Source organism: Bradyrhizobium arachidis (genome assembly GCF_015291705.1).
Taxonomy (GTDB): domain Bacteria; phylum Pseudomonadota; class Alphaproteobacteria; order Rhizobiales; family Xanthobacteraceae; genus Bradyrhizobium; species Bradyrhizobium arachidis.
This window is the reverse complement of sequence record NZ_CP030050.1, coordinates 7092240-7146299: the sequence shown is the minus strand read 5'-3', so window position 1 is coordinate 7146299 and position 54060 is coordinate 7092240. Positions and strand designations below refer to the sequence as shown.

Here is a 54060-nt window from a genome sequence, read left to right as displayed (position 1 = left end):
CGAGACGATGCGCGAGATGACCTCGCGCCGCGTGATTTCGGGATCGACGATCGCCTCGCGGCCGCGCCGTCCGTAGTCGATCATCACGACGAAATACTGCATGAAACGATCCTGCCGCGCCCCTCGTCCGAAGCGCGGCAGAGTATTTCCGAAAAACGGAATTAAGTCAAGCGCGATTTCCAAAAATCGGAAATCGCTCGATCGCCCCTATTTGCCTTTCTTGCGGGGGCGGGCCGATTTGGCGCGCAGCCGCTCGAGCTGCCCCTTGGGCATGGAGAGGCAGATTTCCCCGACCCAGTCGAGCTTTACGCCGACGATCGGCTTGGCATTGAAGCTGGTGAGATTGACGACGGAAGGGGATTTGCCCCGCTCGATGGTCTTCAAATAGCGCTCCCCGGTCTTGAGCCGGACCACGGCCTCTTCGCCGTAGAAGCTCGACAGCGGATGACGCTGGTCCTTGTAGACCACGATCACGTCGCCGCTCTCGTATTTGGGCAGCATCGAATCGCCCACGATCTCGAATGCGATCGTCTCTTCCATGATGGGGAAGGGTAGCGTGATGTCGCCGAGCCCGTCGGGCGGAACCTGTTCGTAGTCCGGCTCGATCACCGCGCCGGCCCCGACGCGTCCCATGATCGGCGCGAGGTTGAGCTCGAGATATTCCATGATCGGAATGATTTCGGAGGCTTTCACGAGGCGCTCGCCGCCGAGGATCTCCGACACCGCGCCGGGCCGCACGCCCATCGCCGCCGCCAGGCCGCCCTTGCTCTTGCCCGTCTTCTCCAGGCCCCGCTCGATCATCGCAACGTCCAACATGGTGATTCCCTCGATTGCCCATCGGCTGCCCTCTTGTAGTCCGGAATTCGGAATAAATGCAATTATGAATATCAGAATTATTGCTTGACTCTCTCTTCGGAATACCGGAATGTGTGTCTCGCCTCCGGTCGTGCGACCGGAGAAGGCGCATCACAGGACAGCAGCATGGAACTGGGTCATTGGCCGTCGGAGCACTCCGACGCGCTTCGCGACTATTTTCTCAAAGGACTATCCTATGCGGAGATCGGGAGAGAGATTAACGCAAGGTTTGGAACGGCTTACACGCGCAATGCCGTGGCGGGCCGGGTCAAGCGGCTCGGACTTGTCGGGTCGGCGCGGGTGACGAGTCCGCCGATCGTGCCGTGCTTGCCGGGCGAGACCTGTTTGCTTTCGGCACATCGCCCGGCATTGCCGAACCTGATTCTGCCGCCGAAATCCGCGATGAAGCCCGCCGCACGGGTGAAGCTGCGCTGCGTCGGCGTCCAGCCGCGCCTGATCTCGTTCGCTGAACTTGCAGCCGGCGATTGCCGCTATCCCTATGGCGGCGAGAGGGACGGGGAGGAGATCACCTTCTGCGGACATCCGCGCCAGCCAGGCTCCAGCTATTGCACGCCGCATGCGCGCCTGACGCGCCGGACCGGAGTTGCGCCCGCCCGTACGGCCGGTCCCGTCGTGCTGAGGCTGGTCTTCGCCGCCTGAGTTGGCGGCCATCTGCCTGTCCAATCGTCAATCCTGCAAGGAGTATCCGAGTGGCACGTGCCCGACGCAACAAATCCTACAAATTGACCGGGATCTATGACCGGCGCTCGCGCGAGATGCCGTTCAATGCCGACGTGGCCGAGGTCGAGGTCGACAATCCATTGGCGCTCGATCCCGGCGAGAAGATCATGGCGATCCGCTCGGTCCGCAGCGATCCGCTCGGCCGGCTGCATTCGCACCATCAGATCGACGAGGCGCAATACCGCGGCGGACGCGCCTTTCAGAACGATTGGGAGAGGGCGGAGCGGGGGCCGCAGGCGGTGGATACGACGCGCGAATATGTCGATGGTACAAGCACGCGCGAGCCTCTGACCGAGAGCCAGCGCCAGGCGGTGCTGCGGCTGAACCGCGTCGAGCGCGAGCTCGGCACCGACGGCGCGGCGCTGGTGCACGACGTGCTGGTGCTGGGGCTCACCATGGACCAGATCGGAGAGCGTCGCGCGGTCCGTACGCAGCGCTGGAACGACTATTTTGCACGGCGCTTTCGCGAATGCCTGGACCGGCTGGCGCTGATCTACGGGTTTGCGACGGAAGCGGGGACGAAGCGTGCAGTCCGCCGCAAATGATGACGGCACGCCTGCGGTCTTCGGCCGTAGGCGTGCCGGTCCGCCGCTTACGGGTGCGGCACGATCTGGTAAGGGGTCGTGTAGGGCTCGACCCGGAGCGAGGCGTTGGCCAGAAGCCCGATCTTGGCGGTCGGCGCCTGCTGCAATTCGCCGCTTGGGCCGCGATGCACGTTGTATTGCCAGACGGTGAGGTCGCCCTTTTGCGCCAGCGCGTGCGCAACCGCGCTCGCATCATTGCCGCCGAGCGCCTGCAGCTCCTCCGCCGACAATCCGATGACGATTTCGTCCTTGATGGTGACGATCTTGAACAGATTCATCCTGGTCTCCTGCGCCCATGCGCCTTGTATCGAGAGGGTGAAAAGCGCGACCGCGGCGCCCTTGATGAGATCGCAGCGAGAAAGCATGCCGTCGTCCTTTGGTGCTGAGGCGCGCCCGAATCGATTTTGAGTCCATCGGCCATGGCGCCCGTGATCCGCGTGGCCGTTCCGCAACCGCTTTGTCGCGCGATCTTGAATGGCGGTTCACGGGCAGAAACATATCCGCAGCGATGAACCTCGATGCAGGAAGGCGAGTCCAAGGCCGAGAGCTTGAGGGACCGTCAGATGAAAATCACCGGCATCGTTTGCTTCCTGGCGTGGCTGGGTATGGCCCTCCCGGCTGCGGCCGCCGATCCCTTCTACGTTGGCAGCTGGACCTTCACGACCGCGACGGTCGCACCATGGGCCGATCCACACCGCAAGCCTGACGACATCGAGCGGACGCGGCTGATGGGCAAGGCGGTTGTCTTCAAGGCGAAAGAGATATCGGGGCCACGGCCCTTTGCCTGCGCGAAGCCACAGTACAAGGTGGCGGACTACACTCCCGACATGATCTTCCAGGGAGCGTTCGACGAGATGCAGCGCGCCGACAAGAAAGCCGTTCCCAAGGCGCTTGCCGCCTCGCTCGGCTTCACTGGCGCGACGATCAGGACGCTGGAGACCGGCTGCGAGATCGACGTTCATTTCGTCGACGATACAACCGCCGAGGTCGGACTCAACAATTACGTGTATACTCTGAAGAAACTTTAATCTGACCTCGTCCATCCCCGTTCACATCGGAAACACCGTGAAACGCTGTGCCGATTGACAGCGATTGAGGCTCCGTGCGTGATTAATGTTGCTTCTTGACGCAGGTGGGTGACGAGGATCGATATTCCTGTTATCCGGAATTGCCATGGTCCGATGCGGACGAAGCATCGCTAGGTCGATGGTTGGACTTGCCGGATGGGTTGTTTCTTGGCATAATTGCAACCTGATTGGTTGAGCCCGTCCGTTCGGATATGTCGTTCAGCGTGCTACCCGACGGGGCCACCCGGCCGCCAACTGACCGTCACCGCGACGTTCGGTCATGGCGTTCGGCTCTGAGTGGGGCCTCGATATCGGATCACGAATGCCGATGCTTGTCATAGGTGCGAGATGAAAAACCTCAATTTCGCGGCTGAACTGCACCTCAAGCTCGGCGCCCCAGCAAGCGGCACCGTCGAAAGCCTGCGCCTGCTCCGCGCGTTTCTGAAGCTCGCGCCTCGACAGCGCTTCGAGGTCATTAAGCTCGTCGAAGACCTCGCCACCGAAGAAACCCTCCCCGAACACCCCCTGTCCTGAGCCTGGCGGCGCGCCGGTCTTACGCCTTGTCCTTCGTTTCCTGCCAGCAGCCGGACCGCCGGACGACGTTTGTCCGGGTCTGGCCGCTGGCAGCCGATTGGGCAAGTGTGGTAATTAGTTAAGAAAAAGGGAGGAGTGCGACCATGATCGAACCGAAGCTCGAAGTTCCGGCCGAACTGCGCGACTTGGCCGAGAAGACGATTGACCAGGCCGAAAAGGCCTTCGGCATGTTTTTCGACGCTGCCACCAAATCAATGACGTCGGTTCCCGGAGCGGGCACCGAGGTCTCGAAGCAGGCGCTCGCTTTCACCGAGCAGAACATGAAGTCGGCCTTCGAGCATGCACGCAAGCTCGTCCATGCCACCGACCTTCAGGAAGCCATGCGAATCCAGTCCGACTTCCTGCGCAGCCAGTTCACCAGCGCCGGAGATCACATGCGCCAGATGACCGGCAGCTTCATGCAGCCGGGCAAGGGCAAGTCCTGATTCTCTGCTCGTCCAGGGCGTGCCCACAAATTGATCTTGCCTGACGCCGCGATCCGCATTTCGATGCTGGTGCAGGTCCATGACGGGCCACCGAATGGATCCATTCGCCGTCCGTCATCCTTTCTGCTGATCCCTGTCGGTCCTCCGGCAGGGATTTGCATGTTGCGGCACACGCGCCAAGCATCGCACTCACCCGCAGCACGATCGCGGAAATTGCGAGAGATCGATGCGAGCGATGATCGCCCGCAGCAGCCTGCGGACCGAACGATAGATCGGCCGCGCGAATCCCGGCGTTTTTGCCCCGGGCAGTTCAAGACTTTCCGTATGAACGCTTTCGATCAGGTGCGACACGGGCCTCTCCGGGATGGTGAGGCTCTTGCTATCGCGGCCTGCCCGGTGCGGCCTTGATCTGCCGCAAGGCGCACCCGGCTAGTAGTCGCCCGGATTCATGATCATCGGGCTTCTCGTGTCGGCCGGTGCGAGCGCGCTGCTGGCGCTGTCGCGCAGGAAGCGGTCGAGCGTTGCCTGGATCTTCTCCTTGACCGCGTCGGGGCCGCGATCGCTCATCTCGGTGTGCTGTGCGCCGGTATGGACGATGTCGATGCCGCGCGCCTTCGCCTCTTCCGGCGTCGGCAGCACGCCGGGATCGGTCTGGAAGTGCGGATCCTTGGAGCGGAACGACAAAATCTTCAAATGGTCGCTGAGCACGAAAGGCACCCGCAAATTGTCGAGCGTGATCACCTTCGACACCAGCTCCGGATGCTGATGGGCGACATACATGGAGACGTCGCCGCCATTGGAATGCCCGACGAGGGTGATGTGGTCGTAATCGACGTTCTCCTGCCGCCGCTTCAACTCGCCCAGCGTGAAGAGGATGTTGGCCTCGCAGCGAATATAGACCTCGCGCCGGCCGACATATTGCTGGCCGACATGGGTCATCAATGGCGGATCGCTCGGCAGGTCTTGCTGGAGGCTGGCAACGAGATAGCCACGCGCGGCGAGCACGTTGGCAAGGAAGGAATACTCGGTGGCCTTGACGGTGTTGCCGTTGCTGATGACGGCAAGCGGGAGCTTCCAGAGGCCGAGATTGGCCTTGTTCTCGTAATCGCGCCGCACCGCGATCTCGACCGAGATCGGCCGCTGGCGGGAGGCGTCGAACAAGGACAACGTCTCATGGCGGATCGCGAACCGGCTGACCACGAAATACTGGCCGACGCCGAGAACGCAAAGGAACGCCAGGATTGCAAACACCCTTTTCATGGTCCGTCTCAATCACTTTCGGCTGAACATGGTCATTGGGAACTCCCGGATCGAGCGATCGTGAGCAGGTTACGGGATTAAATTTAGGCAAGTCTGTGAGAAGCGCCGCAAAAGGGCCGCATCAAGGCATGCGACGGCGGCGGTTCGCGCGGCTAGAGGCAGCCGCCCGTGCCGTGTTCTGGGCAGAGCCTGAACGCGCTCGACAACGTGAACAGGAAACGCGGGCTGCGGCGCTCGTTGTCCGGCGCCCGGTAGCTCAAGGGGACGGCCACGCCGAAATCGGCCAGGAAATCGTCCGGCAGGAAGAACCGCACGCCGGCCCCGGCCGATGTCAGCGAGAGGCCGTCGCCCAGACGGTAGCCGTCGTTCCAGACCGCGCCAGCGTCGCCAAAGGCGTAGAGTTGATAGCCGCTCCAGTAGCGGAAATTCAGCTTCTGGTCGAAGCGCACTTCGAGCGAGCCGGCAAGACCGTTGTCGCCGCTGATCTCGGCCGCGCCGTAGCCTCGGCCGAAGGCCGCGCCGCCGAGATAGAATTGCTGCGAGGTGAACAGCGGCCGCGATGCGGTCTGGCTTGCCGCCGAGAGCTTGAGCGACCAGGCGTCGTTCAGCGTCTGATACCGCGTGAACCAGAAATTCAGCACGGAGAAGTTCGAGGACGCGCCGTCGCGCGACAAGAGATCGTCGTCGAAATGCGAGGCGCCGAAGATGTCGAGGCCCTGGCGGTAGGTCATTGTCGTGAAATTGGTGCCGCCGAAGCGATCCTGCAGCCGGTAGTCGGCGGTCAGGCTCGCGGTCCTGATGTGGTCGTTGTACCAGGGGCCGTAAACATCGTGCTCGGAGACGTTGCTGAAGGTCGTCGCCGCTGTCAGCGTCAGCGTGGAGGATTGCGACTGCAACGGCACGATGCCGGCACGTAGCTCGAAAGCCTCGGTCGTGGTGATGTCGCTGTCGAGGCGGCGGGCGTCGCCCGGCCGCACCGCGCTGTACAGGACCGACGCGCCGAGACGCACGCCGTCGACGCCAACAGGCGCGTCATAGGAGAGGCGCGCAAAGCCGAGTTCGCGTGGATCGTTGGCAATGGTCGACAGGTTGACCGCCAGCGTGTCGCCGGGCGTGAGATAGGAGTTGAACGCGCCGGTCGCGTAGGTCTGCCAGGGGCCGACCGAGGACGAGCCGAGATTGTCCAGACCGAACGACGTGAAAACGTGCCAGGTCTTGACATAGACCGTGAGACGGAAGCGGCCGGTCGCGCCGCCAATCTCCTCGAGCGCGGTATCGGTGATCCGGACACCCGGCCTGCCGTTGATCAGGAAGAGCTGGCGTTCGAGCGTTGCGAGGCGCGACGGCTGTTCGGCCAGAACCGGAGCGAGCATCGGCCTCACGCCGAACTGCTCGGCGCCGTCGCCTTTCAGCTCGGCGTCCACGATGGCGCCTTCGATCACCTGGACGCGGACACGACCGTCGGCGATGTCCTGCGACGGCACGATCGCGCGGCTTAAGTGGAAGCCGGCGGCGCGATAGAGATCGCTGATCGCGCCTGCGATCGCGGCGAGGTCGGCCTGCGAGACCTTCTTGCCGAGATAAGATTGATAGACCGTAGCGATGCGATCGTCGGAAATGGCATGGGCGCCGCTGACAGTGACGCCGCGCAGGACGAATTGCGGCCTGGTGTCGCCGCCGGTGTTGGGCTGGCCAACCGTCGGCAGTCTGACCGCAGGACGTCTCAGCGATTCCTGTTCGGATTGGTTTTCAAAGTATTTCTCCGGCTGTCGCGGATCGAAGCCGGGCTGGTTCGCCTGCTGCGCGAAAGCCTGCGGAACGCCCGTAAGAATTGGTGCCGCGAACGCCAGCGCGGCGAGGACATGCCGCTTTGCAACCTGGGTGACGAACCGCTCTCCGTAGTTCAACGGAGAAATTCCCATGAGCCGGTAAAGGTTCGCTAGCCGCATGATTTTTCTTAGTTTTTTATGGTCAATGAAACGTTAATGGCACCTGCCGACCAGTTGCTTCCCGCTAATTCTATGTTGAGTGATTTCGGATACGTCGGGGTCCGCCTGTAACGGGGACTGAGGATCATCATGCGCGGCAGAGTTGGAATGCGGTGCGCCTTCGTGGCTGCGCTGATCCTGGGAATGGCTTCTGCTGCGCACGCTGCGGACGATGGTGTCTGGTCGGTCAGCAAGTCCTCAGGCGAGGTCTGGCTTGCCACCGATGGTGCGCAGCCCGTGTCGCTGAATCAGGACGGCACGCTCAAGCCGGGCGATACCATTCGCACCGGCCGCAACGGACGCGTGCTGCTCGTCCGCGGTGAAGAAACCATTTTGATCTCTCCGAACTCGGTGGTCGGCTTGCCCGCCGAGAAGAAGGAGGGGCTTTCGACCACGATCATCCAGCAGGCGGGCTCGATCCTGCTCGAGGTCGAGAAGCGTAACGTCAAGCATTTCGAGGTCGAGACGCCCTATCTCGCCGCCGTCGTCAAGGGAACGCAGTTTAGCGTCACCGTGGGGGCAGGCAGCACCAAGGTCGGCGTGCTCCGCGGCCAGGTCGAAGTCTCCGACTTCAAGACGGGACAGATCGCCCAGGTCATGCCGGGACAATCGGCGACCGCCTTCGAGCACGGCAAGCCCGGCCTCAGCCTGGGTGGTGCCGGGACCTTCAATCCGATCGAGCAGGGCAAGCCGCGCGCCTCGACGATCGAGCGCGTCCCCGTGCCGAAGTCGGGCCTGTCGGCGCCGCGCAATGCGGCCAACGGCCATGCGATCCATGCGCTTGGTCCGATCGACAAGGCAGCGAAGGCAGTCGGCACGCCGAAGCAATCGCATCAGGCGAGCGGAGCCCACGCGCCAAAAGCCGGCGTCGTCCGCATCTCGAACTCGCTCGGCGAGGTCAAGCTGAACTTCCACAAGGTCACGAACGGGCTTGCTCGCGGCGCGACTGCTCCCGGACAGGTGCGCAACGCGAACGCCAGCACCAATACCGAGACGGTCTGGAGCGATAGCAAGACGAGCACGACGACAACGGCCGCGAACAGTTCGACCGTGACGGCCGCTACCACGAGCAGCAGTGCTGCTGCGGTCAGTGCCACCTCTTCGTCGACAAGTGCGACGACGACTGTTGCGACCAGCGCTGGGTCGACCAGCGATGCGTCAGGCAAGAATGGCAACAATGGCAACAATGGCAATGGAAACACCGGCAACAACGGTAACGGGAATAACGGGAACAACGGAAACGGTAACGGCAATAGCGGTGCCACCGGGAACGGCAAGGGCAACAACGGTAACGGCAACGGAAATGGCGGCGGTAACGGCAGTAACGGCCACGGCAACGGCCGACACTGACGCGAATTCCAAGGGGTGAAGGGGCGCACCCGCTGAAGCAGGTGTGCGGGAGGATCGGGTGAAACGTTATCGGCCGCATATTCTGGTCGTGATCGCGCTGGCGGTCGTGCTGTCCACGGGATGGCATGGCGCGCTTCGCAATGCGCTCACCGATCTGCGTTTCGCCTGGCAATCACGTCCGGCGACCGGCAACGTCGTCGTGGTGGCTATCGACGCGCCCTCGATCGACCAGATCGGGTTTTGGCCGTGGCCGCGGCGGCTCCACGCCGAGCTGTTGCACAGGCTCGAAGCGGCGGGCGCGCAGGACGTCGCCTTCGACGTCGATTTCAGCACGCCGTCGGATCCGGCCTCGGACGCGGCCTTCCTCACGGCGCTTCGCGAAGTCGGCGGTTCGACGATCCTGCCGTCCTTCAAGCAGCCGGCGCCAAACGGCGGCACGGCGCACATCAATCGTCCCTTGAAGCCATTCAGCAACCAGTCGTGGCCGGCCGTCGTCAATGTCGCGATTGAATCCGACGGGCTCGTCCGCCGTTATCCGGTTGGCGAGAAGCTCGGCGACTCCCAGATGCCGTCGATGGCCGTCGTGCTGGCCGGGCAGGACGCCAATCGGCGGCCGCCCTTCCTGATCGATTACAGCATTCGCGCGTCCTCCATTCCAACCGTCTCCTATTCCGACGTGCTGCGCGGCGACGCCGCGACCCTGGACAAGTTGAGAGACAAGAAGATCATCGTCGGCGCCACGGCGCTTGAGCTGGGCGACCGGTTCAGCGTTCCCAACGGCAAGATCATCTCGGGGCCCGGCCTCCAGGCGCTCGCGGCGGAATCGATCCTCCAGAACCGCATGCTGCGCTGGACATCTGATGCCGGCATGTTCGCTGGCCTGGGTCTGATCTGCCTGCTGATGATGTATTCGTGGCGCCGCTTCGCACCCGGTGTCCGCGTCGCGGTCCTCGTTGCAGCGGGGGTGGGCGTCGAGCTGGCCGCTGCCCTCGTGCTGGCAAAATGGCCGCTCATCATCGACACGTCGCTGTTTCATATCGCGATCATCGCCTATCTGACGGCGATCGCGCTCGACGAGATCGATTTCCGCGGTCTTCTAGGGCGCATCGCCGAAAGCCGCTTTCATCGTATCGCAATGTCGCTCGGCGACGGTCTGGTCTGCACCGACGAGGATCACCGGATTACGGTGTGGAATCCCGGCGCGAGCGCGATCTTCGGTTACATGCCGGCTGAAATGATCGGGCAGCCGTTCGAGGCGCTCTGTGCGGTGCCCGCGGATGCCGGCGCAAAGACCTTCGCCATGCGTGATGCGGCGCGCCAGGCGCTGCTGGTGCCCGGCGGTGCCGTCGTCGTCGAGTTCGTGGGCCGGCGCAAGAACGGCGAGACGTTCCCCGTCGAAGCGAGCTTCTCGGGCTGGCAGGGAACGGACGGTTTCCAGTACGGAGCGATCCTGCGCGACATTTCGGTTCGCAAGCGCGAAGCCGAACGTGTCCGATATCTTGCCGAACACGACGCGCTGACGGGGCTTGCCAACCGCAATATGCTGCATGCCGGGCTGGTCGACATGATTGCGGATGCGGAGCGGCGCTCCTGCGAGGTTGCGCTGCTAGTGATCGGGCTCGACGGCTTCCAGCGCATCAACGACATGCTGGGTCATTCCGCCGGCGACCTCGTGCTGCAGGCGGTCGCTGATCGCCTGAAGGAGCAGGCCGGAGATCGCTCAGTCGTTGCCCGGCTCAGCGGCGATGAATTTGCCATTGGGCGCGAAAGCGCAGATGGCGGCGAGCCGATTGCGGAGTTCGCCGAGCGCATCACGCGCGCGTTCGAGGCTCCGCTCACGACGGGCACGCGCCAGCATCGCGTGCGGATCAGCCTCGGCGTCGCCGTCTATCCGGAAGGCGGGCACAACGCCGACGATCTCCTGAGCAACGGCCATCTCGCACTTACCAAGGCGAAGCTGACGCGGCGCGGCAGCCACGTGATCTTCGAGAACGCGATCCGGCAAGAACTGGAGAACCGGCTGACGCTGGAGAGCGAACTGGCGCTTGCCGCAGACCGAGGCGAGTTTGAGTTGTTCTACCAGCCCCAGGTTCGGCTGGTTGACGGCGGCCTGGTCGGCGCTGAAGCGCTCATCCGCTGGCGGCATCCCCTGCGCGGCCACGTGTCGCCCGGCGAGTTCATGCCGGTGGTCAACACCTCGGCGCTCTCCGAGCGAATCGCGACCTGGGTGATGGAGACTGCCGCTCGTCAGGCGCGCGCCTGGGAGTTGTCAGGCAGCAGCGTGCGCGTCGCGATCAACCTGTCGCCGTCGCAGCTCCACTCCGGCGATCTCGCGCATTCGGTTGCGACCCTGCTCGACACGACGGGGCTCACGCCCTCGCTGCTCGAGCTCGAGGTCACCGAAGACATCCTGCTCCATGACGAGGCTCGCGTGCTCGACATGTTCAAGCGGATCCAGCAGCTCGGCGTGCGCATCCTGTTCGACGATTTCGGTACGGGCTACGCTAGTCTGAGCTATCTGAAGAAGTTTCCGCTGGATGGCCTCAAGATCGACCGCTCGTTCGTGCTCGACCTGCTCGCCGATTCCGACGATGCCGCGATCGTCGGATCGACGATTGGCCTCAGCAAGCAGCTCGGTCTGACAGTCGTGGCCGAAGGCATCGAGAATCGCGCCACGGCCGACTTCCTGGTCAGCATGGGATGCGAGGAAGGGCAGGGCTATTTCTTCGGCCGTCCGATGCCTGCCGCGGCGTTCGAGACACAATTTCTCACGGCTGAACTCGAAGCCGTCAGCGCCGCCTGAAGCACCCTCGATAGCGGCCGCTAGCGCCGGCGCGCGACCGCCACGCCAAACAGGAAAGCGACGAACAGACTCGCCAAGGGCGCTTCGCGCGTGATCGCTGCGACAGTCGCGAGCGGTCGTCCGGGCTTTCGCGCCTCATCGATTGCATGGGTGAGACGGTCGACGGCGGCGTGCAAGCCTCCCGCGACCTCGCCGATGGTCTGAGAGACGTCGGTTGCTGCGTCCATGGCGCGTTCGGCCATGCCGGGCTGGGGACTGGGCTGCGGTATTTCCGTGCTCAAGCGCGCGATCTCCGAACCTGACCGAAAGATTGAGACCGGCACCTTTGGCTATCCGCGCGAGCGCTCGTTTTGGAACAGCGGGCCCGAAGACCTTTGGCTATCCGCGACAGGCGCCGTTTTGAACGGCGGGTGCCGGCCTTGCAGTGGAAATGCGCCGTACGCCAATTAGTTCCGGCGGGACGCATTTCGTTGCGAAATCCCCGGGAAACGACGGGAGCGAATCTCTGTTAGGCTGGTGCAGCCTTGCTGAACTCGGGAGATTGCCGTGACCGACCGGACCATGGACCGAGCCCGGCGCATCGCCTTGCTCGGCGCGCCCATCGACATGGGGGCCTCGCAGCGCGGTACCTTGATGGGCCCTGCGGCGCTGCGCACGGCCGGCCTTGCGACGCTGCTCGAAAGTCTCGATTTCGACGTCGTCGATTACGGCGATCTCTCCGTCGCCGAGGTCACGGACCTCGCCGACAGGCCGCCCGTGAAGGCAAATCACTACCGCGAGATCCAGCGCTGGACGCGCGTGCTGAGCCGCAGAGGCTACGAGATCGCGCAAACCGGTGCGTTGCCGATCTTCCTCGGCGGCGATCACACCTTGTCGATGGGCTCGGTCAATGCGATGGCACGTCACTGGCAGGAGCGTGGGCGCGAGCTGTTCGTGGTCTGGCTCGATGCCCATGCCGACTACAACACGCCGGAGACGACGATCACGGCCAACATGCACGGCATGTCGGCGGCATTCCTGTGCGGCGAGCCGGGCCTTGACGGCCTCCTGGGCGACGATCCGCGCGCCTCGATCGGCCCTGACAGGCTCGATCTGTTCGGCGCACGCTCGATCGACAAGCTCGAAAAGGAATTGATGCGCGCGCGACGGATCAGGGTCGTCGACATGCGCCAGATCGACGAGTTCGGCGTCGCCGTCTTGATCCGCCGCGTCATCGAGCGGGTCAAGGCGAGCAATGGCGTGCTGCATGTCAGCTTCGACGTCGACTTCCTCGACCCTTGCGTGGCGCCGGGCGTCGGCACCACCGTGCCGGGCGGTGCGACCTATCGCGAGGCGCATCTGATCATGGAGCTGTTGCACGATTCCGGCGTGGTCGGATCGGTCGACATCGTCGAGCTCAATCCATTCCTCGACGAGCGTGGCCGGACCGCGCGCACTGCGGTCGAACTGATCGGCAGCCTGTTCGGCCAGCAGATTTCCGATCGGCCGACGCCGAGCAACGCGATCGCCCCGGGGGAGTGAATCAAGCTGCTTGCGTTTGTGCGCTGCAAGGAAAGGAACTGCTCCTGCGGCCGCTGGATTTAGACCAGCCCCGATCAAAATCGCCGGCTTTTGAAACAGCTGCGAATTGCAAATACCGCAGTCGGATTGTTTGATGCGGGCTCAGCGCCAGCCGAGGGCCCGCAATGAGCAGTACGATGCATCCCGACGACAATCCCGTGACGACCACGCGCCGCCGCCTCCTGACCGCCGGTTCGGCAGCCATTGGAGGTGCCGTTCTCGGCGCGGGCGCTTCTGCGGCCGCGGAGACGGACAATCTTCCGCCCAACGTTCCTGAGTGGATGAAGGCGCCGGGCGACCCCATGGGAAGCCAGCCTTACGGCGCGCCCTCGCCGTTCGAGAAGGGCGTGGTCAAAAACATCTCGAAGACTCTCAAGCAGTACATCTCGGCGTCCAGTCGTACGCCCTTGCAGGAGCTCGATGGCATCATCACGCCGAACGGGCTGTTCTACGAGCGGCATCACGGCGGCGTCCCCACCATCGATCCTGCGCAGCACCGGTTGATGCTGCACGGGCTCGTCGAACGGCCCCTGATCTTCACGATGGACGATCTCAGGCGATTTCCATCGGAGTCGCGCATCCACTTCCTCGAATGCTCCGGCAATCCCGGCTACAGCAGGCCCTACGGCAAGACGGCTTCGGACCTCGTGGGTCTGGTGAGCTGCGCCGAGTGGACCGGCGTCAGCCTGAAGCTGGTGCTTCAAGAGGCCGGGCTGAAGCCGGAGGCCAAGTGGGTGATCGCCGAAGGCGCCGACGCGGCAGCGCTGACGCGCAGCATCCCGATCGAGAAATGCCTCGAGGATGCCATGCTGGTCTACAGCCAGAATGGCGAGCGGCTGCGGCCGCAGCAGGGCTATCCGCTGCGGCTGCTCCTGCCGGGCTTCGAAGGCAACATGAGCGTGAAGTGGCTGCGGCGCCTGCATGTGACGGCGGAGCCGGTCTATTCGCGGGAGGAGACGTCGAAATACACCGATCTCTTGCCGGACGGCACTGCGCGCGAGTTCTCCTTCTACATGGAGGCGAAGTCGATCATCACGCGTCCCTCGGGCGGCCAGCGTCTGAGCGCGCCGGGCTTCCACGAAATCACCGGCATCGCCTGGAGCGGACATGGCAAGATCGCGCGCGTCGAAGTGTCGGTGGACGACGGCAAAAGCTGGCAGGAAGCGCGCTTGCAGGAGCCGGTGCTGACGCGTGCCCTGGCGCGCTTCCGTCTGCCGTGGCAATGGGACGGCAAGCCCGCCGTGATCCAGAGCCGCGCGATCGACGAGACCGGCTATGTGCAGCCGACGCTGGCCGAGCTGCTTGCAGTGCGCGGCGAGAATTATTTCTACCACAACAATGCGATCTGGCCCTGGCGCATCGCTCAAGACGGCGAGGTGACGAATGCGCTGGCGTAACACTTGCGGCGTGGTCTCTGCGATCCTCGCCGGCATCTGGGTAAACGTAGCGCAGGCACAAAGCCCCTTCGGTATCGGTCGGCCGGCAACGGCCGCCGAGATCGCAGGCTGGAATATCGACATCGGCCGCGACGGCAGCAATTTGCCGAAGGGAAGCGGCTCGGTCGCTCATGGGCGTGAGTTGTACGCTCAGCAATGTGCCTCGTGTCACGGCGACAAAGGCGAAGGCGGCCTGGGCGACCGGCTCGTCGGCGGACAGGGCACGATCGGAACGGCAAAGCCGGTCCGAACCGTTGGCAGCTACTGGCCTTATGCGCCGACATTGTTCGACTACATCCGCCGCGCGATGCCGCAGAATGCGCCGCAATCGCTGGGCGACGATGACGTCTATGCGGTGTCGGCCTACGTCCTGAGCCTGAACGGGCTTGTTGGGGCGGATGCGATCCTCGACGCCAAATCGCTGGCGGCCATCAGAATGCCGAACCGAGACAAATTCGTCGGCGATGCGCGTCCGGATGTGAAGAAGTGACCTATGGGAACGATCAAGTTCCGGGCTTCAGCTCGGAACTTGCCAAAGCTTAAGGGGAACTTGCGAGGACCAATTTGAATTAACCTGCGAGAGGAAACAGAGTGGGTCTTTCTATGGCAATGGATCGTTTCGCAAACTCCATGTCCTCGGCGCTTCGCCATCCCGGCGTGATTGCGCTGATCGTGGCCGGCTTGACGATCGCTGCAATGTTGATCGTCGACCACGGTCCTTGGAACCGAGCCAAGACTCAGCCGGCCCATGTCGCGATGTACGCAACCACGGGCGAGGCTGCGCGTGCCGCAGGCGCCGCAGTGCTTCCGACTGAATCGAGGTCGTCGCTCGAACCGGCGCGGCCGGGGCCGAAAACATCCCCGACTGTCAATCCCGTGACGCCGTAGCTCGCGGATCGCGACGCCGTCGAGCCAAAGCCTGCGTCGAACTCGCTCCAGGTCCGGGCGCAAGCCCCACTCCAGCCGCAACTGTTAAACTCGCTCCGGATCGCCGTGAATCCCGAAGGGTGCGGCCGGCCCTGGCGTTCTTGGTGGGAAAGGGCCGTAGAAACGGATTGAGGATAGCCATGATCTTGCCAGGGATCGTCGCGAAATCGCACCAGGCTCTGACATCTTTGGCCACAATCCGAGCCGAGCTTCCGGCCATGCAATTCTTGGCCGTGATTTCGATTCTGGCGCTGCTCACGTTGAGCGGCGCTGCCATTTCCGATCAGCTTCTGACGGCCGATCAGCACGCCGCGCAAGGGGTGGAGTAGCGCGGCGGGCGAGGGCGCTTTTGTCTTCTGGGGGGACGACAGCAATGCTTTCGATTGATCAGTTTCTGCGGTTCATCGCCGTGCCGGCCGTGTTCGCGGCCTTCATCATCGCCTCGCAGATCTCGGCGGCGTTGTCGCCGCACTAGTCAGCCGATCAGGGACGAGCCGAGCAGCGCGAGGACGGCCAGCGCCATCAGCGCCGTGCCGAGCCAGCCCAGCGCGATCAGCCATGACCGCGCCCGGAAGCGGCCCATGATCGCGCGGCTCGAGACGATCAGCATCATCATCACCATGATCGGCACCGCGACGACGCCGTTGAGCACCGCGCTCCACACCAGCATGTGGATCGAATCGATCCCGGTGAAGCCGAGGCCGAAGCCGATCGCGGTCGCGGCGGCGATGATAGTGTAGAACCCGACCGCCTCGTCCGGCTTTGCCTCCAGCGTGGCGCGCCAGCCGAAGATCTCCGCGACGCCGTAAGCCGCCGAGCCCGCCAGCACCGGGATCGCGAGCAGGCCGGTGCCGATGATGCCGGTTGCGAACAGGGCGAAGGTGAAGTTGCCGGCGAGCGGCCGCAGCGCTTCGGCCGCCTGCGTCGCCGAACTGATGTTGGTGACGCCGTTGGCGTGCAGGACCGACGCCGTGGTCAGGATGATGAAGAAGGCGATGACGTTGGAGAGCAGCATGCCGGAGATGGTGTCGGCCCTGATGCGCGCAAGCTCCGGCTTGCCGCCGTGCTTGAGCTCGCGCAGCGGCTGGTCGTGCTTGCCGCAATTCATCTCCTCGACCTCCTGGGAGGCCTGCCAGAAGAACAGATAGGGGCTGATGGTGGTGCCGAGCACGGCGACCACCATCATGAAATAGTCGGCGCTGACATTCGCCTTCGGCCACACCGCGGCGAGCAGCGCCGTGCTCCACGGGATCTTCACGGTGAAGGCGGTTGCGACATAGGCGAACAGCGCCAGCGTGAGGAATTTCAGCAGCGGCGAATAGCGGCGATAGGGCAGGAACACCTGGAGCAGGGTCGAGCCGGCCGCGAAGATCAGGGCGTGCTCGTGGTTGAGGCCGCCGATGACGAGCGAGAGCGCCTCCGCCATCGCGGCGATGTCGGCGGCGATGTTGAACGTGTTGGCGGCGACGAGCATGGCGACCAGCGCCAGCACCGCCCAGCGCGGCGCGATCTGCATGACGTTGGCGGCAAGCCCCTTGCCGGTGACGCGCCCGATCTGCGCGCTGACGAGCTGGATCGCGATCATGAACGGCGTGGTCAGGAAGACCGTCCAGAGCAGTCCATAGCCGAATTGCGCCCCGGCCTGCGAATAGGTGGCAATGCCCGACGGGTCGTCGTCCGCCGCCCCGGTGATGAGGCCCGGCCCCAGCCGTTGCAGCAGGCTCGGCGTGGATTTCGTCGGGGTCAGGGCACTGTCGGTCATGGACAAGGGGGCTCGGGGTCGGTGCGGCGTCTTTTTAGCAAATGCAGGGGAGGGAACAAAAGTTCCTCGTGGCCATCCGCGGATGGCCACCCCTCGCACATTTCTGATTATGCTAAATTCGCTTGACCCGTCGGGCAAAACACCTGTAGATTGGCATCATCCCGAAAGCTTCGAAGCGCTGCCGCCCGGCAGCGAGCCTGGCCGCATCCGCCGGCGGAATCCGGGCGCCGAACATGCGCAGGCCCGCCTCGCGATCTATTTGACGCTGACGAACATGCCCCAGGCCGCGGCGAGCGCCGCGCCGGAAAAGACGATCAGCGGGTTCTCGCAGAACGCGCTGCCATAGCTGCACATGTTCGCGCCGAACTGGCCGAGCTCGTGATGGCTCGCGGAGTAGAACAGTCCCGACAGCACCAGCAATGCAGCGGCGACGTAATACATCGCAATCTCTCCAGCGCCCTATGTCCGGGCGACATCATGTCTGCCCGACATGTCCCAGCATGGCGCGAAGAAATTTCATTCCGCCGAATCCGCTTTGCTGCATTTGAGTTAAAGTTTGACCGTTCGGTGAAAGCACCTGCAAGATGACGGGGTCAGGATGGCCGTCATGACGGATCGGGAAACAGAGATCTCGGCGGACGTCAAGGGCTGGTTCGCCGGCTGCGCGGCGGCAACGGCGGTCCTCTTTCTGTACGGACTGGTCGCGGCGCTCGCGAAGGGACTGACGTTTCCCTTGCTGTTCGCCGGGCTGTTCGTTGCCGCCGTCCACTTCGCTTTCATCGCCATGTTCACGGCCGTTCCGGCCGGACTGTTGATGTGGGGCGTGCGCAAGGCGCGGCTGGAGCTTGTCGCGCCTCTCTTTGTCGCCTGCGGTGCGGCGCTGGGCTGGTCCGGGAATTATCTCTTCAGCCCCTTCGACCGGGACCGCATGCTCTACGCCGCCGCGGGAGCGGCTGCGGGCCTTGCTGCGTGGTATTGCAGCAGAAGGTCCTTGGCCAAGACGACGGAGCGCGCAGCGTCAGAGGGCGGGACGACCTAAAGAATGATCCGGAGAGATGCGCAGCGGTCTTCCGAAAAGATCATGCGCGAACAACAGGCTAGAGCGCGATGACGAATCATCCTGATCTCGTTGCCGCTTAGTCCGGGGACTTCGGTAGCCGCGTGATCCGCTCTTCCTGATCCGCCATGGCGTCGTAGGCTTCCGCCATCCGCAGATATTGAGTGCGCGTCGCTTCGTCGGCCATCAGCTCGGACTTCGCGCGCAGCTCTTCGGCCTCGTGGCGGTGCCGGGCTGCTTCGCTCACAAAGTCCATGGGTGATTCCCTCCGGGGCGGGGTTGAGACACTTCACTTAACGCATGTGAAGGCGGAGGTTTCCATGGTTTGGCATATCTCGCCGATGTCGGATTCGCTGCACTCACGGGCACTTCTTGTCATGGAGGAAAATCGCAGGCTGCGCGAGGACAAGATGCGTCTCGACCGCGAATATGCCGAGCGGATCGAGGCGCTTCGCTTCGCGATCCTCGAAAGCGCGATGTCGCGCGCCGAGAGCAAGGCGCGCCGCGACAACAGGGGTTGAGGCCACCCAGGCAGGCGCAAGATTCTGACGAAACACGCCTGAAACAGTCCTGAAACCAGATCGTCCTGAACTCCTTCGCGTCCGGCCCCGACCAACGGAGCGAAAAGGAGACAATCATGATCCAGATCGGTTCGAAGGAAGAAGTCGCGTTTCTGCTGGCCCTGTTCGGCACCCATACCCAGCCCGTGAAAAAGCCGAAGCCGAAATCGCGGCAAGGATGAAGGATACCATGCCTGGCCTCGCCGAATGCCAGAGCCTCCTGCGCCTGTTGATCGCGAGGGGCGACCCCAAGGCCATCCCGCTCGCCAAGGGCGCCATCGATCAATATCTGAACACCGCGCCGGTCAGCGCCCGCGGGCGCGGCCTGCGCGTGCTCCAGCGCGATGCGCTCGATCAGTACGGTGTCGCGGTCGGCGTGCAGCGTTCGTTCGCCGAGACGGTGGATGCCTATATCGAGCGCAAGCTGGCCGAGGAATGAGGCGGCCGCGGGCAGCCAATCTTGCCACGCCCGTGCGCGGCTAGTTCATCTTGCGGCGCAGCTTCTGGATCACCTGCTGGAGGCTGGCTACATACTCTTCAATGAGGCGGCGAGCTTCCTCGGTCCGCGACAGCTTGGCGGGCGGCGGGTCCTGTATCTTTGGAGGCTGGCGATCCATGGTTACAAGCCGCGCTGTTTGTCAGGCGCTCGGCTTGATCTATCGCAAGGGAGCAGATCCTATTTTTCGAACCAGGACCGGATGGGAACCAATCGGCTTAACATGGGTTAAGCTTGCGGGCGTTCTGTCCGGAAGCGGTTGGCATGATGCCGAATGACCGGGAATGGATCGAGATCCTTGTCGAGACGCGGATGAGGCGCATCCGCGCCGGCAACCAGGCCACGCTCCAGATGCTGCAACGGTCCATCGAGATGATCGCGTCCGCGGAGGCGCTGCTGGCCGCACCCGTGCCCCGGGTCTGGCCCAGATCGCAAGATCGGACGGAAGAACTGTCTGAGCACCAAAGTGACGCCGATTAACCTGGGGCAGGGAAACGCCCCTGCGAGAGCTGTATTCTCCTCCGCATGACGGATGACGATGAAAAGCGCGAGGATTCCGTGGTGCATCTCTGCCGCCGCTGCCCGGAATGCGAGGCATGGCCGAGGCTCGCGGACAAATTCCTGGACCCGCGCAGCGGCACTACCGTCCGTGTCTACCTGTGCGCGTGCGGCAAGCGCACCTGGGGTGACTGAATTCCGCTGCAGCCTTTCCTCGAAAGGTGTATGGTCACGTCATCACCGGCCGAGGCTCTGCCCGTAGGCGTCGGTGGCTGAGAGACCGATCGCGCTCCCGCCTGCATGAGCGAAGGGAGCGCGGCCATGATCGGCAAATCACTCATCGACAGCGTGCACGAGCTGGCTGCCGAGATCAGCGAGCAGAATGCCCGCATCCGCGAGCTGACGGCGCAAGCGGCCAGCGTGCTGAAGCAGCCGCGGCCGGACACCTTCCTCGGCCGCAAGACCCATGAGCCTTTTCCGAAAGAACAGGATTTCAGGACGGGCGTGACGGATTGACGATGCGACCCGATGTGGCGCCGGACGCCGCCTGCTTGAGCAGGCCGATCTTGCGGCCGAGCTGCCAGACCTCGACATTTCCCTGCCGGGTGAACTGCCGCGCGAAGGCGAGCGCCTTCTCGTCCGACATCGCCTCGAACGCTTCGGCGGAGCGGAAGACGCCGTTCTCGCCGATCAGATAAGCGCGATATTGCTGCGTCATGTCGGAGCCCTCAGGCCCGGCGAGCGAAGCCAGGACTCGATCTGTATCGCCGTCTCGTCCTGCCGCGCCTTGCGCAGCAGCATCTCGCGGCTGCGGCCCGGCGGCAGCGCGCGCGCCTGATCGCGCAGGCGTGTCACCTCTTCGGCCAGTCGCTGGCCGAGTGTCTTGGTCTGCTTGAATCGACGCCGCTTCTGCATGGCGCTGCTCCCTTGTTCGAGTGCGGGCGGGAAGCGCAATTGGCGTTCTCATCACCGATCGTTACCTCGGGCCTTGCGGTGATGGGTTAACCTTACGTTCCTTCCAGGCGGAGAGTCCGCATCATATGATACGTCGCTGCGAAGATTCTTTTGGCCAAGTCTGAGGCGTTTGAGCGAATTACTCATTTTACTGCGGTGCGATTTCTCAGGCTCAATTTTGAACAATGATGACCGCACGTCGTTGGCCAGACATCACCGGCCAAGGCTTTCGTCCGTAGGCGTCGGTGGCTGAGAGACCGATCGTGCTCCCGCCTGCAATGCGAGGAGCACGCATCATGCGGATTTTCCGACCATTGCCTGTCGATCATGAGCAGGCCGAATTCATGCGGAAGTTGGCGCATGAATGCCGCGAACTGTTGAAGCAACCGCTGCCTGATACGTTTCTCGGACGCAAGACGATGGATGCGCCGCGGAAGGAAGACGGGCAGGGCGGGGACGATCGTGGGGAATGAGGTTTGTGCCTTGGCTTGCGGGGAGCACGACTTCGCGCATTGCGCAGAACACCAAAACGAGCGTTTGACTTTGTTCTCTATTTGTTCTATGTAGCTGCATCTCAACCTTTGAGCGAGCCGTGATTGATCATCAGTCGCGCCTCGAACCTGCGTGGGGCGGCCGATGAGTAATTCGTTTCTCGCCTTGGTCTTGTTGGAATCCCCCGCAACTCCGGACATGGTCGCGCTTGCCAAAGCCGTTCGCGCGCGACATCCCGAACTGCCGATGGAGGTGGAAGGAGGCGACGAGGGCGCTCGCCAGGATTCGCCGCTCATTCGCTGTGGCAACGAACTTGTTGCGGTGATGTCGATGCCCGCGCCCATTCCAGAGGACTCCGGGCTATGGGCGCGCGCTTCGACGACATGGCCGCAAGCCGAGACGGTTGCGGCGCGCCACAGAGGGCATCTGATTGTTTCGGTGCTTGGCCAAAACCAACGGCAGCTGCCCACAGCTCGTCTGACGACGGCAGTCATCGGCGCATTGATTGCGACCATGCCGCAATGCTGCGGCGTGGTTTGGAATGGCAAGGTCGCGCGGCCGGCCGATCTGTGGCTCGACATGTCCAGCCGATCGTTCGCACCGTTCCCCGACTATCCCGTCTCGCTGTGGGTCGACATCCTGCCGTTCCGGTCGGACGTGGGCATCGGCGCGGTGACGATGGGGCTGTCGGCATTTGCCGACCGTGAGATTCAGTTCGAGACCCGCAAGCTGCCGCTTGCAACATTGCTCGACAAGGTCGACGGCCTTGCCGCCTATCTCGTCGAGCATGGACCTGTGGTCAAAGACGGCGATACGTTTGGCCGCGACGAACGTGAGCGCTTCGCGGTCAGATACAAGAACTCCGATCAGTTCGGCGGTCTGCCCGTGTTTTTCTGTAGCGACGGTTCGATGCAATAGGGGCATGATAGAGCGAGATGACTTGCGGAAGGAGTTGCGCGTCGCATTCAGAAGGGTCGTTTGACACGTCGGGCAAAACACTGGCAGAGTGGTATCATCGAGACGAATTTGGATAAAGCCCGCGGGATGCCGCGGGCTTTGTTGTTGGGCCATTGATATTGGTTCGTTGCATGTCACGAGTTCGGGCACGACGTTCAATGGGGGCAGTTATGAATGACGAAAGGGCGGTTTCGATTGCGAAACGATCGCGAGCGCGGAAACGCCGCTACTACGAAATGGGACCTGACTACAGCGTGGGCGGCAGGCCGGGTTATTGGCTAGAAGACGAAAGTATCCTTCCTCCCTACGAGGTATTCCGTCTGCCGGCTTCTACGGCGCCTGCATCATTCGTGTTTGATAAGTCGAAAGGTAGTTTGCCGTACGACCTCGAGCCCTATTACGGTTGGTGGCTCATTTCGGATCGAACAAAGGCAGTGTTAGAGGGGCTTGACCCGGAGGCCTTTGTGTTTGTGCCGTGCCATGTGCGAGTGCCGCAGGGTAGCTACCACGGGCCGGACTATTGGCTCTGCGATGTTGTTCGCGTTCTCGACGCGCTGGATGAATCGCAATCGCGTCTAATCATTCGGATTGAGGACAATCCTCGCTCCCTCGATTTTGGAAAGAAGGTCTACCTGGCCCTGCCGGGCTCCAAACGGGTCTTTACGGAGGCTGCAATCGGCAAAGCGCATATCTTTCGGATGGCTCATGCTGAGGCAGACGTCATATGCGATCAAGACATGAAGGACGCGTGCAAGGCGGCGGGTCTCAAGAGAATTCGGTTTAAAGACGTGTCGAAACCTTGAGCACCCAGCCTCAGCCTCTTCGTGCGATGATGTCTGGTTCGCTTGCAGGCGCAATGCCGTGCTGAATGTGCGCGAGACGCTGGCGCGTTCGATTCCATCAAGAGTTCAAGTCGACCAGTTTTGTTCGGCATGCAGAGCTCGGGTTGCGCACTAGCGAACCTTCCGCGCGCTTCGTGCCGTCTACCCGACCAATCTTATGAGCGATGTGAGGGGGCGCGCGATTTGCAAACGTCTGCATGGACAGCGGGCATCGCCGCATTCAAATGCGCAGATCGAGGGATCGATGATCGTACCTCACCACGCTGCCGCAAACAACGCAGGCGAAGACCACGCCATAGACCTTCCTGGCGGAACATGGGCACCAAGATGAGCGCAGCGGCTCGCGCTCACCGGCCGGGCTCACGCTAGCCCGCGATCTGCGCGCCGCCTCGTTGGTATATCGGGTTCGCTTGCTGCGACGTTGATCGCGGTTCGAGCGCCGATACGTTCTGCGCGCGACCCGAGTCGCAAGTCGCAAGACTTGTCCGCGTTCGGCCTGCGACCGGGGCATTGCTCTCCGAGTCGCATGCGTCGCGGATGATCGCCGCTCCGTCTTCAAGCTCAAGCATTTCAGAAAATTGCAATCCGGTTTGGCAAGCTCGCGCGGCTCCCCGCTGCCGTCGCGCTCGCTCACCTCCATGGGTTTCCGCGTCGAAATTCATCTGCCCACGCCCCAACGGGGGCCCAATTCATGAGGGAGCATGTCGATCTTTTTCGATCATCATATTATCCTTGAGCGTTTTAGGAACCACCCAGCATTTCGCGATATAGACAAGGAAACGTTCGATATCGATTCTCCCGCAAACCGCATCTATTTGCCGGCTGATCGGAATCTTGCCGCCAAACTAAATGTGTCGCCTCATCCGGGAAGGCACGTTTCTTCGTATGTCGAAGCCGTCTGTAAGACGCTGCATCACATCGCACAGACGCCAAGCCCCAGCGATCGAGCTGAAGAGATAAGGAATCTCATTGATGCGATGCGTATCGGCTTTGCCAACGAGGATCTTTACGTGAATGTACCGATCGGCAAAACGGACGAGGACGTTGCTCTCGGTATAGAGAGGGTCTTCAAGGACTACAGAGCGTATCGCGACCGGTACCCGGACAAGCTCAGGAAAATTAAAGAGCTTGAGCAAAGAGGAGCAGATTCCGGCCTGCAGCATCTGATTAAATGGTGGCTCTACCTGGACAATGCCGAGAAAGAGAAACTGATCGATGAGGTGATCGCCCGAAATCCTGGCGTCAATGTAACTTCAGGCAATCGGGATCTGGACGGGACGCGGTGGCGATCCAAGTTCGCAGCGACTGATCCCTCGTCAAGTGGTTTTCGCACACCCGGCTCGGCCCCAGTCAATGCGACCGACTTTCCGCCGCTACCGGGCTACAATTCACCGGCACTCGCAGGTCTGAACGAACCAGAGGGGTTCAGGCGAAGTGATCCGCGCTTCACAGGTGTGCTGCCACCTTCTCTTGCGCCTAGTCCGAATGAACGACAGTTCGGCCAACTACCTCCGACCACCGCCGCGCCAACAGACCCATTGGTTCTTAGATTTGACCCGATGACTGGCGCGCCACTGCCATTCTACGAAAATCCGCTAATGCGTGATGCTCCTGGCAACGGTTCGTCTCTGGCACAGGATATTCTCCCTTGGTTGGCGGGCGGGGCCGCACTCGGTATAGCAGTCCCGTTCGTTCCGGCGTGGTTGGCCGCAATCCTAGCGGGTCTAGCGCTAACTTCTCGGGCTGCCAATGCGCAAGAGCCAGGTTCCGAACCTGCGAGCGACATCTTAACTGATCGTGGAGGAGTATTCTCAATGGGCGCGCCCGCGTTCAACGCGTTCATTAACGGGGGCATGGCTGGCAACACGACGAGGAGCGGTGATCTTGTGTCACCGATGCCTGGATCGCCGCTCAGTCAGCGCGCGCCGCTTGGTCAAGACGCTGGGTCCGGCGGTTCCGTTTCCGATCGCTTCGGAAACTGGACCGACACGCCAGTTGACACGAGGTCTGTCGCGCCATCGAACGCACCAGGAGCTCCGCTCGCTGCTGACGCTGTCGCACCCGAAGAGGTTCGGCGTCTCACCCGCGTGAACGCGTCGAATGCGGGTAGCGTGTTCACGTCCGGGAGTACACCAGTACCATATCTGCCTTCCACCGAGTTTGACGATCGGTTTGGCAACTGGACCGTGCCGACTGCTGACGGCCGGTCACGGCAGACGAGCGGGCCGATCGGCGGGCTCGCGAACGAGCCGAGCTACGTCATTCAACCACCGATTTTCGGAGTGGATGATCCGGGCAACCCGCGCAATGATGCTGATGAGTGGTTCTCCCGCTGGATACGGCCGCTCCTTCGCCCGGAGTGAACGTCAAGCTACGGAGTCTCGCGCCGCGTGACGTGCCGCATTTGATACGTCGGGCAAACACCGGCAGAGTGGTATCATCGAGATCAATTCAGATCACGCCCGCGGCGCACCGCGGGCGTTGTTGTTTGATCGCATTTGAGATCTTCGTACGCTACGCCACAGCGGCCGGACCGAACCAGGTCGTGAGCGCCTCCACAAGTCCGCTTTCGCTCTCGTCTCCAACCCACGCCACATGCCCGTCGGGTCGCACCAGAACCGCATCGGGCGCGTTGACTTGTCCGATGGCGGGAAGTTCCCAGGCGCCGTCGTAGCTGGCGTTGATCGCGCTGAGGCGATTGGTCCAGGGCGCGATGTCGAAATTCCGTGCCTCGCCGAAATTAAGCAACACGCCTTGCGCGCCGTGCAGCAGCGTGAATAATCGCAACGGCCGGCCGTCGACGACCAGATCGAGATCAGGCACGCGGCGCCCCAGCATCGGATGGCCTTCGCCGAGATCGTAGCGGATATCGAGCCCGCTCATCATTGCGCCAAAGCGTTTTCGCGGTTCGTCCATGGCAAGCAGCTCGGATACCGTTTCGCGCGCGGCGTTGAGGCCGTCCTCGGCGCGGCGGAGCAGGGCGATCTGCGCCTTGGTGTTGCGCAGCACGCGCGCGGCGACGGGATGACGCTCGGTGTGGTAGGTGTCGAGCAGGATTTGGGGCGAGATGCCCTTGACGACCTGCGCCAGCTTCCAGCCGAGATTGACCGCGTCCTGCACGCCGGTGTTGAGGCCTTGCCCGCCGACGGAATGATGGATGTGCGCGGCATCGCCGGCGAGCAGCACGCGTCCTTTGCGATAGGAGACGGCCTGCCGCGCCGCATCGGTGAAGCGGGAGATCCAGGCGGGATTCTTGAGGCCGAAATCGGTGCCGTAGACGGCGACGAGCGCCTCGCTGAGATCGCGCAGGCCCGGCTCGCCGGTGCGCTCGAGCGTTGCTTCGGTCACGACGACCAGCACGCGCCCGCTCTCCGCCTTGCTGAGGCCATGGAAGCCGAGCGCGTCGTGACGCAGGCCGAAGGCGGGCTCTTCGCTCATCTCGACCTCGGCCATGAGATTGCTCAGCGTCGGATCGGAGCCGGCGAAGTCGATACCGGCCGCCCTGCGCATCAGGCTGCGGCCGCCGTCGCAGCCGACCAGATAGTCTGCCCGCATCGTCTTGTCGCCGGCCAGGGTCACGTCGACGCCGGTCTCGTCCTGTGCGAAGCCCGTCACCACGCAGTTGCGATAGACCGGCACGGCGAGCTCGGCGACCCAGCCCGCCAGGATGCGCTCGATGTGGCTCTGCCGCAGCGCAAGGCCGTAAGCGTGGCGCGTGGCGAGATCACTGATGTCGAGCCGGGTCCAGGCGAAGCCCGCGAGCTGGGCAATCTGTCCCTCGCGCAGGAAACGATCCGCGATGCCGCGCTGATCGAGGATCTCGATGCTGCGCGCGTGCAAGCCGCCGGCGCGCGTGCCGACCAGCTCATGGTCCGCGCGCCGCTCGAGGATGGCGACATCGACCTCGGCGAGCGCGAGCTCGGCGGCCAGCATCAGCCCGGTCGGGCCGCCGCCGGCGATGATGACTGCATGGTCGCTGGCTGCCGCGCGTGTTGCGCCGGCTCGGCCGCGCGAGCTGGATGTCGGAAGCAATACAGGCATGTGGTGACCCCTCGGCTTGTGGTTGGGCGGGGGTTCTACGGCAGGAGCGGGGACTTGAAGCAAGCCCCTTGCGCACCACATATTGAGCTGGGAGGAGGGACTTGCGTGTCAGCGCTCGCCGCATTGGCACGTCGCCGGTCCGCCTAATCGTCCTTCGACATATCGCCACGCTTGGCGGGAACAGCGATGGTGCCGCCATCGCCGTGCACGAGATCGCGGCCATTGTCCTCGCTCTCGCCGGCGTCCTCGATGATCGCCTCTTGCGTGTCGCGCTCCTTGTCGACGCGCGGCTTCGGTCCCGGCAGATCTCGCGATGTCTTTGGTGATGTCTTTGGTGATGTCCTGGGTGAGGTCTCGACTGTCATTGGCGGTGCTCCTGATCGGCTAACGCTGCTTCCGCCAATTCGTTCGTTTGACACGTCGGGCAAAACACTGGCATAGTGACATCCTCGAAAGAATTTGGTTCAGCCCGCGCGGACAATCCGCAGCGGGCTTTTTCATGTCTGCCTCTTCATGTCTGCCTCTTCGTGTTTGCCTCTTCATGTCCGCCTGGTGTGACGACGCATCTCGCGGGATGCGGCGTTGACACGTCGGGCAAAACACCGGCATATTGGCATCATCGAGAAACGTTCGTAACGCCCGCGCGGAGAAATCCGCCGCGGGTTTTTTCGTTCTCGATCCCAGACTCGGACGGTGGCCCACGCATCGCGGCCACGCACTCGCTTATACGCGCCTAAGGGAGCGCCGATCGGCGTGCTGCCGTCCGAACCATTGCTGGCCGTGCACGCGCGAACGTGCCGGCCTCGCGGCGCTGGGCGCTGTTCGCCCGCGTCGCTGCGGTCTCCGGGACCGGAGATAGGGTTCGCGCCCGAAACGATGGCGCCTCATTGCGCGATCTGCCGCGCATTTTCTTCTGAAGGAGAGATGATGACCGCTTATCTGATATCGCTCGCGCTCGCGGGCCTCGTTGCCATCGTGCTGTGGGAGACGTTCTCGTGAGCGAGGACATGAAAATCGCGCTCGTGAGTGAGCCGGTCCGCGTCCTATCGCGAAAGAAGACGTCCAGCGCGCGCACCCTGACCGAGATCCGCTCGCTCGCGCGCAGCCACACCAGAACGGCCATCCGTGTGCTCGTCGGCATCATGCGCAGCGAGGACGCAACGCCGGCGGCGCGCGTCTCGGCGGCCAACGCGATCCTTGATCGCGGCTGGGGCAAGGCCGCCCAGCCGGTCGAGAACGGCGAAGACGGGGTGCTGGAATTGATTCACCGGATCGAACGCATCATCGTGCACCCGAACAGCTCTAACGGCGGTGATGCCGTTCACGACGCTTGAGACAGCGGCGATCTCGATCCCCAATCTCGCCTCGCATGATCGTTTGACACGTCGGGCAAAACACTGGCAGAATGGCATCATCGACAGAAGTTGGTGATGCCCGCGCGGACGCAATCCGGCGCGGGTTTTTGTTTGATGCCTTCTGCTAGTTCCTGGTCTGCTGACCTGTCCGGCGTTGTCCGGCGTAGGCGCGCTGCACCTGGTCGCTGCAATAGGACAGCCTTCGGCCATCGCCGGTAAAGTGCCCGTTGTTGATGATCCAGAGGATGACGGTCTTGTCGTCGATCTTCTTGAACATCAGGTTCTCGCGGTCCGGAGTAGAGGCCTTGTCTTGCACGCTGTTGGATTCCGAACCCGAAGCAGGCTGCATCGTGCAGGCCGCGCCGAGTCTAACGGTGTCGGGAAGCTGAACCCGTGTGTTTTCGATCTTGCAGATGTTTGAGGCTGTCGTGATCGATTTGCCGGAGAACGATGGTGTCGTTGAACTTCGCGCAGCGGTCCTCGAAATCCCCGCCTGCCGCTGCGTAGGCACCATCTTGCGGGTGCGCCTCCTTAAGGGCTCGATCCTGCTCGGCCTTCTGCTTCGCTTCCACCTTGGCTCTCAGCGTGGCCTCGGCAAGCGCGCGCTGCGTCGCCAGAGGGCAATAGGCCGCACGCCAGGGAGGATCCTTGAGCTTTCCGTTCAAGCTCTTCTGAACGGAGATCGTCGTCTCATCGAGCCGTTTGATCAACATCACCTCGTTGAATTGCCTGTTCTCCCAGTTGGGATCGCGCGGGTTGAGATTTTGCGCCAGATTGTAGTCGTCACAGACCATTTCGACCTTCAGCGAGTCCGGGCCAAGATCGGTGATTCTCTTGACGTCGCAGCCCCATTCGTAACCGCTGACCGACTTCTCGCCGAGGTCGATCGTAAGGCTGCCACTTTCATCGCAGGATGATTGGAAATTCTTGCCGGGCTCGGCATAGACGCCGGCTTTGGGACGCCATTTGTCGAATGCCGGTGCAGACCGGTCCTGTGCGAGGGCGGCAGACGCGAATGTGGCCAGTGTGAGCACCAGCATCGCATGGTTCAGAATTTTGAGGGCCGACGACTTCTTCACGCAAATCTCCCGTACCTCGTCAGATCGAATTCCGCGTCTGCGAACCCCTGCGGGTAAGATAGTTAAGCAATTATCCTGAGTTGAGCATGCCGGCCGAAGCTGCACCATCGTGAGCGCGGGCGGAGTGTGCGTTGGCTTTCCCTCTCTCGAATGGAGTTGGATATGTCCTGGGAAGACATGATGCGGAGAATCCTGCAGCCCAACCCGACACGCCAAACACCGAAGAGTGGTCCGCGATGTGGCGCAGGCGCACCGGCCTGCGCTAGGGCGAGCGAGCGCATCCATTGTCCATCCTGAAAATTCCGACGGCCAAAATCTTCGAGCCGCTGCTGGGCCCAGCGCGCTACAAGGGCGTTTACGGCGGTCGCGGCTCGGGCAAGTCGCATTTCTTCGGCGAGCTCCTGGTCGAGACCTGCCAGGCCGAGCGCGGCACGCTCGCGGTCTGCATCCGCGAGGCGCAGCGGACGCTGGCCCAATCGTCGAAGCGTTTGATCGAAGGGAAGATCGCTAGCCTCGGTCTCGGCCACGGCTTCAGGCTGTTCAGCGACAAGATCGAGACGCCCGGCGACGGGTTGATCATTTTTCGTGGACTTCAGGATCACACCGCCGACTCGATCAAATCCCTGGAGGGATTTCGCATCGCCTGGATCGACGAAGCGCAGAGCCTGAGCGCGCGCAGTCTCGCGCTGCTGCGGCCGACGATACGCGCCAAGGACTCCGAACTCTGGGCGAGCTGGAACGGCCTTCAGTGCAGGCTGATGCGCGCAATCGAGGCGAGGGGACGGCGTGTGGGATGGGACAGTATCGTCTCCGACACGACGGATAACCCGATCTCGGCGAATAACTTCATCCGGGCAGGCTATCGGCTCTTCGAGCCGGAAGTGCCCTGGGCCTGGCCATACAGTCTTTATTGGCGGAAATGGCTTCGCTGAACGATGGGAGCGGGTTTCCCGTGATGCGGAAGGTAATCTTCAACATAAAAAGGGGGCCCTGGCAGCTTGACGGCTGCCGGGAAGCGATGCGGGTGAGGCACTTGCGAACCCGGCGACGCCGGGCTTTAAGTTGGCGCTGCAGAAAATTCGGCGGCCATAAGCCGATGTAAGGGAGAGCGCTGTCGATGCCCACCAAGCCTCAATTGCCTGAACGTTCGTCGCGGGCGGCCGGCGGACCGACTGCGCTCGATGGTCTTCTGGTCGTGGACTTCACGCGCGTCGTGGCGGGGCCAGCCTGCACGCAGACGCTTGCCGATTTCGGCGCGCGCGTCATCAAGATCGAGAATCCGGACGGCGGCGACGATACGCGGGCCTACGAGCATGCCGAAATCGGCGGCGAGAGTGCGGCCTATCTCAGCCTGAACCGCAACAAGCGCGGCATCGCACTTGACCTCGCCGTCCCGGAGGCCCGCGAGATCGCGCTGGATCTGATCCGCAAGGCCGATGTGGTCGTCGAGAATTTTTCCAGCGGGGTCATGAAGAAGTTCGGCCTCGACTACGAGGCTGTCGCGCCCCTCAATCCGCGGCTGGTCTATTGCTCGATCTCCGCTTACGGGCGCACCGGGCCGTTCGCCTCGCGGCCCGGTTTCGATCCCATTACGCAGGCGGAAAGCGGCTTCATGTCGCTCAACGGGTTCGCTGATGGCCCGGCGGTGCGCACCGGCCCGCCCATCGTGGACATGGCGACGGGGATGTCCGCCTGCAACGCGATCCTGCTGGCGCTCTTGGCGCGGGATCGGCTCGGCCGCGGGCAACATGTCGAGGTGGCCCTGTTTGACATCGCGATGGGGATGACCGGCTTCTACGGCATGGCTTATCTCATTAATGGTGAGAACCCCGGACGATTCGGCAATTCGCCGAGCGGGTCTCCCACCGTCGGCGTCTACGAGGCTTCCGATGGGCCGCTCTACATGGCCTGCGCCAACGATCGCCTCTATCGTAGGCTGGTGGTCGAGGTGCTGAACCGGCCCGATCTAATCACCGATCCGCAATTCGCCTCGCGCAAGGCACGCTCCGAGAACAAGGAGCTGCTGCGGGCCGCCATCGCGGAGGTGTTTGCGAGCGATACACTCGAGAACTGGATGGCGAAGATGAAGCTGGCCAATATTCCGGTCGGCTATCTTCGCACGGTCGAGGAGGGATTCAACGCGCCGGAGGCCCGGGAGCGCCATCGCTTGAGCCGGATTCCACACCCTACGGCGCAATGGGTCCCCAACATCGAAGCTCCGATTAATATGAGCCTGACCGGTGCGATTGATCCTGTAGCGGCACCCTTGCTGGGCGAGCATACCGAAGACGTCCTTCGTGATACGCTGGGATACGACGAACGTCGGATTTCGGAGTTCACACAAAAGGGCGCTTTTGGATCAGCCAAGCCGTCGCTCTGAACCTGCAGTCTTGAGCAGGCGTGACGCGCTGGCGCCACATCTGCTTGATTTGGCGATGCTCCCGCCGCATAACTAGGCGACAGCGAGGGACACGAATGGCGCCTGACCAGGAGCCGAGCATGGGTCAGCCGACAGGGCCGGAAGGCAGCGCCTATGCGGCCATGATCGCGAAGGCTCGAGGGCTTCTGCCGCAGCTGCGCGAGCGGGCGGCGCGGACGGAGGAGCTGCGACATCTTCCGCCGGAAACCGAGAGAGATCTCCACGACGCCGGTCTGTTCCGGATGCTTCAGCCCAAGCGCGTTGGCGGTGCCGAGCTCGACTACGTCGCCCTGGTCGATTGCGCCGAGCTGCTCGGACGGGCGGACGCGTCGGTTGCGTGGAATCTTGCCAATCTGGCGAGCCATCACTGGATGCTCGGCATGTTCGAGCAGAAGGCGCAGGGTCTGGTTTGGGGTCGCGATCCGGATGCGCTGATTGCGTCCTCGTTCATCTTTCCGGCCGGTCGCGCCACGAGGGTCGAGGGTGGATACCGGCTGCACGGGAGTTGGCCATTCTCGTCGGGCGTTGCATCCTGCGACTGGAACATGCTCGCGAGCGTTGTCTACTCCGACGACGAGGCTGATGGCATCGAATATCGAATCTTTCTGCTGCCGAAAGGCGATTACAAGGTGCTGGACACCTGGAATGTCGCGGGATTGCGCGGCACCGGTTCCTCTGACGTCGAGGTCAAGGATACCTTTGTGCCCGACTACATGACGGTCGCCGTCGGCGATCTTGCCGGCGGGCCGACGCCCGGAAGCGGAGTCAATCCCAATCCGTCGTATACGCTGCCCGTGTTCTCGCTGTTTCCCTACGTCCTGTCCGGTGTTGCGCTCGGGAATGCGCAAGCGTGTCTTGACGATTATGCGGAGGTCGCGCGTCATCGCATCTCGACCTACAACCGCGCCAAGCTTAGCGACTTCCAAAGCACGCAGATCAAGATCGCGGAGGCTTCGGCCAAGATTGATGCTGCGCGCCTGATCATGCGCTCGGCCTGTATCGAGGCCGTTGGGAATGCGAGACGCCGTCATATTCCCGATATGGCGACGAAGACCAGATATCGACGCGACGGAGCCTTTTCGGTGAATCTGTGCACCGAGGCGGTCTCGATGCTGTTTGCGGCGAGCGGAGCGCGCGGCCTGTTCACGACGGGCGTGTTGCAGCGGCAATTCCGTGACGCCCACGCCATCAACTCGCATCTTGCATTCAACTTCGATGCGGCCGGAACCAACTATGGACGCGTGGCTCTCGGGCTACCGTCCGAGAACCTCACGCTGTGAGGCCGGCCGATGACTGACCTGCCGAAGCAGCCGGCCGTCCCCGATCCTGCCAATGAGCTTGCGAGCGACAGCTCGTCGATCGACCCCCGCGATTTTCGCAATGCGCTCGGCACATACGGAACGGGCGTAACGATCATCACGGCCACGGCCGCGGATGGAAAGCCTTATGGCATCACCTGCAATTCGTTTGCGTCGGTTTCTCTGAATCCCCCTCTGGTCCTCTGGAGCCTCGGGATCTATTCGTCGAGCCTGATCGTGTTTCAGAACGCCAGCCATTTCACCGTTCATGTGCTCGGCACTTCGCAGCAGGCGCTTGCGAACAAGTTCGCGAAATCGTCCGAGGATAAGTTCGCGGGCGTCGACTGGACGCCGGGTCTCGGGAACGCGCCGGTGCTCGCCGAGAGCGTCGCCAATTTTCAATGCCGATCCGTCAATCGCTACTACGGCGGCGATCACGTGATCTTTCTCGGCGCGGTCGAGGCCTATGCCTACAACGCCAGCGAGCCGCTGCTTTTTGCGCGTGGGACGTATGGCCGGTTCCTGACTGACGACGAACGCAAGAAGTAGCAGTGACGCGCTGCGAGCCGCGCGATGGCTCAGAGCTCTGCCGCTGAAAGCTTGTAGATTTCCAGCGCATCCGCTTCGGCGCCCCGCGCGGCCTTGGCCAGCCTGAAGAGCTGCCCCGCCAGCGACGCCATCGGCACCGGTGTCGACGTCGTCTGCGCGACGTCCGCGACCGTATCGAGGTCTTTGAGCATCGTGGCAATGTGCCCAAGAGGCGGTGAATGAATCCCCTGGGCCATCCGCGGCACGAACAGCTGAAGCGGAATGGAATCCGCAAAGCCGCCCGCGAGCGCTTCGGGCAACCGGTTCGCGTTAATGCCGGCATTCACCGCAAGGCGTGTTGCTTCCGCAAGCACGGCCATCGCGCAACCGACGATCACCTGATTGCAGAGCTTAGTGGTCTGGCCGGCGCCGGTAGGGCCCATGTGGGTGAACCTGCGGGCCATGGCCAGCACATAGGGTCGCACCCGTTCGATGTCAGCCGCTTCCCCGCCGGCCATGATTGCAAGCGTGCCTTCCTCGGCGCCCTTGGTGCCGCCGGACACCGGCGCGTCGATCCAGCCCGCACCGTTCGCCGCCCTCAATCGCTTCGCAAGGTCGCGCGCGGCGTCAGGATGGATCGATGAGAAGTCGACGACGAGCTTTTCCGCGCCGGGCGCCGTGGAAAGCCCCTCGGGCCCGAAAATTACCTCTTCGACGGCGGCGGCATCCGTGACGCACACGAACACGATGTCCGAGGTCGCCATGACGTCACGAGGGGTGGCCGCACGCCTTGCACCAGCCTCGACGAGTGGAGTGATCTTGCCCTCCGAGCGATTCCAGACGCTGACTTGGTAGCCGGCCTGGAGCAGGCGCCGGGTCATGGGTGTGCCCATCAGCCCAAGGCCGAGATAGCCGAGCCTCTCGACGCCTTGCGGGTTTGTCTTGCTCGCATCAGCCATAGGTTGCCTCTTTCTGTCGCAGCGCAAACGTCGCCTTACCATACATGGCAGGCCGGACGGCGAAACCGTCCAACCCGCATGGCTTGCTTGATTGTTTGAACCATGAAACATTTGCGGCAGTCGGGTTGGGTGGCGCCTGTCGGCGCTGGAGCAGCGGAGTGGGCACGATGCGAACCGTTTCGAGGTGGAGCGTTTCGAAGTGGATTCTGGCTTTGGGAGCGGCAGCAGCCGTGACCGCTGGCGCGAGCCCGTCATGGGCACAGCAGACGATCCGCGTTGGCTGGACGATCCCAGCCGAGGAATCCAAGTACTGGATGATGCGCCGCCCGGCTGAGTTTCCCAACCTCGGCAAGACCTACAACGTCGAATGGACCCAGTTTCAGGGTACCGCGCCGATGACGCAGGCTTTGGCGGCCGGCGCGCTGGACTGCGCGACGCAGGCGCCGCTGTCGCTCGCCAACGGCGTGGTCGGCGGCAACCTCAAGGCCTATATCGTGGCGCAGCACGTGTTCGAGAAACCCGGCGGCTTCTCGGTCTACTGGGCGGTGATGGATGACTCGCCGATCAAGACGATCGCGGACCTCAAAGGCAAGACGGTCGGCATCTCCGTGATTGGCGGCGGCACGCAAGGGCCGTTCAATCTGCTGCTGAAGCAGAATGGCGTCGACCCGGCCAAGGATATCAAACTGGTCGAGGTCGGCTTTGCCGTCTCCGAGGATGCCCTGCGCCAGGGCCGCGTCGATGCGGTCAACATGAACCAGCCGTTTGCCGCGCGCGCAGAGGCCAAGGGCGGAACAAGGAAACTGTTCTCGCTGTCGCAGGCGATGCCGAACATCGTGCACATCCTGGAAGCGTGCCGCGCCGATTTCGTCGATAAGAACCCGGAGGTGGTCAAGGCCTATGTCCGCGACATCACCTCGGGCATGAAAAAGGCGCTGGCGAACCGCGAAGAGACGCTGAAGGTTGTCAATGAGGTCTTGAAGGCGCCCATTCCGGTGCTGGAGACCTATCTGCTCAAGGACAATGATTTCGGTCGCGATCCTGGTGCCGCGCCAAACTTTCCGGCGATCCAGAAGATGCTGGACATCTACGCCGAGACGGGAATGTTGCCGAAGCTGGACGCGGCGCAGTTCAAGCATCCGACAATTGTCGCCCCGCTGGAATAGGCGAGCGGCCGTACGTCGAACAAAGGAGATCGCAACGTCCCGGGTGATCCGGGACGTTGCATGAAGAAGATGCTCGTATGAAAAAGTTGCGATCACGAGTCACGACAGACGGCCTCGATCGGGCCCCGCATCGCGCCTTCATGCGCGCAATGGGGCTCGACGATGCGGCGATTGCCAAGCCGATGGTCGGCGTCGTCAGCATGAAGGGCGAGCAGACGCCCTGCAACATGACGCACGACTTCCAGGTGGCCGCGGCCAAGACAGGAATTGAGGAGGCCGGCGGTACGCCGCGCGAATTCTCGACGATCTCGGTGTCCGACGGCATCAGCATGAATCACGAGGGGATGAAGTTCTCCCTGTTTTCGCGCGAGCTGATCGCCGACTCGATCGAGGCCGTCGTCCATGGTCTCGCCTACGATGCGCTCATCGGATATGGCGGATGCGACAAGACGCTTCCCGGCGTGATGATGGGCATGGTTCGCTGCAACGTCCCGTCCATTTTCATCTACGGCGGCAGCTCGCTGCCGGGCCGCGTGGACGGACGGACGCTGACGGTGCTCGATTCCTACGAGGCTGTCGGCAGTTTCATGACCGGTGAGATCGATGGCGAGACGCTTGAGCGGATCGAGCGTGCTTGCTTGCCGACCATCGGCGCGTGCGCCGGCCAGTTCACCGCGAACACCATGGGCATGGTCTCCGAGGCGATGGGCCTGACCATTCCCAACGTCTCGATGGTGCCGGGTGTCTATGCCGAGCGCGCACAGATCTCGCGACGCGCCGGCCGGCTGATCATGGAGATGCTGGAACGCGGCGGTCCGCTGCCGCGCGACATCGTGACGCGGAAATCCCTCGAGAATGGCGCGGCGATCGTTGCCGCGACCGGCGGCTCGACCAATGCCGCCCTGCATCTGCCGGCGATTGCGAACGAGGCCGGCATTGCATTCACGATCGACGACGTCGGCGAGGTTTTTGCCCGAACGCCGCTGATCGGGAATCTGCGGCCGGGCGGCAAGTATACGGCAAAGGACGTTTACGATATCGGCGGCGCGGCCGTGGTGATCCGCGAGCTGATCCAGAGCGGGCATATCGATGGCAGCTGCATCACCATCACGGGCCGCACACTCGCTGAAGAATATGGCGCGGCGAACGCGCCCGATGGCGAGGTCGTCTACGCATCTCGTGCGCCGATCATGCCCGATGGCGGCGTGGCGGTGCTGAAGGGCAATCTCTGTCCCGACGGTGCGGTCATCAAGGTCGCCGGCTTGAAGAGCCAGTTCTTCGAGGGCGTCGCGCGCGTGTTCGAAGACGAGGAAGCCTGTGTCAAAGCGGTCCGCGACCGCAGCTACAAGGCGGGCGAGGTTCTCGTGATCCGCAATGAAGGGCCGGTCGGCGGCCCCGGCATGCGCGAGATGCTCGGCGTCACCGCGCTGATCTACGGGCAGGGCATGGGCGAGAAGGTGGCCCTCATTACCGATGGCCGGTTCTCCGGCGCAACCCGCGGCATGTGCATCGGCTACGTGTCTCCGGAAGCGTTTGTCGGTGGTCCTCTCGCACTCGTTCGTGATGGCGACAGGATCCGGATCGATGCTGCAAACCGGCGGATGGATCTGCTGGTCGACGAGCAGGAACTCGTTTTACGCCGACAGGACTGGAAACAGCGCCCGCCGCGCCATCGCGCGGGTGCGCTTGCAAAATATGCGCGGCTGGTCGGGCAGGCGCCGGGCGGAGCCGTCACGCATGAAGGCCCGGCAGAATGGCCATGGTTCGAATGAAGCGCCGCCGTCTTGCGAAAACGTCCGCCTGTCTGGCAGGTTTCTTGCTAAGCTCGTGCCGCTGATGGAGGACGTTCAGCAGATCCGCCGCGCGACGTTCGCGCGCGAGTGACGCGGGAGACGGGATGACGATAGTGGCTTCGAGGTCGAGCGAATGGGTGGGAGCGGTGACGTCAAAAAAGCCGGCTTCTACGATCATCGAGATCGACCGCGTCTCGCAGGTCTTTCAAACCTCGGCGCGCAGGGATCATCTGGCGCTATCGGACATCTCGCTGACGATTGACGAGGGCGCCTTCGTCTCCATCCTCGGTCCGTCCGGTTGTGGCAAGTCGACCTTGCTCTACATCGTCGGCGGTTTCGTCAGCCCGACCAGCGGCGCGGCGAAGATCAAGGGACGGGCGATCACGGGACCCGGGCCGGATCGTGGGCCGGTCTTCCAGGAGTTCGCACTGTTTCCCTGGAAGACCGTGCTGGGCAATGTGATGTATGGCCCGCGTCAGAAAGGTGTACGAGCCACCGAGGCAGAAGCGCAGAGCCGGGCCCTGATCGAGATGGTCGGCCTCAAGGGCTTTGAGAATTTTTACCCCAAGGAGCTGTCCGGCGGCATGAAGCAGCGCGTCGCGTTGGCCCGGACGCTCGCCTACCATCCTGAAGTCCTGCTGATGGACGAGCCGTTCGGCGCGTTGGACGCGCACACCCGGACGCGGCTGCAGAACGATCTCCTGAATATCTGGGAGCGTGATCGCAAGACGGTGCTGTTCGTCACCCACTCGGTCGACGAAGCAGTGTTCCTCTCCGACAAGGTCGTGATGATGTCGAAATCGCCCGGCCGCATCAGGCAGGTGATCGACATCGACCTGCCACGGCCGCGCCGGCGTAACGAGCTGTTGCTCGACCCACGCTACCAGAAATACGTTGTCGACATCGAGCGCATGTTCGACGAGAGCGACGAGGCCGGGTCGCCCTCATGATGACGCCAGCCGCCTTGCTGAGACGCGTTGCCCCGGTGCTCGCCTGCATCGGCTTGCTGGCGGTGTGGCAGGTCGCCTCGGTTGCGCTGAAGAACGACAGCTTTCCAACGGCGCTCGAGGCGATCCGCGCGATTCCGGACATCCTTGGCGACAAGGATTCTCTCATCAACATCCTTGCCTCGCTCCGCCGCATGGCGATCGGGTTCGGCATCGCTGTTCTGTTTTCGATTCCACTCGGCCTGTTGATGGGCCGCAGCCGGGCCGTCGCGGCCTTCTTCAATCCGCTTTTGATGGTGATCTACCCGGTGCCGAAAGCAGCCCTGATGCCGATCATCATGCTGTGGCTCGGCGTCGGCGATATCACGAAGACACTGGTGATCTTCCTCGGCGTGAGCCTGCCGGTGATCTACCACAGCTTCGAGGGCGCCAAGGCGGTCGAAGAGAAGATGTTGTGGTCAGGCGCTGCGATGGGACTCTCACCCCCGCAACGCCTGGCCCGGATCGTGCTGCCGGCGGCGTTGCCGGAAATCCTGACCGGGTGCCGCACCGGGCTCGTGCTGGCGCTGATCACGATGATCACGAGCGAGATGATCGCCCGCCAGTCCGGCGCCGGCAACATCCTCTTCAACGCGCTCGACATGGGGCAGTACGACACCGTCTTTGCGATGATCATCATCGTCGGAGCTATGGGCATCTGCCTCGATGCGATCTTCGAGCGGATCCGCGCGCGGCTGGTGCGCTGGTCCGAGCCTCAGTTCGACATGCCGCTGAGCTTCTCATGACCTCGCGCCTTCTCCCCACAAACGTCATCTTCGGGCTTGCGCCGATCGTGCTGGTGATCGCGCTGTGGCAAGGCCTCGTATCGTTCGGCTTTGCGCCTGTGGTCTTGCTGCCGCCGCCGGGGTTCGTCTTCAGCCGGTTGCTCCAGCAGCTCGTAACGTGGACATTTCAGCAGGAGATCGCGGCGACCCTGATCCGGCTGTTCGCCGGCTTCGCGATTGCGGTGGTGCTCGGTGTCAGCATCGGCATCGCTGCCGCAGCCAGTCCCGCGATCAATGCCGTGGTTCGGCCGATCGTGCGCGTATTGGCGCCATTGCCCAAGGTTGCGCTGTATCCGGCGCTCTTGCTGCTGCTCGGCTTTGGCCACGGATCGAAGATCACGCTGGTGGCTGCCGACGCACTTTTTCCTATCCTGCTCTCCACCTATTACGGCGCGTCGACCGTCGAGCAGAAGCTGATCTGGTCGGCGATGGCCGCGGGGACACCGCGGTACGAAATCCTGTTCAAAGTGGTGCTTCCGGCGGCAATGCCGTCGATCCTGACCGGTTGCCGGATTGGCCTTGTCATTTCATGTATCGTGGTGTTTCTGGCCGAGATGATCACATCGACGGACGGACTGGGCCATGCGCTCGTCACGGCGGCTCGGACCTTTCAGGCCGTCGACATGTTCGTGCCGCTGATCACGATCTCGCTGCTGGGCCTGATCCTGAACGGGCTGCTCGGGGCGGTGCGCTCGTACCTGCTGCGGGGCTTCCCTGAGGCGTGATCTGACGAACAAGAAACCAAAAGACCGGGAGTGAATCATGCTGGCTGATCGCATCGAAGCAAAATGGATCGACGCGTTTTGCGAGATCTTTGAGCGTTGCGCCGTCAAGGCCGGCGATACCGCGGCGATCCTCTCGGAAACCCAGTCGCGCCCCTTGAACGTGCATCTGGCGGAACTCGCGCTGCTGCGCATGGGTGCGCGGCCGTTCCATGTAGTGATGCCGACGCCGCGCAACCGCAATATCGTTCCGGTTCGCTCGACGGGAGCCAGCGAAGCGATCCAGAAGCTTGGCCCGGTCATCACGGCGCTTCAGCAGGCCGGCTTCGTGGTAGATTGCACCATCGAGGGCCTGATGCATGCGGTGGAGACGCCGGAGATCCTCAAGGCCGGTGCACGTATCCTGGTGATCTCCAACGAGCATCCCGAGGCGCTGGAACGGATGGTGCCGGATCCCGCGCTCGAGAAGCGCGTGCGCGCGGCGGCGAAGATGCTACGTGGGACCAAGCGGATGAAGGTGACCTCGAAGGCCGGCACAGCGCTCGACGTTGACATGGTCGGTGCGTCCACGGTCGGCGTCTGGGGCTGGACCGACAAGCCCGGCACGCTGGCGCATTGGCCCGGCGGCATCGTCGTCAGCTTCCCCAAGAGCGGGACGATCAACGGGACGCTGGTGATGGCGCCCGGCGACATCAATTTGACTTTCAAGCGCTATCTGACCTCGCCGGTGAAGATGACCTTGAAGGACGATTACGTCGTCGAGCTGGAAGGCGAGGGCACGGATGCTGCGATGATGCGCGCCTATCTTGCCGCCTGGGGTGATCGCGAGGCCTATGCAGTCTCACATGTCGGTTTCGGTATGAACCCGGGCGCGCGCTACGAAGCGCTCTCGATGTACGATCAGCGCGACACCAACGGCACCGAGATCCGCGCCGTCTCCGGCAACTTCCTGTTTTCGACCGGCGCGAATGAGTTTGCCGGCCGCTATACTGCAGGGCACTTTGATTTGCCGATGATGGGAACGACCATCGAGCTCGATGGCGTCGCGGTTGTGCGGGAAGGCGTGCTTCAGGACGTTTTCGGCTAGCTGCGATCGAGCACGGGCGGGCGAGCCAGGTCGAAGTGCCGGAGCAGGTCCACCATGGCTTGAAGCCGTTTTGCGCGATAGGCATCGACGTCCATGCCGGAATAGTCGAGAAAGCCGGCGCCGGTGCGCAGTCCGATCCGGCCTTCACGCATGTTGCGCGATATGACGTCCGGCGCGCGATACCGATCGCTGCCGAGTGCGCCTTCGAGATACCGGCTGGCGTAGTAGAGGATATCGCCACCACCCCAGTCGATGAATTCGAGCAGTCCGAGCACGGCATAGCGGAAACCAAAACCGTAGCGGATCGCCTTGTCGATCTCCTCGGCGCTGGCGACGCCTTCCTCGACCATGCGCGCGGCTTCGTTCATCGCCAGCGCCTGGATGCGGGGCACGATGAAGCCGGGCGTCGCCGCGCAGACCACAGGCACCTTGCCGATGCCTTCAAGCAGCGTCTTGACCTCGTCGATGATGGCGGGATCGGTAGCCTTGCCGGGCGAAATCTCGACTAGCGGGATCAGATAGGCCGGATTGAGCCAATGCACGTTGAGGAAGCGGCGAGGGTTGACGATCGCGCCCGAGAGATCGTCGACGAGGATGGTGGACGTGGTCGATGCGATGATCGTATCCGGTCCGACCTGTTTTGAAGCCGCGCCCAGCACCTCGCGCTTGAGCTCGACGACCTCAGGAACGCCCTCGAAGACCATTCCGGCTTCGGCCAGCGCCGCACCGCTCCGGCTAGCTGGTACCACCGAGACCCGCGCAATGAGCGGATCGACATCCGCCTCGGTCAGCAGCCCCAGCTTCGAGAGGCTGGCAAAGGTCTTCCTGACCTCGCCGAGTGCGTCCGCTTCCAGCTTGACGAAATCTTCCGCCGAACGGGCCTTGATGTCGATCATCGTGACGATGTGACCCGCGTAGGCGAACGCGACGGCGATGCCGCGCCCCATGCGGCCGGCCCCGAGACAGACGATGTTGGCGCGACGAGTCATCGGTCAGAATCCTTCGCGAAGCAGCGTCTGCAACTCAGCCTTGTGGAGACCGCCGAGGCCAAGCGTTTCGAGCGTTCGGCCACCCTGCGCAAAATCCTCGTCGCAAATGGCGCCGCCAATGGCCAGAAACGCTTTTGCTAGCGGCGTTGTGACGCCGGCCAGTGTCGCGGCAGAGACCAGCAGCGATAATCCAAGCCGTAGATCCTCGCGCATATAGCGATGCTCGGTCAGTATGATCCGCTCGCGCCAGTCCCCGGAATCGGTCAGGCGGTCGTGCGAGCCGCGGCCATACATCCAGATCTCCCCTTCCTTCGCATAGTGATGCGCCAGCGGGAAATGCGGCGCGCCATATCCGAGCGCCTCGCGCACGGCGATCCGCTCGGCGTCGAGTGCGTCCGTCACCCGGCGGATCGCGGCCTGGGTACCCTCCTTGTGGATGTCCCACCGCTCAAAATGCTCGATCGGACCTGCGTTCATCACGATCAGCGGCGGGTGGATGATCGGGCCTGCGTTCATCAGTGCGCCGGAGAGAGCATCTCCGCACGGCTCGATTACATCGGGGAAGGCGCGTCCAATCACTTCGAGGGCGTGCGGTGCCTGATCGAGTGGAAACACGCCGACCGGCAGCCGTTTGGCGCGGATGGTGATCGCGACCTCGAACGGCCCGTGCTTCCGCGTCAGCCAGGGCAGCGTGCCGGTCTCGGCGAAGCTGGCCTTGGCGTGGTTGTCGGCATCCCTTGCGGCCCGAGCGAAGATCATCGATCCGAAGGTTGCCGGCGGCAGAAACACGACCTGGCCGTCCCGCAAATGCGGCGCGAGCAGGCGGGCGATATCCGGCTGCGCGAAGGCGGGAGCAGGGCACAGGATCAGCTCGACCCCGCTGACGGCTTCGCCGATGTCGGTCGTGACCAGTGCAAGCTTCACATCGTGCCTGCCGTTATGATCCTTCACCAGAATGCGCGAGCCGGCGGCACGATGTGCCGCGACCTGATCGGCATCGCGGCGCCAGAGCCGGACGTCATGGCCGGACAGCGCAAAATCGCCTGCGGCCGCGAAAGAGCCGTTTCCCCCACCTAGAACCGCAATCTTCAAGATGCTTCTCCTTGCGCGCGCGACTGCGCATCGAGCTGCTTCAGCAGGAAATGCTGGACCTTGCCCAGCGCCGTGCGTGGCAGGTCGGTAACGAAGACGATATCACGCGGAACCTTGTAGCGCGCGAGCTGCGCCCGAAGGTGCGCTCGCAATTCCTCCGCTTCGAGCCGGCAGCCGGATCGCGGGATCACATAGGCGACGGGCACTTCGTCCCAGCGCGGATCGGGCCGGCCGATCACGGCGCATTCGCTGACATCTGGGTGTTCGAGCAAGACGCGCTCGACCTCGGCCGGGTAGACGTTCTCGCCGCCGGAAATGATCATGTTCTTCTTGCGGTCGCGGACCCAGAAATAACCGTCGGCGTCGCACAGCCCGATATCGCCCGTGCGATACCAGCCCTCGTTCAGGGCGTCGCGCGTAGCGTCTGCATTGCCCCAATATTCGAAGAACACGTTGGGCCCGCGCACCGCGATCTCGCCCGGGGTGCCTGCTGGCACCTCGTGGCCCGCTTGGTCGATCACCTTCGCTTCGCAGCACAGTCCCGCAAGTCCGGTCGATCCCGCCCGCGAGAGATCGCCGCCGAGGCGTGTGTAGACGGCGATGGGGCAGGTCTCCGTCGAGCCGTAGACCTGGAGCACCGGCACACCACGCGCGACGAAGCGGTCGATCAGGTGCGGTGGCACGATGGTCGATCCGGTCGCGACCGCCTTGAGCGATGAGAGATCGGTCGCCGCCCATGAGGGATGCTCGCTCACGGCCTGGATGATTGCCGGCACCATCACGGTCAGCGTCGGCCGCTCGCGTTCGATCGCGGCGAGCGCCGTATCCGGCGCGAAGCGGGCATGGATCGTGACGGTCGCGCCCAGCTGGAGCGCTGCGGTGGTCTGGATGTTGAGGCCGCCGACATGGAAGAATGGCAGCACCGTCAGCACATGATCGTCGGACGTCATGTTGTGCATGTGCTGGCTCATGACGCCGTTCCAGAACAGCGCCTCCTGGCGTAGCACCGCACCCTTTGGACGGCCGGTCGTTCCTGAGGTGTAGACGATCAGAAGCGGGCAGGAGAGATCAGTGTGCGGATTGCGGCCATTGCCTTCGCCGCGGGCCAGCAGGTTTTCGAATGTTACGCCGTGCGGTGGTGCGAAATCGAGGCCGACGACCGAGGTCCCAGGCGGAAGCTCGGAAAGAACTCCCTCGAACGCGTGCTCCAGCACCAGTACGTTGGCGCCCGCGTCAGTGAGGATGAAGAGCTGCTCGGCGACGGCCAACCGCCAGTTCAGCGGCACCAGCATCGCGCCGAGCCGCGCGCAGGCGTAGAGCAGAACGAGATAATCCGGTCGGTTCAGGCTCAGGATCGCGACGCGGTCGCCGCGCCCGACGCCGAGCTCCTGCTTCAGGGCAGTCGCAGTCTGTTCGATGCGCGAGGCGAACGCCGCGTAGCTGAGCCGCTCCCCTTCGAAGGCGATGGCTGTCTTGTCTGGCGCAAATGCCGCGTTGCGATCGATCAGACTACAGAGGTCCACCGTCAGTCGTCCGTCTCGCCGGTCTCGTACAGCGCCTCGCGGCCGATGCGGTCGAGGCAGAGCTCGGCCGTCCAGGGTAGCATCAGCGAGCCGCAACGGCTGTCGCGATAGATGCGCTCCAGCGGCAGCGAGCGGAGCATGGCTTGTCCGCCGCAGGTGCGGATCGCGAGCGCCGCGAGCTCATTGGCGCCCTCCATCACCGAATATTGCGCGGCGTAGGCGCGCAGCACCTGCTCCTTGCTCGGATTGGCGTGCGCTTCCGTGACCGCCTGGAACCAGATCGCCTTGATCTGCTCGAGCTTGATCTGCATCTGCGCGACTGCGATCTGCTTGGTCGGGTACATCCGCCGCTTGACCGGCGGCATGCCCGGCACCTCGCCACGAAGATAGCGCACCGTGAAATCATAGGCGGCCTGCGCGAGGCCCATATAGGTCGGCGACAGCGTCAGGAACATGTGCGGCCAGCGCATCGCGGCCTGGAAATAGACGCCGCGCGGCATCAGCGCAGAATCTTCCGGAACGAAGACATCCTTGAACAGCAGCGTGCGCGAGACGGTGCCGCGCATGCCGAGCGGGTCCCAGTCGCCGACGACCGAGACGCCTTCCGATTTCGCGGAGATCGCAAGGTAGAGCGTGTTGCGGCGCGAGGCTTTCTCGCCTTCCTCGATCTCGGTGCAGAGCACGCCGTAATAGTCGGCGTGGCCGGAGAGCGATGCAAAGATCTTCTTGCCATTGACGATCCAGCCGCCTTCGACTGGCCTTGCTTCCGTGCCGAAGGCGACGCCGCCCGCGGCTGCCGCGCCGCCTTCGGAGAAGGGCTGCGAATAGATCGCGCCATCCTCGACGATGCGCTTGTAGTGAACGGCGCGACGGCGCTCGTGCTCGGCGCGGGTCTCCGCGTCCATGTCGAGGTCGTCGGCGAGTGGGCCCGACCACAGAGTCGAGCAGACATGCATGTTCCAGGTCAGCGCCGTCGCGCCGCAATAGCGGCCGATCTCGGCGGCCGCCAGGGCATAGGTCTGGTAGTTTGCGCCAAGCCCGCCGTGCTTCTTGGGCACGGCGATGCCGAGCAGACCGACGCGGTGCAGATCGCGATAGTTTTCGGTCGGAAAGATCGCCTCGCGATCGTAAGTGGCGGCGCGGCCGGCGAACACGCTCTGGCCGATCTCCCGCGCGCGCGTGATGATGCCGGCCTGCTCGTCGCTCAAGCGAAAGGCGACGGGATCGAAGATCGGCGCATCCAGCGCGACCTTGTCAGTCGTGCCGATCGTCTTGCTGACTTGCATGGTCATTGCGCATCACCTTACGCTTTGGTCGCGACGGAGTTCAGGAACCGGCCGAGGGCCTCATCGAAGGCAGCAGGCCGTTCAAGATTGGCGAGATGGCCGACGCCGGCGAGCTCGACATATTCAGCCGAAGGAATGTAGGTGGCCGTCTTCGCCATCATCGGCGCGGGCGCATTGTTGTCCCTGGAGCCGGACAGCAGCAGAGTCGGCACGGAAATGTCCTTGAGCGTGCTGCGCTGATCGAACCCGATCAGCGCCAGCATCATCGCGCGGTAGCTCGCCTCCGGCACGCTTGCCATGCACTCGCGCGCAAGTTCTATACCCTGGGGATCGGGACCTTCGCCGACAAGCTCATTCACCAGCGACGGCGCCAGCGACTTCATCGTCTCGCCGCGATCGAGCGGCCCAAGCCGCGCTGCGATGAACGATTTCTGCCAGTCGCCATCGGCCTTGCCGAAGGCCGGGCTGGTCTGCGCGAGGACGACCGCGCGCGCCAGCTTCGGCGATTGCACCAGCCATTTCTGGACGATCATGCCGCCGATCGAGTGGCCAACCAGGATGGGCCTTTTTGCGCCGATCTGCTCGATGAAGTGCTGGAGCGCATCGGCCAGGGCAGCGATGCTGACGCTGGCGAGCGGCGCCGACCCGCCATAGCCCGGCATGTCCCATGCGATTGTTCGGAAGCGTTTGCCGAATGTGGCGAGTTGCTGCCGCCAGGCCCGTGCCGCACCGCCAATGCCATGCAGGAAGATCAGGGGAATCGCGCCCGGATCGCCCGCGGCCTCATAGGCGAAGCGTCCGTCCCTTGTTATCATTGGCGCAGGCTGCGACACGCGACATCCTTTTGCTTGGCCCTGCGATGCTAACAGGCCTGTGGGCGATGGGAAGCGATAATTTTATACTTAAAGCAATTTTCGGGCCGGTCTGTCGCGCGCGGGCGTTCAGCGATGCTGTTCAGCGCTTTCGTTGCAAAAATTTGAAGTTTAAAATATATCCGGGGGAGCGATCAGCAGATTTTCAGGGAGCCAGCGCATGTCCGGATTGCCGCATTCGCCGCACGCGCTGGTGACCGGTGGCGGCCGCGGCATCGGCCGTGCGATCGCCGCCTCACTTGTCGGGGCCGGCGCCACCGTGACAGTGCTGGGCCGGAATGCCGCTACGCTCGAAGAGGCGATCAACGTGGGTGCTGCGCATTTCGCGGCCGTTGCCGACGTCTCGAACGAAGCATCATTGAAAGCTGCCATAGCCGAAGCGCACAAGCGAAAGCCGATCGATATCCTTATCGCCAACGCGGGTAGCGCCGAATCCGCGCCGTTCTCCAAGTCTGACAGTGCGCTCTTTGCGCGCATGATGGACGTCAATTTCATGGGCGTTGTCCATGCCGTCCAGGCAGTGCTGCCTGGGATGAAGGATCGGCCGTATGGCCGGATCGTCGCGATTGCATCGACGGCTGGGCTGAAAGGTTATGCCTATGTGAGCGCGTATACGGCCGCGAAGCACGCCGTGGTCGGGCTGGTGCGATCGCTTGCCCTGGAGATGGCCGGCAGCAACGTGACCGTGAACGCGATCTGTCCCGGTTTCACCGATACGGATCTCGTCGCCGGCAGCATCGAGAACATCATGAAGAAGACAGGGCGAAGCCGCGAGCAGGCGATCGCGGAACTCGCCAAGCACAATCCTCAGGGGCGCTTGATCACGCCGCAGGAAGTGGCGAATGCCGTGCTCTGGCTGTGCAGCGAGGGCGCCGGTGCGATTACGGGTCAGGCGATTGCCGTGGCCGGTGGTGAGATCTAGCGCACGGAAAAAGCGCGGACGAGGAAAGCAAGGAGACCGTATGAGCAGACCAGCCAATCCCGTGACCGTGCCGCTCGCGGACTACTCGCCGCAGCACTTCCTCCTGGCCGTGGTCGACGGCGTTGCCACCGTGACGCTCAACCGGCCCGACCGGAAGAATCCGCTGACGTTCGAAAGCTACCGCGAGCTCACCGACTTCTTCCGCGCCTGTGCCTGCGACGACGCGGTCAAATCCATCGTCGTCACCGGCGCGGGCGGCAATTTCTCCTCCGGCGGTGACGTGTTCGAGATCATCGGTCCACTCGTGAAGATGGACACCAAGGGGCTCACCGCCTTCACGCGGATGACCGGCGATCTCGTCAAGGCGATGCGGGCCTGCCCGCAACCGATCGTGGCCGCGGTCGAAGGCATCTGCGCCGGCGCCGGTGCGATCATCGCCATGGCATCTGACATGCGGCTCGCAGCGAGCGGGGCCAAGGTGGCATTCCTGTTCAACAAGGTCGGCCTTGCCGGCTGCGACATGGGAGCCTGTGCCATCCTGCCCCGGATCATCGGCCAGTCCCGCGCCTCCGAGCTGCTCTACACCGGCCGGTTCATGACCGCGGAAGAGGGCGAGCGTTGGGGCTTCTTCAGCCGCATCGTCACACCGGAACAGGTACTGCCGCAGGCGCAAATCCTGGCCAAGCAGGTCGCGGAGGGGCCGACCTTCGCCAACACCATGACCAAGCGGATGCTGGCGATGGAATGGGCGATGTCGGTTGAGGAGGCAATCGAAGCGGAAGCCGTTGCCCAGGCGCTGTGCATGACGACGGCGGATTTCGAGCGCGCTTTCGAGGCTTTCGCCAACAAGGTCAAGCCGGTCTTCAGGGGCGACTGAGCGGCGGTCTCTCGGCCGCCGCCGTCGCGGAAACGGGGACTTGCCAGAAATTATTTTAGGCTTAAAATAGTTTCATTGCCGGGAAGATTGGCGAGGCTCCCATGAAAGTCGCGATCATCGGTGGCGGACCTGCGGGTCTTTATGCGGCGATCCTGCTGAAGAAGCAGCGCCCGGGCGCCGACGTCTCCGTGTATGAGCGCAACCGCGCCGACGACACGTTCGGCTTCGGCGTGGTGTTCTCCGATGCCACGCTGGACAATTTCGAGAAGCACGACCTTCCGAGCTATCGCCGCATCACCCAGGAATTCGCCTACTGGGACGACATCGCCGTGCATTTCCGCGGCACGATGCACCGGGTCGGCGGTAACGGGTTTTGCGGTTGCTCGCGACAGAAGCTGCTTCTGATCCTGCAGGAGCGGGCGCGCGAGCTTGGCGTCAGCCTGCATTTCGAAGTGGACATCGACGACGAGTTCCGATTCGCCGACGCGGATCTCATCCTGCTTGCCGACGGCATCAACAGCCGCTTCCGCGAGAAACATGTCGATCACTTCCAGCCGGAACTCGATCTCCGCACCAACAAGTTCGCCTGGATGGGGTCGACTAGGCCGCTCGACGCCTTCACTTTCATCTTCCAGGAGACGGAGTGGGGGCCGTTCATCGCTCATGCCTACCAGTACGAAGCCGGTCACTCGACCTGGATCTTCGAAACCGATCCGGAGACGTTCGAGCGGGCAGGGCTGACCGGGCTGAACGAGCAGGAGTCCGCCGCGCGGATGGCCGACATCTTCGGCTGGTTCCTCGACGGGCATAAGCTGCTGACGAACCGCTCGATGTGGCGCAATTTTCCGATGATCCGCAGCAAGCGCTGGGTCAAGGACAACATGGTGCTGCTCGGCGATGCCAAGGCGAGCGCGCATTTCTCGATCGGCTCCGGCACCAAGCTCGCGATGGAAGACGCGATCGCGCTCGCCGAGGCGATGCAGAACACGCCCAGCGTCAAGGCCGCGCTGGAAGTCTATGAGCACGGCCGCCGCGAGGAGGTCGAGAAGACCCAGCATGCCGCCGACGTCTCGCTGGTCTGGTTCGAGCACGTCGACCGCTTCTGGGACTTCGATCCCGTGCAGTTTGCCTTTGGCGTGATGACGCGCTCGAAGGCGATCACCTACGACAATCTCAAACTTCGTGCGCCCGATTTCGTCGCCGAGGTCGAAAAGTCCTTCGCCAAGCAGGTGCGCGATAGCGGCTTCGATGTCAGCACCGACACGCCGATGGTTCCGCTGTTCCAGCCGTTCCGTCTGCGCGAGATGGAGATCGCCAACCGCGCGGTGATGTCGCCGATGTGCATGTATTCGGCCAAGGAGGGCGTGCCGGGCGATTTCCATCTGGTGCATTACGGCTCGCGCGCCATTGGCGGCGCCGGCCTGATCTTCACGGAAATGGCCTGCGTCGGCCGCGATGCCCGGATCACACCCGGCTGCGCCGGCCTTTGGAACGACGAGCAGGAAGCTGCTTGGCGCCGCATCGTGGAATTCGTCCACGGCAACTCGGCCGCAAAGATCTGTCTGCAACTCGGGCACGCCGGCCGCAAGGGTGCGACCAAATTGATGTGGGACGGCATGGACCGTCCGCTGGAGCAGGGCGGCTGGGACGTGGTCTCGGCATCACCGCTGCCATATTTCCCCGACAGCCAGGTGCCGCGTGAGCTCGATCGTGCCGGCATGAACGGCGTGAGGGATGCTTTCGTCGCAGCAGCCGAGCGTGGCGAGCGCTGCGGCTTCGACATGCTGGAGCTGCACTGCGCCCACGGCTATCTGCTGGCAAGCTTCATCTCCCCGCTGACGAACACCCGGACGGATGAATATGGCGGCTCGCTCGAAAACCGCCTGCGCTTCCCGCTCGAGGTGTTCGAGGCGCTGCGCGCGGTGTGGCCATCACACAAGCCGATGTCGGTCCGTATCTCTGCAACCGACTGGGCGGATGGCGGCGTCACCGGCGACGATGCGGTGGCGATCGCGCGCGCCTTTGCCGAGGCCGGTGTCGATCTCGTCGACGTCTCGACCGGGCAGACGGTGCGCGATGCGCAGCCGGTCTACGGCCGCATGTTCCAGACGCCGTTCTCCGATCAGGTCCGCAACGAGGCCCGCGTCGCCACCATGTGCGTCGGCAACATCACGACGGCGGACCAGGCCAACACCATTCTGGCTGCCGGGCGGGCGGACCTCGTTGCCCTCGGGCGTCCGCATCTGGTTGATCCCTTCTTCACCATGAAGGCGGCGGCCTGGTACGGGGCGAACAATGCGTTCTGCCCGCCGCAATATCTGCCCGGCAAGGACCAGATCTTCCGCAACAGCGTTCGCGACCGGCAGGATCTCGAGGAGCTGCGAATTAAGGCTAAGCCCAAGACCCGGGCCGAGCTCAAGGCGGAGGCGACAAAGCCGCTTGCGGCGGAGTGACCGCCCGTGCGACGTTAACCGCATTGCCTGGCGTGTTTCGAGTGGAGTAAGGGCGATGAAGGCGATTATCGTCGGTGGCGGCATCGGTGGTCTCACTACCGCTTTGATGCTGCGCTCGCGTGGCCTGGACTGCGAGATCTTCGAGCAGGCCGACACCATCCGTGAGCTCGGTGTCGGCATCAACACGCTGCCCCATGCGATGCGCGAGCTCGCCGGGCTCGGGCTGTTGCAGAAGCTCGACGACGTCGCGATCCGCACCGACCAGCTCTATTACCTCAATCGCCACGGCCAGGAAGTCTGGCGCGAAGCGCGCGGCATCGATGCCGGTCATGACGTGCCGCAATTCTCGATCCACCGCGGCCGCCTTCAGGGCGTCATCCATCGCGCCGTCGAGGAGCGGCTCGGCACGGACGCAATCCACACCGGTTGCCGCCTCGGCGCCTTCACGCAGGACGAGGGCGGCGTCACCGCCTATTTCTTCGATCGTGCCGGTGCGCACATCCATACCGTGCGCGGCGATATTTTGATCGGCGCCGACGGCATCCATTCGCGCGTCCGCGAGACGTTGTTTCCGAACGAGGGACCGCCGTGCTGGAACGGCCTGATGCTGTGGCGCGGTGCGCGGGATTGGCCGCTGTTCCTCACCGGAAAATCGATGATCGTGGCCGGTGGGCTCAACGCCAAGGTGGTGATCTATCCGATCGCGGAGGGATCGAGCCCGGCGAGCCGGCTAACCAATTGGGCCGTGCTGGTCAAGGTCGGCGAGGGCAATGCCCCGCCGCCGCGGAAAGAAGACTGGTCGCGCCCGGGCCGCCGCGAGGAGCTGATGCCGCATGTGGCGCGCTTCTCGGTGCCCTATGTCGACGTGAAGAGCCTGATCTCGGCGACGCCCGAGTTCTACGAATATCCGACCTGCGACCGCGATCCCTTGCCTTACTGGTCGTCCGGCCGCGTCACGCTGCTCGGTGACGCCGCGCATCCCATGTATCCGGTCGGCTCGAATGGCGCCTCGCAGGCGATTCTCGATGCCCGCTGCCTTGCCGATGCGCTGGTGCGTGCCGAGCATCCGCGTCAGGCGCTGCTCGAATACGAGAAGAAGCGCCTGCCGATGACCGCTGACATCGTCCGCTCCAACCGGCGCGGCGGTCCCGAGGGCGTCATCGACGCCGTCGAGCAGCTTGCCCCCGACGGCTTCGACAATGTCGATAACGTCCTGAGCTATTCCCAGCGCGAGGCGATCGTGCGGGGCTATGCCACGAAGGCAGGCTTTGCTGCCGTGCCCGGCCTGGCGGCCGTACGCGCCTGATTTGAGCTGTTAGCCGGCGCCGGGAGGCGGCGGCAGGAAGTGGATGTTGAACTCGGCGGCCATCGCCACCACGTCCTCCGGCTTCTGCTCCTTCATGTTGTGCAGACCCCAGAACAGGTCGAACAGTTTTTTGGTCGGCGAGACCCAGAACAGCACCTTTGCGGTCTGCTCCGACTTGTTGAAGATGCCGTGCGGCACGCCCATGCCGAGGCGGATCAGATCGCCTGCGGTCGCCTGCGCCTCCGAATTGCCGAGCATGAAGTCGAGCTTGCCCTCCAGCATGTAGAGATACTCGTCCTGGTCGGGATGGATGTGCGGCGGCACGAACGTGCCCGGCGGCAGGGTCGCGTGCCAGGAGAAACTGTGCTCGGTCTTGCTCTTCGGCACATAGGTCTGGCCAAGGATGTTCCAGGAAATGCCCTGGATCCCCTCATTGGCCCGCGTGATGCCGGTGATTTCGCTGCTCATTGAAGTCCTCCCATAACGTGCCGCGCGGCCTCAGTTCGCCGCCTTGCAATCCTTGGCATAGCGGTCGCCGTAGTTCTCGAAAACCTTCTGGACGATCTCGGTCTGGAATTTGCCGTCCGGACGCTTGGCGACCTTGGTCAGGTAGAAGTCCTGGATCGGATAGCCGTTGGTGTTGAACTTGAACGAGCCGCGCAGCGAGGTGAAATCGGCCTTCTTCAGGGCAGCCGCGACGGCGTCCTTGTTCGAGAGGTCGCCCTTCACGCCCTTGACCGCGCTGTCGATCAGCATCGCGGCATCATAGGCCTGGAAGGCGTAGGTGCCGGGCACGCTGTTATAGGCGGCTTCATAGGCCGCGACGAACTTCTTGTTCTGGGGGTTGTCGAGATTGGGCGCCCAGTTCGCTCCGCCGAACATGCCGACCGCCGCATCCTGCTGCGCCGGCAGCGTCGATTCATCCACCGTGAAAGCCGAGAGCACCGGAATGCTGTCGGCAAGACCCGCTTGCCGGTACTGCTTGACGAGGTTGACGCCGAGGCCGCCCGGCATGAACGTGAACAGCGCATCGGGCTTCTGCGAGGAAATCTTGGACAGCTCCGGCTGGAAGTCCAGCGTGTTCAACGGCATGTAGGATTCTTCGACAATCTCGCCCTTGTAGTCGAGGTTGAAACCGGCAACCGAATCCTTGCCGGCCTGATAGTTCGGCACCATCAGGTACATCCGCTTGTAGCCGCGATCCTGCGCCACCTTGCCGAGGATCTCGTGGACCTGATCGTTCTGATACGAGGTCACATAGAAGAACGGGTTGCAGTCCTTGCCGGCAAACGTCGACGGACCTGCATTAGGGCT

The 54060-nt window shown here is 63.2% G+C and carries 60 protein-coding genes and 2 pseudogenes (2 of these 62 running past the window's edge); 37 read left to right on the top strand and 25 right to left on the bottom strand.

All coding sequences use genetic code 11. From position 1 onward, the window contains the following. Both WN72_RS33615 and WN72_RS33610 read right to left on the bottom strand, forming a co-directional pair. Positions 1–102, bottom strand: partial view of a hypothetical protein gene (locus tag WN72_RS33615; protein ID WP_092215995.1) — the start only. Its footprint begins 174 nt before the window's first position; only the first 102 of its 276 coding nucleotides appear in the window; it begins with the start codon at positions 100–102; its stop codon lies off the left edge, out of view. Between the two features lie 105 nt (positions 103–207). Continuing rightward, positions 208–816, bottom strand: coding sequence for a S24 family peptidase (locus WN72_RS33610; RefSeq protein WP_027562447.1), 609 nt, complete (start codon positions 814–816; stop codon positions 208–210). A 165-nt stretch (positions 817–981) separates the two neighbouring features. On the opposite strand from WN72_RS33610, the gene WN72_RS33605 reads away from it, so the two are divergent. Together WN72_RS33605 and WN72_RS33600 are read left to right on the top strand one after the other, a co-directional pair. Next, positions 982–1515, top strand: coding sequence for a GcrA family cell cycle regulator (locus tag WN72_RS33605; RefSeq protein ID WP_092215993.1), 534 nt, complete (start codon positions 982–984; stop codon positions 1513–1515). 50 nt (positions 1516–1565) lie between these two features. Next, positions 1566–2141 carry a hypothetical protein gene (locus WN72_RS33600; RefSeq protein ID WP_027562449.1) on the top strand — a complete coding sequence of 192 codons (576 nt, stop codon included), beginning with the start codon at positions 1566–1568 and terminating at the stop codon, positions 2139–2141. A 47-nt stretch (positions 2142–2188) separates the two neighbouring features. Here the strand turns inward: WN72_RS33600 and WN72_RS33595 are convergent, their stop codons facing one another. Next, positions 2189–2545 (bottom strand): hypothetical protein, encoded by a 357-nt coding sequence (locus WN72_RS33595; protein WP_027562450.1) that lies wholly within the window; start codon positions 2543–2545, stop codon positions 2189–2191. A 198-nt stretch (positions 2546–2743) separates the two neighbouring features. Here WN72_RS33595 and WN72_RS33590 point away from each other — a divergent pair, with 198 nt between their 5' ends. The 3 genes from WN72_RS33590 to WN72_RS33580 all read left to right on the top strand — a co-directional run bounded on the left by WN72_RS33590 (position 2744) and on the right by WN72_RS33580 (position 4266). Continuing rightward, a complete protein-coding gene (locus tag WN72_RS33590) occupies positions 2744–3208 on the top strand; it encodes a hypothetical protein (protein ID WP_092216152.1) in 465 nt (154 codons plus the stop codon). Between the two features lie 387 nt (positions 3209–3595). Then, complete coding sequence (locus WN72_RS33585; protein ID WP_007612798.1) at positions 3596–3781, top strand: hypothetical protein; 186 nt, start codon at positions 3596–3598, stop codon at positions 3779–3781. Between the two features lie 143 nt (positions 3782–3924). Beyond that, the gene (locus tag WN72_RS33580) at positions 3925–4266 is read left to right on the top strand and encodes a phasin (RefSeq protein ID WP_027562452.1); all 342 of its coding nucleotides are present in this window, start codon (positions 3925–3927) and stop codon (positions 4264–4266) included. Between the two features lie 189 nt (positions 4267–4455). Here the strand turns inward: WN72_RS33580 and WN72_RS33575 are convergent, their stop codons facing one another. From WN72_RS33575 to WN72_RS33565, 3 genes are all read right to left on the bottom strand, one after another. Continuing rightward, complete coding sequence (locus WN72_RS33575; protein ID WP_167380802.1) at positions 4456–4617, bottom strand: hypothetical protein; 162 nt, start codon at positions 4615–4617, stop codon at positions 4456–4458. A gap of 78 nt (positions 4618–4695) precedes the next feature. Continuing rightward, positions 4696–5526, bottom strand: coding sequence for an alpha/beta hydrolase (locus tag WN72_RS33570; protein WP_027562453.1), 831 nt, complete (start codon positions 5524–5526; stop codon positions 4696–4698). 152 nt (positions 5527–5678) lie between these two features. After that, on the bottom strand, positions 5679–7475 hold the full coding sequence (locus WN72_RS33565) for a ShlB/FhaC/HecB family hemolysin secretion/activation protein (RefSeq protein WP_092215991.1): 1797 nt from the start codon (positions 7473–7475) through the stop codon (positions 5679–5681). 129 nt (positions 7476–7604) lie between these two features. On the opposite strand from WN72_RS33565, the gene WN72_RS33560 reads away from it, so the two are divergent. Both WN72_RS33560 and WN72_RS33555 read left to right on the top strand, forming a co-directional pair. Beyond that, the gene (locus tag WN72_RS33560) at positions 7605–8864 is read left to right on the top strand and encodes a FecR family protein (protein WP_167380801.1); all 1260 of its coding nucleotides are present in this window, start codon (positions 7605–7607) and stop codon (positions 8862–8864) included. Positions 8865–8922: 58 nt separating this feature from the next. Continuing rightward, positions 8923–11667 carry an EAL domain-containing protein gene (locus WN72_RS33555; RefSeq protein ID WP_167380800.1) on the top strand — a complete coding sequence of 915 codons (2745 nt, stop codon included), beginning with the start codon at positions 8923–8925 and terminating at the stop codon, positions 11665–11667. 20 nt (positions 11668–11687) lie between these two features. Here the strand turns inward: WN72_RS33555 and WN72_RS33550 are convergent, their stop codons facing one another. Next, the gene (locus WN72_RS33550) at positions 11688–11948 is read right to left on the bottom strand and encodes a hypothetical protein (protein WP_092215985.1); all 261 of its coding nucleotides are present in this window, start codon (positions 11946–11948) and stop codon (positions 11688–11690) included. 265 nt (positions 11949–12213) lie between these two features. On the opposite strand from WN72_RS33550, the gene rocF reads away from it, so the two are divergent. The 5 genes from rocF to WN72_RS33530 all read left to right on the top strand — a co-directional run bounded on the left by rocF (position 12214) and on the right by WN72_RS33530 (position 15919). Beyond that, a complete protein-coding gene (gene rocF / locus WN72_RS33545) occupies positions 12214–13188 on the top strand; it encodes an arginase (RefSeq protein ID WP_092215983.1) in 975 nt (324 codons plus the stop codon). Positions 13189–13352: 164 nt separating this feature from the next. Further along, a complete protein-coding gene (gene soxC / locus WN72_RS33540) occupies positions 13353–14624 on the top strand; it encodes a sulfite dehydrogenase (RefSeq protein ID WP_092215981.1) in 1272 nt (423 codons plus the stop codon). After that, a complete protein-coding gene (locus WN72_RS33535; protein ID WP_092215979.1) occupies positions 14611–15153 on the top strand; it encodes a c-type cytochrome in 543 nt (180 codons plus the stop codon). The genes soxC and WN72_RS33535 overlap by 14 nt, the downstream gene beginning before the upstream one ends. Before the next feature lie 113 nt (positions 15154–15266). Beyond that, entirely contained in the window at positions 15267–15551 is a 285-nt protein-coding gene (locus WN72_RS47155; protein WP_027562461.1) for a hypothetical protein, read from the top strand. A 179-nt stretch (positions 15552–15730) separates the two neighbouring features. Continuing rightward, the gene (locus WN72_RS33530; protein ID WP_027562462.1) at positions 15731–15919 is read left to right on the top strand and encodes a hypothetical protein; all 189 of its coding nucleotides are present in this window, start codon (positions 15731–15733) and stop codon (positions 15917–15919) included. A gap of 146 nt (positions 15920–16065) precedes the next feature. Here the strand turns inward: WN72_RS33530 and WN72_RS33525 are convergent, their stop codons facing one another. Continuing rightward, a complete protein-coding gene (locus WN72_RS33525) occupies positions 16066–17352 on the bottom strand; it encodes an NRAMP family divalent metal transporter (protein ID WP_027562463.1) in 1287 nt (428 codons plus the stop codon). A 255-nt stretch (positions 17353–17607) separates the two neighbouring features. Continuing rightward, positions 17608–17793 carry a hypothetical protein gene (locus WN72_RS33520; protein ID WP_027562464.1) on the bottom strand — a complete coding sequence of 62 codons (186 nt, stop codon included), beginning with the start codon at positions 17791–17793 and terminating at the stop codon, positions 17608–17610. Positions 17794–17950: 157 nt separating this feature from the next. Here WN72_RS33520 and WN72_RS33515 point away from each other — a divergent pair, with 157 nt between their 5' ends. Then, the gene (locus WN72_RS33515; protein WP_092215977.1) at positions 17951–18391 is read left to right on the top strand and encodes a hypothetical protein; all 441 of its coding nucleotides are present in this window, start codon (positions 17951–17953) and stop codon (positions 18389–18391) included. A gap of 97 nt (positions 18392–18488) precedes the next feature. Here the strand turns inward: WN72_RS33515 and WN72_RS33510 are convergent, their stop codons facing one another. Beyond that, on the bottom strand, positions 18489–18665 hold the full coding sequence (locus tag WN72_RS33510; protein WP_167380799.1) for a hypothetical protein: 177 nt from the start codon (positions 18663–18665) through the stop codon (positions 18489–18491). Between the two features lie 64 nt (positions 18666–18729). Here WN72_RS33510 and WN72_RS33505 point away from each other — a divergent pair, with 64 nt between their 5' ends. Beyond that, the gene (locus WN72_RS33505) at positions 18730–18930 is read left to right on the top strand and encodes a hypothetical protein (RefSeq protein ID WP_167336484.1); all 201 of its coding nucleotides are present in this window, start codon (positions 18730–18732) and stop codon (positions 18928–18930) included. Between the two features lie 229 nt (positions 18931–19159). Further along, the gene (locus WN72_RS33500; RefSeq protein WP_027562466.1) at positions 19160–19408 is read left to right on the top strand and encodes a hypothetical protein; all 249 of its coding nucleotides are present in this window, start codon (positions 19160–19162) and stop codon (positions 19406–19408) included. A gap of 40 nt (positions 19409–19448) precedes the next feature. Here the strand turns inward: WN72_RS33500 and WN72_RS33495 are convergent, their stop codons facing one another. Next, entirely contained in the window at positions 19449–19586 is a 138-nt protein-coding gene (locus WN72_RS33495; protein ID WP_167336485.1) for a hypothetical protein, read from the bottom strand. A 143-nt stretch (positions 19587–19729) separates the two neighbouring features. On the opposite strand from WN72_RS33495, the gene WN72_RS33490 reads away from it, so the two are divergent. Continuing rightward, positions 19730–19945: a hypothetical protein gene (locus WN72_RS33490; RefSeq protein ID WP_092215973.1), complete on the top strand. Its 216-nt coding sequence runs from the start codon at positions 19730–19732 to the stop codon at positions 19943–19945. Between the two features lie 339 nt (positions 19946–20284). Further along, positions 20285–20479, top strand: coding sequence for a hypothetical protein (locus WN72_RS33485; protein ID WP_084334722.1), 195 nt, complete (start codon positions 20285–20287; stop codon positions 20477–20479). Here the strand turns inward: WN72_RS33485 and WN72_RS33480 are convergent. Together WN72_RS33480 and WN72_RS33475 are read right to left on the bottom strand one after the other, a co-directional pair. After that, positions 20457–20681, bottom strand: coding sequence for a hypothetical protein (locus tag WN72_RS33480; RefSeq protein ID WP_092215971.1), 225 nt, complete (start codon positions 20679–20681; stop codon positions 20457–20459). The two genes, WN72_RS33485 and WN72_RS33480, sit on opposite strands and share 23 nt — an antisense overlap. Continuing rightward, positions 20678–20878: a hypothetical protein gene (locus tag WN72_RS33475; RefSeq protein WP_092215970.1), complete on the bottom strand. Its 201-nt coding sequence runs from the start codon at positions 20876–20878 to the stop codon at positions 20678–20680. Before WN72_RS33475 ends, WN72_RS33480 begins: the two co-directional genes overlap by 4 nt. A gap of 335 nt (positions 20879–21213) precedes the next feature. On the opposite strand from WN72_RS33475, the gene WN72_RS33470 reads away from it, so the two are divergent. The 4 genes from WN72_RS33470 to WN72_RS33455 all read left to right on the top strand — a co-directional run bounded on the left by WN72_RS33470 (position 21214) and on the right by WN72_RS33455 (position 25571). Then, positions 21214–21390: a hypothetical protein gene (locus WN72_RS33470; RefSeq protein WP_167380798.1), complete on the top strand. Its 177-nt coding sequence runs from the start codon at positions 21214–21216 to the stop codon at positions 21388–21390. Between the two features lie 163 nt (positions 21391–21553). After that, positions 21554–22327 (top strand): DUF4261 domain-containing protein, encoded by a 774-nt coding sequence (locus tag WN72_RS33465; RefSeq protein ID WP_092215968.1) that lies wholly within the window; start codon positions 21554–21556, stop codon positions 22325–22327. A gap of 209 nt (positions 22328–22536) precedes the next feature. Then, positions 22537–23169, top strand: coding sequence for an imm11 family protein (locus WN72_RS33460; RefSeq protein ID WP_167380797.1), 633 nt, complete (start codon positions 22537–22539; stop codon positions 23167–23169). A 740-nt stretch (positions 23170–23909) separates the two neighbouring features. Next, complete coding sequence (locus WN72_RS33455) at positions 23910–25571, top strand: AHH domain-containing protein (protein ID WP_092215964.1); 1662 nt, start codon at positions 23910–23912, stop codon at positions 25569–25571. Positions 25572–25722: 151 nt separating this feature from the next. On the opposite strand, the gene WN72_RS33450 is transcribed toward WN72_RS33455, so the two are convergent. Continuing rightward, positions 25723–27249: an FAD-dependent monooxygenase gene (locus WN72_RS33450; RefSeq protein WP_092215962.1), complete on the bottom strand. Its 1527-nt coding sequence runs from the start codon at positions 27247–27249 to the stop codon at positions 25723–25725. A 143-nt stretch (positions 27250–27392) separates the two neighbouring features. Then, the gene (locus WN72_RS33445) at positions 27393–27614 is read right to left on the bottom strand and encodes a hypothetical protein (RefSeq protein WP_092215960.1); all 222 of its coding nucleotides are present in this window, start codon (positions 27612–27614) and stop codon (positions 27393–27395) included. Positions 27615–28244: 630 nt separating this feature from the next. Here WN72_RS33445 and WN72_RS33440 point away from each other — a divergent pair. Beyond that, positions 28245–28583, top strand: a complete 339-nt coding sequence (locus WN72_RS33440) for a hypothetical protein (RefSeq protein ID WP_322596965.1) — start codon at positions 28245–28247, stop codon at positions 28581–28583. Between the two features lie 145 nt (positions 28584–28728). Here WN72_RS33440 and WN72_RS33435 read toward each other — a convergent pair whose 3' ends face one another. Together WN72_RS33435 and WN72_RS33430 are read right to left on the bottom strand one after the other, a co-directional pair. Beyond that, the gene (locus WN72_RS33435) at positions 28729–28920 is read right to left on the bottom strand and encodes a hypothetical protein (RefSeq protein ID WP_143130592.1); all 192 of its coding nucleotides are present in this window, start codon (positions 28918–28920) and stop codon (positions 28729–28731) included. A 52-nt stretch (positions 28921–28972) separates the two neighbouring features. Next, positions 28973–29683 (bottom strand): hypothetical protein, encoded by a 711-nt coding sequence (locus tag WN72_RS33430; protein ID WP_092215956.1) that lies wholly within the window; start codon positions 29681–29683, stop codon positions 28973–28975. Positions 29684–29967: 284 nt separating this feature from the next. On the opposite strand from WN72_RS33430, the pseudogene WN72_RS33425 reads away from it, so the two are divergent. The 5 genes and pseudogenes from WN72_RS33425 to WN72_RS33410 all read left to right on the top strand — a co-directional run. Then, a pseudogene (locus WN72_RS33425) lies at positions 29968–30423 on the top strand (phage terminase large subunit); the annotation flags it as partial. Further along, positions 30424–30615, top strand: a pseudogene (locus WN72_RS47915) (GNAT family N-acetyltransferase); the annotation flags it as partial. It lies immediately after the preceding pseudogene. A gap of 185 nt (positions 30616–30800) precedes the next feature. Next, positions 30801–32063: a CaiB/BaiF CoA transferase family protein gene (locus WN72_RS33420; protein ID WP_092215952.1), complete on the top strand. Its 1263-nt coding sequence runs from the start codon at positions 30801–30803 to the stop codon at positions 32061–32063. Positions 32064–32182: 119 nt separating this feature from the next. After that, positions 32183–33382 (top strand): acyl-CoA dehydrogenase family protein, encoded by a 1200-nt coding sequence (locus WN72_RS33415; protein WP_265440898.1) that lies wholly within the window; start codon positions 32183–32185, stop codon positions 33380–33382. 9 nt (positions 33383–33391) lie between these two features. After that, entirely contained in the window at positions 33392–33949 is a 558-nt protein-coding gene (locus WN72_RS33410; RefSeq protein WP_092215947.1) for a flavin reductase family protein, read from the top strand. A gap of 29 nt (positions 33950–33978) precedes the next feature. On the opposite strand, the gene WN72_RS33405 is transcribed toward WN72_RS33410, so the two are convergent. Then, entirely contained in the window at positions 33979–34809 is an 831-nt protein-coding gene (locus tag WN72_RS33405; RefSeq protein WP_430640366.1) for an NAD(P)-dependent oxidoreductase, read from the bottom strand. Positions 34810–35054: 245 nt separating this feature from the next. On the opposite strand from WN72_RS33405, the gene WN72_RS33400 reads away from it, so the two are divergent. The 6 genes from WN72_RS33400 to WN72_RS33375 all read left to right on the top strand — a co-directional run bounded on the left by WN72_RS33400 (position 35055) and on the right by WN72_RS33375 (position 41426). Next, positions 35055–36053 carry an ABC transporter substrate-binding protein gene (locus tag WN72_RS33400; RefSeq protein ID WP_167380796.1) on the top strand — a complete coding sequence of 333 codons (999 nt, stop codon included), beginning with the start codon at positions 35055–35057 and terminating at the stop codon, positions 36051–36053. 77 nt (positions 36054–36130) lie between these two features. Next, a complete protein-coding gene (gene ilvD / locus WN72_RS33395) occupies positions 36131–37825 on the top strand; it encodes a dihydroxy-acid dehydratase (protein ID WP_092215941.1) in 1695 nt (564 codons plus the stop codon). A 125-nt stretch (positions 37826–37950) separates the two neighbouring features. Then, positions 37951–38796, top strand: a complete 846-nt coding sequence (locus WN72_RS33390; protein WP_092215939.1) for an ABC transporter ATP-binding protein — start codon at positions 37951–37953, stop codon at positions 38794–38796. Beyond that, a complete protein-coding gene (locus tag WN72_RS33385) occupies positions 38793–39578 on the top strand; it encodes an ABC transporter permease (protein WP_027562482.1) in 786 nt (261 codons plus the stop codon). The genes WN72_RS33390 and WN72_RS33385 overlap by 4 nt, the downstream gene beginning before the upstream one ends. Continuing rightward, complete coding sequence (locus WN72_RS33380) at positions 39575–40342, top strand: ABC transporter permease (RefSeq protein WP_027562483.1); 768 nt, start codon at positions 39575–39577, stop codon at positions 40340–40342. Before WN72_RS33385 ends, WN72_RS33380 begins: the two co-directional genes overlap by 4 nt. A 37-nt stretch (positions 40343–40379) precedes the next feature. Continuing rightward, the gene (locus tag WN72_RS33375) at positions 40380–41426 is read left to right on the top strand and encodes a 2,5-dihydroxypyridine 5,6-dioxygenase NicX family protein (protein WP_027562484.1); all 1047 of its coding nucleotides are present in this window, start codon (positions 40380–40382) and stop codon (positions 41424–41426) included. Here WN72_RS33375 and WN72_RS33370 read toward each other — a convergent pair. The 5 genes from WN72_RS33370 to WN72_RS33350 are packed head-to-tail and all read right to left on the bottom strand — an operon-like array spanning position 41423 to position 47131. Next, positions 41423–42415: a 3-hydroxybutyryl-CoA dehydrogenase gene (locus WN72_RS33370; RefSeq protein WP_092215937.1), complete on the bottom strand. Its 993-nt coding sequence runs from the start codon at positions 42413–42415 to the stop codon at positions 41423–41425. The genes WN72_RS33375 and WN72_RS33370 overlap by 4 nt on opposite strands. Positions 42416–42418: 3 nt before the next feature. Then, positions 42419–43507 (bottom strand): NAD/NADP-dependent octopine/nopaline dehydrogenase family protein, encoded by a 1089-nt coding sequence (locus WN72_RS33365; RefSeq protein WP_027562486.1) that lies wholly within the window; start codon positions 43505–43507, stop codon positions 42419–42421. Continuing rightward, on the bottom strand, positions 43504–45030 hold the full coding sequence (locus WN72_RS33360; protein ID WP_092215935.1) for a class I adenylate-forming enzyme family protein: 1527 nt from the start codon (positions 45028–45030) through the stop codon (positions 43504–43506). The genes WN72_RS33365 and WN72_RS33360 overlap by 4 nt, the downstream gene beginning before the upstream one ends. Positions 45031–45032: 2 nt before the next feature. Then, a complete protein-coding gene (locus WN72_RS33355) occupies positions 45033–46322 on the bottom strand; it encodes an acyl-CoA dehydrogenase family protein (RefSeq protein WP_092215933.1) in 1290 nt (429 codons plus the stop codon). Between the two features lie 11 nt (positions 46323–46333). Further along, complete coding sequence (locus WN72_RS33350) at positions 46334–47131, bottom strand: alpha/beta fold hydrolase (protein ID WP_244553736.1); 798 nt, start codon at positions 47129–47131, stop codon at positions 46334–46336. A 217-nt stretch (positions 47132–47348) separates the two neighbouring features. On the opposite strand from WN72_RS33350, the gene WN72_RS33345 reads away from it, so the two are divergent. From WN72_RS33345 to WN72_RS33330, 4 genes are all read left to right on the top strand, one after another. After that, positions 47349–48110 (top strand): SDR family NAD(P)-dependent oxidoreductase, encoded by a 762-nt coding sequence (locus WN72_RS33345; protein ID WP_027562490.1) that lies wholly within the window; start codon positions 47349–47351, stop codon positions 48108–48110. Between the two features lie 40 nt (positions 48111–48150). Beyond that, a complete protein-coding gene (locus tag WN72_RS33340; RefSeq protein ID WP_092215929.1) occupies positions 48151–48987 on the top strand; it encodes an enoyl-CoA hydratase family protein in 837 nt (278 codons plus the stop codon). 101 nt (positions 48988–49088) lie between these two features. After that, positions 49089–51440, top strand: a complete 2352-nt coding sequence (locus WN72_RS33335; RefSeq protein ID WP_092215927.1) for a bifunctional salicylyl-CoA 5-hydroxylase/oxidoreductase — start codon at positions 49089–49091, stop codon at positions 51438–51440. Between the two features lie 55 nt (positions 51441–51495). Further along, entirely contained in the window at positions 51496–52746 is a 1251-nt protein-coding gene (locus tag WN72_RS33330; RefSeq protein WP_092215925.1) for a flavin-dependent oxidoreductase, read from the top strand. Between the two features lie 9 nt (positions 52747–52755). On the opposite strand, the gene WN72_RS33325 is transcribed toward WN72_RS33330, so the two are convergent. Together WN72_RS33325 and WN72_RS33320 are read right to left on the bottom strand one after the other, a co-directional pair. Then, positions 52756–53214: a cupin domain-containing protein gene (locus tag WN72_RS33325; RefSeq protein ID WP_092215923.1), complete on the bottom strand. Its 459-nt coding sequence runs from the start codon at positions 53212–53214 to the stop codon at positions 52756–52758. 30 nt (positions 53215–53244) lie between these two features. Continuing rightward, positions 53245–54060, bottom strand: the 3' portion of a protein-coding gene (locus tag WN72_RS33320; RefSeq protein ID WP_092215921.1) for an ABC transporter substrate-binding protein. Its footprint extends 360 nt past the window's final position; the window shows 816 of its 1176 coding nt (coding positions 361–1176); its start codon lies off the right edge, out of view; its stop codon occupies positions 53245–53247.

Coding starts and splice junctions, on each gene's coding strand:
- WN72_RS33610 (WP_027562447.1), bottom strand. CDS start 816: ATGTTGGACGTTGCGATGATCGAGCGGGGCCTGGAGAAGACGGGCAAG.
- WN72_RS33605 (WP_092215993.1), top strand. CDS start 982: ATGGAACTGGGTCATTGGCCGTCGGAGCACTCCGACGCGCTTCGCGAC.
- WN72_RS33595 (WP_027562450.1), bottom strand. CDS start 2,545: ATGCTTTCTCGCTGCGATCTCATCAAGGGCGCCGCGGTCGCGCTTTTC.
- WN72_RS33590 (WP_092216152.1), top strand. CDS start 2,744: ATGAAAATCACCGGCATCGTTTGCTTCCTGGCGTGGCTGGGTATGGCC.
- WN72_RS33585 (WP_007612798.1), top strand. CDS start 3,596: ATGAAAAACCTCAATTTCGCGGCTGAACTGCACCTCAAGCTCGGCGCC.
- WN72_RS33580 (WP_027562452.1), top strand. CDS start 3,925: ATGATCGAACCGAAGCTCGAAGTTCCGGCCGAACTGCGCGACTTGGCC.
- WN72_RS33570 (WP_027562453.1), bottom strand. CDS start 5,526: ATGAAAAGGGTGTTTGCAATCCTGGCGTTCCTTTGCGTTCTCGGCGTC.
- WN72_RS33565 (WP_092215991.1), bottom strand. CDS start 7,475: ATGCGGCTAGCGAACCTTTACCGGCTCATGGGAATTTCTCCGTTGAAC.
- WN72_RS33560 (WP_167380801.1), top strand. CDS start 7,605: ATGCGCGGCAGAGTTGGAATGCGGTGCGCCTTCGTGGCTGCGCTGATC.
- soxC (WP_092215981.1), top strand. CDS start 13,353: ATGAGCAGTACGATGCATCCCGACGACAATCCCGTGACGACCACGCGC.
- WN72_RS33535 (WP_092215979.1), top strand. CDS start 14,611: ATGCGCTGGCGTAACACTTGCGGCGTGGTCTCTGCGATCCTCGCCGGC.
- WN72_RS47155 (WP_027562461.1), top strand. CDS start 15,267: ATGGCAATGGATCGTTTCGCAAACTCCATGTCCTCGGCGCTTCGCCAT.
- WN72_RS33530 (WP_027562462.1), top strand. CDS start 15,731: ATGATCTTGCCAGGGATCGTCGCGAAATCGCACCAGGCTCTGACATCT.
- WN72_RS33525 (WP_027562463.1), bottom strand. CDS start 17,352: ATGACCGACAGTGCCCTGACCCCGACGAAATCCACGCCGAGCCTGCTG.
- WN72_RS33520 (WP_027562464.1), bottom strand. CDS start 17,793: ATGTATTACGTCGCCGCTGCATTGCTGGTGCTGTCGGGACTGTTCTAC.
- WN72_RS33515 (WP_092215977.1), top strand. CDS start 17,951: ATGGCCGTCATGACGGATCGGGAAACAGAGATCTCGGCGGACGTCAAG.
- WN72_RS33510 (WP_167380799.1), bottom strand. CDS start 18,665: ATGGACTTTGTGAGCGAAGCAGCCCGGCACCGCCACGAGGCCGAAGAG.
- WN72_RS33505 (WP_167336484.1), top strand. CDS start 18,730: ATGGTTTGGCATATCTCGCCGATGTCGGATTCGCTGCACTCACGGGCA.
- WN72_RS33500 (WP_027562466.1), top strand. CDS start 19,160: ATGCCTGGCCTCGCCGAATGCCAGAGCCTCCTGCGCCTGTTGATCGCG.
- WN72_RS33495 (WP_167336485.1), bottom strand. CDS start 19,586: ATGGATCGCCAGCCTCCAAAGATACAGGACCCGCCGCCCGCCAAGCTG.
- WN72_RS33490 (WP_092215973.1), top strand. CDS start 19,730: ATGATGCCGAATGACCGGGAATGGATCGAGATCCTTGTCGAGACGCGG.
- WN72_RS33485 (WP_084334722.1), top strand. CDS start 20,285: ATGATCGGCAAATCACTCATCGACAGCGTGCACGAGCTGGCTGCCGAG.
- WN72_RS33480 (WP_092215971.1), bottom strand. CDS start 20,681: ATGACGCAGCAATATCGCGCTTATCTGATCGGCGAGAACGGCGTCTTC.
- WN72_RS33475 (WP_092215970.1), bottom strand. CDS start 20,878: ATGCAGAAGCGGCGTCGATTCAAGCAGACCAAGACACTCGGCCAGCGA.
- WN72_RS33470 (WP_167380798.1), top strand. CDS start 21,214: ATGCGGATTTTCCGACCATTGCCTGTCGATCATGAGCAGGCCGAATTC.
- WN72_RS33465 (WP_092215968.1), top strand. CDS start 21,554: ATGAGTAATTCGTTTCTCGCCTTGGTCTTGTTGGAATCCCCCGCAACT.
- WN72_RS33460 (WP_167380797.1), top strand. CDS start 22,537: ATGAATGACGAAAGGGCGGTTTCGATTGCGAAACGATCGCGAGCGCGG.
- WN72_RS33455 (WP_092215964.1), top strand. CDS start 23,910: ATGTCGATCTTTTTCGATCATCATATTATCCTTGAGCGTTTTAGGAAC.
- WN72_RS33450 (WP_092215962.1), bottom strand. CDS start 27,249: ATGCCTGTATTGCTTCCGACATCCAGCTCGCGCGGCCGAGCCGGCGCA.
- WN72_RS33445 (WP_092215960.1), bottom strand. CDS start 27,614: ATGACAGTCGAGACCTCACCCAGGACATCACCAAAGACATCACCAAAG.
- WN72_RS33420 (WP_092215952.1), top strand. CDS start 30,801: ATGCCCACCAAGCCTCAATTGCCTGAACGTTCGTCGCGGGCGGCCGGC.
- WN72_RS33415 (WP_265440898.1), top strand. CDS start 32,183: ATGGGTCAGCCGACAGGGCCGGAAGGCAGCGCCTATGCGGCCATGATC.
- WN72_RS33410 (WP_092215947.1), top strand. CDS start 33,392: ATGACTGACCTGCCGAAGCAGCCGGCCGTCCCCGATCCTGCCAATGAG.
- WN72_RS33405 (WP_430640366.1), bottom strand. CDS start 34,809: ATGACCCGGCGCCTGCTCCAGGCCGGCTACCAAGTCAGCGTCTGGAAT.
- WN72_RS33400 (WP_167380796.1), top strand. CDS start 35,055: ATGCGAACCGTTTCGAGGTGGAGCGTTTCGAAGTGGATTCTGGCTTTG.
- ilvD (WP_092215941.1), top strand. CDS start 36,131: ATGAAAAAGTTGCGATCACGAGTCACGACAGACGGCCTCGATCGGGCC.
- WN72_RS33390 (WP_092215939.1), top strand. CDS start 37,951: ATGACGATAGTGGCTTCGAGGTCGAGCGAATGGGTGGGAGCGGTGACG.
- WN72_RS33385 (WP_027562482.1), top strand. CDS start 38,793: ATGATGACGCCAGCCGCCTTGCTGAGACGCGTTGCCCCGGTGCTCGCC.
- WN72_RS33380 (WP_027562483.1), top strand. CDS start 39,575: ATGACCTCGCGCCTTCTCCCCACAAACGTCATCTTCGGGCTTGCGCCG.
- WN72_RS33375 (WP_027562484.1), top strand. CDS start 40,380: ATGCTGGCTGATCGCATCGAAGCAAAATGGATCGACGCGTTTTGCGAG.
- WN72_RS33370 (WP_092215937.1), bottom strand. CDS start 42,415: ATGACTCGTCGCGCCAACATCGTCTGTCTCGGGGCCGGCCGCATGGGG.
- WN72_RS33355 (WP_092215933.1), bottom strand. CDS start 46,322: ATGACCATGCAAGTCAGCAAGACGATCGGCACGACTGACAAGGTCGCG.
- WN72_RS33350 (WP_244553736.1), bottom strand. CDS start 47,131: ATGATAACAAGGGACGGACGCTTCGCCTATGAGGCCGCGGGCGATCCG.
- WN72_RS33345 (WP_027562490.1), top strand. CDS start 47,349: ATGTCCGGATTGCCGCATTCGCCGCACGCGCTGGTGACCGGTGGCGGC.
- WN72_RS33340 (WP_092215929.1), top strand. CDS start 48,151: ATGAGCAGACCAGCCAATCCCGTGACCGTGCCGCTCGCGGACTACTCG.
- WN72_RS33335 (WP_092215927.1), top strand. CDS start 49,089: ATGAAAGTCGCGATCATCGGTGGCGGACCTGCGGGTCTTTATGCGGCG.
- WN72_RS33330 (WP_092215925.1), top strand. CDS start 51,496: ATGAAGGCGATTATCGTCGGTGGCGGCATCGGTGGTCTCACTACCGCT.
- WN72_RS33325 (WP_092215923.1), bottom strand. CDS start 53,214: ATGAGCAGCGAAATCACCGGCATCACGCGGGCCAATGAGGGGATCCAG.